The 55668-nt window shown below is 68.2% G+C and carries 52 protein-coding genes (1 of these 52 cut by a window edge); 17 read left to right on the forward strand and 35 right to left on the reverse strand.

Going from position 1 to position 55668, the window contains the following annotated elements:
* Window positions 1-67, forward strand: partial view of a diguanylate cyclase gene (locus E1J61_RS13240; RefSeq protein ID WP_133094505.1) — the 3' portion only. 563 nt of this gene lie to the left of the window's left edge; the window shows 67 of its 630 coding nt (coding positions 564-630); its start codon lies off the left edge, out of view; the stop codon is at window positions 65-67.
* Window positions 68-157: 90 nt separating this feature from the next.
* On the opposite strand, the gene E1J61_RS13245 is transcribed toward E1J61_RS13240, so the two are convergent.
* The 3 genes from E1J61_RS13245 to E1J61_RS13255 are packed head-to-tail and all read right to left on the reverse strand — an operon-like array spanning window position 158 to window position 1772.
* Complete coding sequence (locus E1J61_RS13245; RefSeq protein WP_133094506.1) at window positions 158-499, reverse strand: hypothetical protein; 342 nt, start codon at window positions 497-499, stop codon at window positions 158-160.
* A 47-nt stretch (window positions 500-546) separates the two neighbouring features.
* Entirely contained in the window at window positions 547-1167 is a 621-nt protein-coding gene (locus E1J61_RS13250; RefSeq protein WP_133094507.1) for a CinA family protein, read from the reverse strand.
* Window positions 1164-1772, reverse strand: coding sequence for a DUF421 domain-containing protein (locus E1J61_RS13255; protein ID WP_133094508.1), 609 nt, complete (start codon window positions 1770-1772; stop codon window positions 1164-1166). The genes E1J61_RS13250 and E1J61_RS13255 overlap by 4 nt, the downstream gene beginning before the upstream one ends.
* 260 nt (window positions 1773-2032) lie before the next feature.
* Between E1J61_RS13255 and E1J61_RS13260 the strand changes: the two genes are divergently transcribed.
* Genes E1J61_RS13260 through E1J61_RS13270 form a run of 3 tightly spaced genes read left to right on the forward strand, consistent with a single transcriptional unit; the run spans window position 2033 to window position 4072 of the window.
* Complete coding sequence (locus tag E1J61_RS13260; protein ID WP_133094509.1) at window positions 2033-3175, forward strand: flavodoxin family protein; 1143 nt, start codon at window positions 2033-2035, stop codon at window positions 3173-3175.
* Between the two features lie 38 nt (window positions 3176-3213).
* The gene (locus E1J61_RS13265) at window positions 3214-3777 is read left to right on the forward strand and encodes a BON domain-containing protein (RefSeq protein ID WP_133094510.1); all 564 of its coding nucleotides are present in this window, start codon (window positions 3214-3216) and stop codon (window positions 3775-3777) included.
* 16 nt (window positions 3778-3793) lie between these two features.
* Window positions 3794-4072 (forward strand): BON domain-containing protein, encoded by a 279-nt coding sequence (locus E1J61_RS13270; protein WP_133094511.1) that lies wholly within the window; start codon window positions 3794-3796, stop codon window positions 4070-4072.
* A gap of 37 nt (window positions 4073-4109) precedes the next feature.
* Here the strand turns inward: E1J61_RS13270 and E1J61_RS13275 are convergent, their stop codons facing one another.
* Both E1J61_RS13275 and E1J61_RS13280 read right to left on the reverse strand, forming a co-directional pair.
* Complete coding sequence (locus E1J61_RS13275; RefSeq protein WP_133094512.1) at window positions 4110-5477, reverse strand: erythromycin esterase family protein; 1368 nt, start codon at window positions 5475-5477, stop codon at window positions 4110-4112.
* Window positions 5478-5530: 53 nt separating this feature from the next.
* Complete coding sequence (locus tag E1J61_RS13280) at window positions 5531-5752, reverse strand: DUF2188 domain-containing protein (RefSeq protein WP_133094513.1); 222 nt, start codon at window positions 5750-5752, stop codon at window positions 5531-5533.
* 217 nt (window positions 5753-5969) lie between these two features.
* Between E1J61_RS13280 and E1J61_RS13285 the strand changes: the two genes are divergently transcribed.
* Window positions 5970-6278 (forward strand): hypothetical protein, encoded by a 309-nt coding sequence (locus tag E1J61_RS13285; protein ID WP_133094514.1) that lies wholly within the window; start codon window positions 5970-5972, stop codon window positions 6276-6278.
* Between the two features lie 66 nt (window positions 6279-6344).
* On the opposite strand, the gene E1J61_RS13290 is transcribed toward E1J61_RS13285, so the two are convergent.
* The 4 genes from E1J61_RS13290 to E1J61_RS13305 form a co-directional block, all read right to left on the reverse strand.
* Window positions 6345-7745, reverse strand: a complete 1401-nt coding sequence (locus E1J61_RS13290) for an MFS transporter (protein WP_133094515.1) — start codon at window positions 7743-7745, stop codon at window positions 6345-6347.
* 172 nt (window positions 7746-7917) lie between these two features.
* Window positions 7918-8148 carry a DUF2783 domain-containing protein gene (locus tag E1J61_RS13295; protein WP_133094516.1) on the reverse strand — a complete coding sequence of 77 codons (231 nt, stop codon included), beginning with the start codon at window positions 8146-8148 and terminating at the stop codon, window positions 7918-7920.
* A gap of 36 nt (window positions 8149-8184) precedes the next feature.
* Window positions 8185-9900 carry an FAD-dependent oxidoreductase gene (locus E1J61_RS13300; RefSeq protein ID WP_133094517.1) on the reverse strand — a complete coding sequence of 572 codons (1716 nt, stop codon included), beginning with the start codon at window positions 9898-9900 and terminating at the stop codon, window positions 8185-8187.
* 63 nt (window positions 9901-9963) lie between these two features.
* A complete protein-coding gene (locus tag E1J61_RS13305; protein WP_133094518.1) occupies window positions 9964-10923 on the reverse strand; it encodes an MBL fold metallo-hydrolase in 960 nt (319 codons plus the stop codon).
* Between the two features lie 324 nt (window positions 10924-11247).
* Here E1J61_RS13305 and E1J61_RS13310 point away from each other — a divergent pair, with 324 nt between their 5' ends.
* Together E1J61_RS13310 and E1J61_RS13315 are read left to right on the forward strand one after the other, a co-directional pair.
* Window positions 11248-12090 carry an IclR family transcriptional regulator gene (locus tag E1J61_RS13310; protein ID WP_133094519.1) on the forward strand — a complete coding sequence of 281 codons (843 nt, stop codon included), beginning with the start codon at window positions 11248-11250 and terminating at the stop codon, window positions 12088-12090.
* Entirely contained in the window at window positions 12087-12947 is an 861-nt protein-coding gene (locus E1J61_RS13315; RefSeq protein WP_133094520.1) for an IclR family transcriptional regulator, read from the forward strand. Before E1J61_RS13310 ends, E1J61_RS13315 begins: the two co-directional genes overlap by 4 nt.
* A 9-nt stretch (window positions 12948-12956) precedes the next feature.
* Here the strand turns inward: E1J61_RS13315 and E1J61_RS13320 are convergent, their stop codons facing one another.
* Window positions 12957-13937: a tripartite tricarboxylate transporter substrate binding protein gene (locus tag E1J61_RS13320; protein ID WP_133094521.1), complete on the reverse strand. Its 981-nt coding sequence runs from the start codon at window positions 13935-13937 to the stop codon at window positions 12957-12959.
* A gap of 136 nt (window positions 13938-14073) precedes the next feature.
* Window positions 14074-16053, reverse strand: a complete 1980-nt coding sequence (locus E1J61_RS13325) for a PAS domain-containing sensor histidine kinase (RefSeq protein ID WP_133094522.1) — start codon at window positions 16051-16053, stop codon at window positions 14074-14076.
* Between the two features lie 239 nt (window positions 16054-16292).
* Here E1J61_RS13325 and E1J61_RS13330 point away from each other — a divergent pair, with 239 nt between their 5' ends.
* The 3 genes from E1J61_RS13330 (at window position 16293) to E1J61_RS13340 (ending at window position 18340) form a co-directional block, all read left to right on the forward strand.
* The gene (locus E1J61_RS13330) at window positions 16293-17102 is read left to right on the forward strand and encodes a helix-turn-helix domain-containing protein (RefSeq protein ID WP_240745811.1); all 810 of its coding nucleotides are present in this window, start codon (window positions 16293-16295) and stop codon (window positions 17100-17102) included.
* Window positions 17099-17482 (forward strand): flagellar transcriptional regulator FlhD, encoded by a 384-nt coding sequence (gene flhD / locus E1J61_RS13335; RefSeq protein WP_133094524.1) that lies wholly within the window; start codon window positions 17099-17101, stop codon window positions 17480-17482. Before E1J61_RS13330 ends, flhD begins: the two co-directional genes overlap by 4 nt.
* 69 nt (window positions 17483-17551) lie before the next feature.
* Window positions 17552-18340, forward strand: a complete 789-nt coding sequence (locus E1J61_RS13340; RefSeq protein WP_207951207.1) for a hypothetical protein — start codon at window positions 17552-17554, stop codon at window positions 18338-18340.
* Between the two features lie 10 nt (window positions 18341-18350).
* On the opposite strand, the gene gabD is transcribed toward E1J61_RS13340, so the two are convergent.
* The 7 genes from gabD to E1J61_RS13375 form a co-directional block, all read right to left on the reverse strand.
* On the reverse strand, window positions 18351-19799 hold the full coding sequence (gene gabD, locus E1J61_RS13345) for an NADP-dependent succinate-semialdehyde dehydrogenase (RefSeq protein ID WP_133094525.1): 1449 nt from the start codon (window positions 19797-19799) through the stop codon (window positions 18351-18353).
* Window positions 19800-20033: 234 nt separating this feature from the next.
* Window positions 20034-20243: a DUF3079 domain-containing protein gene (locus E1J61_RS13350; protein WP_133094526.1), complete on the reverse strand. Its 210-nt coding sequence runs from the start codon at window positions 20241-20243 to the stop codon at window positions 20034-20036.
* Window positions 20244-20370: 127 nt separating this feature from the next.
* A complete protein-coding gene (locus E1J61_RS13355; protein WP_133094527.1) occupies window positions 20371-20586 on the reverse strand; it encodes a hypothetical protein in 216 nt (71 codons plus the stop codon).
* A gap of 131 nt (window positions 20587-20717) precedes the next feature.
* Window positions 20718-21914, reverse strand: a complete 1197-nt coding sequence (locus E1J61_RS13360; protein ID WP_133094528.1) for an AI-2E family transporter — start codon at window positions 21912-21914, stop codon at window positions 20718-20720.
* Window positions 21915-22234: 320 nt separating this feature from the next.
* Entirely contained in the window at window positions 22235-23656 is a 1422-nt protein-coding gene (locus E1J61_RS13365; protein ID WP_133094529.1) for an aldehyde dehydrogenase family protein, read from the reverse strand.
* 59 nt (window positions 23657-23715) lie between these two features.
* The gene (locus E1J61_RS13370; protein ID WP_133094530.1) at window positions 23716-24624 is read right to left on the reverse strand and encodes a TauD/TfdA family dioxygenase; all 909 of its coding nucleotides are present in this window, start codon (window positions 24622-24624) and stop codon (window positions 23716-23718) included.
* Between the two features lie 71 nt (window positions 24625-24695).
* Window positions 24696-26372 carry a GMC family oxidoreductase gene (locus tag E1J61_RS13375; RefSeq protein ID WP_133094531.1) on the reverse strand — a complete coding sequence of 559 codons (1677 nt, stop codon included), beginning with the start codon at window positions 26370-26372 and terminating at the stop codon, window positions 24696-24698.
* 185 nt (window positions 26373-26557) lie between these two features.
* Between E1J61_RS13375 and E1J61_RS13380 the strand changes: the two genes are divergently transcribed.
* Window positions 26558-27268 (forward strand): GntR family transcriptional regulator, encoded by a 711-nt coding sequence (locus E1J61_RS13380; protein ID WP_133094532.1) that lies wholly within the window; start codon window positions 26558-26560, stop codon window positions 27266-27268.
* A gap of 598 nt (window positions 27269-27866) precedes the next feature.
* Here the strand turns inward: E1J61_RS13380 and E1J61_RS13390 are convergent.
* From E1J61_RS13390 to E1J61_RS13405, 4 genes are all read right to left on the reverse strand, one after another.
* Window positions 27867-28391, reverse strand: a complete 525-nt coding sequence (locus tag E1J61_RS13390; protein ID WP_133094533.1) for a host attachment protein — start codon at window positions 28389-28391, stop codon at window positions 27867-27869.
* 166 nt (window positions 28392-28557) lie between these two features.
* A complete protein-coding gene (gene rocF / locus E1J61_RS13395; RefSeq protein ID WP_133094534.1) occupies window positions 28558-29478 on the reverse strand; it encodes an arginase in 921 nt (306 codons plus the stop codon).
* A 56-nt stretch (window positions 29479-29534) separates the two neighbouring features.
* On the reverse strand, window positions 29535-31094 hold the full coding sequence (locus E1J61_RS13400) for a sulfatase-like hydrolase/transferase (RefSeq protein ID WP_133094535.1): 1560 nt from the start codon (window positions 31092-31094) through the stop codon (window positions 29535-29537).
* A 19-nt stretch (window positions 31095-31113) separates the two neighbouring features.
* Window positions 31114-32091: a Bug family tripartite tricarboxylate transporter substrate binding protein gene (locus tag E1J61_RS13405; protein WP_133094536.1), complete on the reverse strand. Its 978-nt coding sequence runs from the start codon at window positions 32089-32091 to the stop codon at window positions 31114-31116.
* A 104-nt stretch (window positions 32092-32195) separates the two neighbouring features.
* Between E1J61_RS13405 and E1J61_RS13410 the strand changes: the two genes are divergently transcribed.
* On the forward strand, window positions 32196-32747 hold the full coding sequence (locus E1J61_RS13410) for a MarR family winged helix-turn-helix transcriptional regulator (RefSeq protein ID WP_133094537.1): 552 nt from the start codon (window positions 32196-32198) through the stop codon (window positions 32745-32747).
* Window positions 32748-32834: 87 nt separating this feature from the next.
* Window positions 32835-34316, forward strand: coding sequence for a sorbosone dehydrogenase family protein (locus E1J61_RS13415; RefSeq protein WP_133094538.1), 1482 nt, complete (start codon window positions 32835-32837; stop codon window positions 34314-34316).
* 78 nt (window positions 34317-34394) lie between these two features.
* On the opposite strand, the gene E1J61_RS13420 is transcribed toward E1J61_RS13415, so the two are convergent.
* Together E1J61_RS13420 and E1J61_RS13425 are read right to left on the reverse strand one after the other, a co-directional pair.
* The gene (locus tag E1J61_RS13420; protein WP_133094539.1) at window positions 34395-35738 is read right to left on the reverse strand and encodes a nucleobase:cation symporter-2 family protein; all 1344 of its coding nucleotides are present in this window, start codon (window positions 35736-35738) and stop codon (window positions 34395-34397) included.
* A gap of 547 nt (window positions 35739-36285) precedes the next feature.
* Window positions 36286-38349, reverse strand: a complete 2064-nt coding sequence (locus E1J61_RS13425) for a cytochrome-c peroxidase (protein ID WP_133094540.1) — start codon at window positions 38347-38349, stop codon at window positions 36286-36288.
* Window positions 38350-38842: 493 nt separating this feature from the next.
* On the opposite strand from E1J61_RS13425, the gene E1J61_RS13430 reads away from it, so the two are divergent.
* Window positions 38843-39814: a tripartite tricarboxylate transporter substrate binding protein gene (locus tag E1J61_RS13430; protein ID WP_133094541.1), complete on the forward strand. Its 972-nt coding sequence runs from the start codon at window positions 38843-38845 to the stop codon at window positions 39812-39814.
* Window positions 39815-40133: 319 nt separating this feature from the next.
* On the opposite strand, the gene E1J61_RS13440 is transcribed toward E1J61_RS13430, so the two are convergent.
* From E1J61_RS13440 to E1J61_RS13470, 7 genes are all read right to left on the reverse strand, one after another.
* Window positions 40134-41093, reverse strand: coding sequence for a carbohydrate kinase (locus E1J61_RS13440; protein ID WP_133094543.1), 960 nt, complete (start codon window positions 41091-41093; stop codon window positions 40134-40136).
* A 22-nt stretch (window positions 41094-41115) separates the two neighbouring features.
* The gene (pgi, locus tag E1J61_RS13445) at window positions 41116-42774 is read right to left on the reverse strand and encodes a glucose-6-phosphate isomerase (protein ID WP_133094544.1); all 1659 of its coding nucleotides are present in this window, start codon (window positions 42772-42774) and stop codon (window positions 41116-41118) included.
* A gap of 11 nt (window positions 42775-42785) precedes the next feature.
* Window positions 42786-44276: a glucose-6-phosphate dehydrogenase gene (zwf, locus tag E1J61_RS13450; protein ID WP_371703944.1), complete on the reverse strand. Its 1491-nt coding sequence runs from the start codon at window positions 44274-44276 to the stop codon at window positions 42786-42788.
* A 57-nt stretch (window positions 44277-44333) separates the two neighbouring features.
* Window positions 44334-45314 (reverse strand): ABC transporter substrate-binding protein, encoded by a 981-nt coding sequence (locus E1J61_RS13455; protein WP_133094545.1) that lies wholly within the window; start codon window positions 45312-45314, stop codon window positions 44334-44336.
* Window positions 45315-45340: 26 nt separating this feature from the next.
* A complete protein-coding gene (locus E1J61_RS13460; protein ID WP_133094546.1) occupies window positions 45341-46372 on the reverse strand; it encodes a ribose ABC transporter permease in 1032 nt (343 codons plus the stop codon).
* Between the two features lie 139 nt (window positions 46373-46511).
* Window positions 46512-48113, reverse strand: a complete 1602-nt coding sequence (locus E1J61_RS13465; protein WP_243736850.1) for a sugar ABC transporter ATP-binding protein — start codon at window positions 48111-48113, stop codon at window positions 46512-46514.
* Window positions 48100-49362: an ROK family protein gene (locus tag E1J61_RS13470; protein WP_133094547.1), complete on the reverse strand. Its 1263-nt coding sequence runs from the start codon at window positions 49360-49362 to the stop codon at window positions 48100-48102. The genes E1J61_RS13465 and E1J61_RS13470 overlap by 14 nt, the downstream gene beginning before the upstream one ends.
* Before the next feature lie 222 nt (window positions 49363-49584).
* Here E1J61_RS13470 and E1J61_RS13475 point away from each other — a divergent pair, with 222 nt between their 5' ends.
* Window positions 49585-49929, forward strand: coding sequence for a hypothetical protein (locus E1J61_RS13475; RefSeq protein ID WP_133094548.1), 345 nt, complete (start codon window positions 49585-49587; stop codon window positions 49927-49929).
* A gap of 14 nt (window positions 49930-49943) precedes the next feature.
* Here the strand turns inward: E1J61_RS13475 and E1J61_RS13480 are convergent, their stop codons facing one another.
* Window positions 49944-50783 carry a class D beta-lactamase gene (locus E1J61_RS13480; protein WP_133094549.1) on the reverse strand — a complete coding sequence of 280 codons (840 nt, stop codon included), beginning with the start codon at window positions 50781-50783 and terminating at the stop codon, window positions 49944-49946.
* 169 nt (window positions 50784-50952) lie between these two features.
* Here E1J61_RS13480 and E1J61_RS13485 point away from each other — a divergent pair, with 169 nt between their 5' ends.
* Complete coding sequence (locus E1J61_RS13485) at window positions 50953-52587, forward strand: hypothetical protein (protein WP_133094550.1); 1635 nt, start codon at window positions 50953-50955, stop codon at window positions 52585-52587.
* Between the two features lie 57 nt (window positions 52588-52644).
* Here E1J61_RS13485 and E1J61_RS13490 read toward each other — a convergent pair whose 3' ends face one another.
* Window positions 52645-52959, reverse strand: coding sequence for a zf-TFIIB domain-containing protein (locus tag E1J61_RS13490; protein WP_133094551.1), 315 nt, complete (start codon window positions 52957-52959; stop codon window positions 52645-52647).
* Window positions 52960-53225: 266 nt separating this feature from the next.
* On the opposite strand from E1J61_RS13490, the gene E1J61_RS13495 reads away from it, so the two are divergent.
* Complete coding sequence (locus tag E1J61_RS13495; RefSeq protein ID WP_133094739.1) at window positions 53226-53744, forward strand: M23 family metallopeptidase; 519 nt, start codon at window positions 53226-53228, stop codon at window positions 53742-53744.
* Window positions 53745-53782: 38 nt separating this feature from the next.
* On the opposite strand, the gene E1J61_RS13500 is transcribed toward E1J61_RS13495, so the two are convergent.
* Both E1J61_RS13500 and E1J61_RS13505 read right to left on the reverse strand, forming a co-directional pair.
* A complete protein-coding gene (locus tag E1J61_RS13500; RefSeq protein WP_133094552.1) occupies window positions 53783-54313 on the reverse strand; it encodes a thioredoxin family protein in 531 nt (176 codons plus the stop codon).
* Window positions 54314-54374: 61 nt separating this feature from the next.
* A complete protein-coding gene (locus E1J61_RS13505) occupies window positions 54375-55067 on the reverse strand; it encodes a cytochrome c biogenesis CcdA family protein (protein WP_133094553.1) in 693 nt (230 codons plus the stop codon).
* Window positions 55068-55668 lie beyond the last annotated feature (601 nt).

Here is a 55668-nt window from a genome sequence, read left to right on the forward strand (position 1 = left end):
CTGGCGCAAGCGCGAGCGTGACGCCGCGCTGGCGCAGGCGACCCGGGCGCTGCGCGGGGATAACTGAGCAGCGCCCGTCGCGCGAGGGCCTGTCCGCTGAAGCCCCGCCACGATTGCGCCCAATGCATGCGCTCGATGCATGCGCAACGGCATGCGCTTACTGCTTGGTCGCCGGGTCCGGCGAATCGCCCTTCGGGCCGCTCGGCGCATCGGCGGTCGGTGCCGGCGGCGCGCCCTGTTCGCGTGGCTTCTTGCTGCGGGCGGTGTTGGCCTGCTTGCCGGATTTGGACTTGGACTTCTTGGCGGTGTCCTTGGTGGTGTCGGTCGGCGCCGTGGTCATGTCGGTGGCGGCCGGCTGGTTACGCGAGGCGCCGGCGCCTTCGATCGGTGGCGCACTCGGGTTCGGCGCGGTAGGCGAGGCCGGAGCCTGTTGGGCGAAGGCCGGCAGGCAGAGCGCAGTGCCGACGACCAGTGCCGTGGTAGCGAGGGTGCGTTTCATGATGGTCTCCATTGCAAGACTACGTCGGTCGGGCCCAGGGCCCTGGGTTATGCCGTTGCGCCCGCAGGCGTGTCCGGCAATTCATCGGGCGCCGCGGCGCGGTTGCCTTCGCCGCGGCGCGCCAGTTCGTGGTAATGGCAGATCCGGGCCAGCGCCCAATCCGCCGCGGCTTCCCGCACGGCATTGCGTTCGCCGGGAAAGCGGCGGGTTTCCGTGAACACCGCCACGCCCGCGGGCGCGTCCTCAAGGGCGCGGCCGGCACGGCCGGCGTGACCAGGCCTGCGGAAGACCCATGCAAAGCATTGCGTGCCGGCCGGGGTGTCACCGTCGCCGCCGTCGTCGGCCACGCCGGTGTTCGCCAGCGCCAGGTCGACGCCGGTGAGCTGCATCGCGCCCAGCGCCATCGCGAGCGATACTTCTTCGCTTGTCAGTCCGTACCGGCGGATGGTTCCCGACGGCACGCGCAGCAACTGCTCCTTCGCCGATGGCGAATACGCGACGATGGCGCAATACAGGACATCGCCGCAGCCAGGCACTTCTGCGATGCGCGATGCAATCAGGCCCGCGGTACAGGATTCCGCGGTCACTACGTGGATGCCGTGGCGCCTGAGGTAACGGGCGATGCCGCGGTTATCGCCCGAGCCTGCGCCTGCGTTGCGTCGGGTCATTGACGCCGACTCCGCGACCGGACCGGCACGCCATTGCCGCGCGAGACGGCCGGCGCTGCCGGTGCGGCAGGATGGTTCTTCGCCGGCTCATCCTCCTTGGACCGGCGCACGAACGTTACCTTGCCGTCGCGCTCCAGCACGACGCGCGTCAGGTCGGCAAAGCTGTCGGTCTGCAGCGTAGCGCGCAGGTTGGCCTTCAGGTCTTCCTCGGTAAGCATGGCACGGCCGATCCGCTTGCGATCCAGCTGGCCCTGGTGCAGCAGGTCCAGCGCATACCCGCCTGTGGCGCGGTCGAACGCGGGATAGCGGCCCGAGAGCCAGCCCACTGCCCGGTGCAGCAGCACCAGCACGAGTGCGGCCGCGAATGCCACCGTGAGCGAGGTTGCGCCCACCACCGCGCGTGACAGCACGGCGCCCAGCAGCAGCACGATGCACAGGTCGAACGAACTCTTCTGCGCGAAGGCGCGGCGGCCCGCCAGCCGAAGCATGGCCCACGTGGCGATGAAGATCACCGCGGCGCGCACCGCGCCTTGCCACCACTGCAGCTCGTCGCCTTCGCCCACGGCGCGGCGCACCATATCGAGCAGGATTTCCATGACGTCCATGACGGCATCCGGAATGGAATTGATGGCAGCGGCGGCACTTTCCGTGCCAGCGCCGCGGCACCGGCGAAGCGCCGCCCAGCGGTCGTCGCAATGCCGCGCCGGTGCCGCAAGCGAGGAAAAAAGTACATGCAGCGCCAGCAGCCGCCTGTAAAAGCTGCGTGGCCGCGCGCGCTGCACATGGCCGCGGATGGTGGCGGATGGTGGCGTCTATCTTGCATGTCCTGCACCAGCACACATTGCAGAGGCGCACGGAGACACCTATGCCAGACCCGACGCACAAGCCGAACCAGCCGGCGCCGGATGCACCGCGCAAGCAGCGCTATCCCGGCGATCCCGCCGATGTCCGCAAGGGCCAGGTGAGCGAGCCGCTGCCGCGCGAAACTTTCCGGCAGCGCTTCATGGCGCGCTTTACCGACCCCGCCTACCGTGACGAGGATGAAGCCCTGGCGCGGCTCGAGCGCATTGCCTGGGAGGCTTACCGCGAGGGTCGCAAGGCGCCGCTGAAGCACAAGGCCGGACAGGGCTATGCCGATCCGGAGTATGAGCTGTCGGACGAATGGCGCGCGGCCAGCGAGGCGGTCCGCGTGGCGCAGCAGCTGCAGGCCGACCCTGCCACGCCCTCGCGCGTGCTGCTGGTCTGTGCCGCCGCGCGCAACGACTACACCTGCCCCGGCGAGATGTCCAAGTCCTGGCGGCTGGCGCAGCGCGCGCGGGCAACGCTGGAAGCGCAGGGCATCGAGGTCGATGTGCTCGACCTGAGCCTGCTCGCTTCCGATGCCGACTTGCGCATCCATCCGTGCAAGGGCTGCGTCTCGACGTCGATGCCGCTGTGCCACTGGCCCTGCAGCTGCTACCCCAACCACGCGCTCGGCCAGGTCAACGACTGGATGAACGACATCTATCCGCGCTGGGCAGGCTGCCATGGCGTGCTGATCGTCACCCCGGTCTACTGGTACCAGGCCAGCAGCCCGCTGAAGCTGATGATGGACCGGCTGGTCTGCGCCGATGGCGGCAATCCGGATCCGACCAGCACGCAGGGCAAGGACGTGGTGCGCGCCAAGTCGATCGAACTGGCGGGGTGGGATTATCCCAAGCACCTGGCCGGCCGTACCTACGGGCTGGTGGTCCACGGCGACGTGGCCGGCATCGAAGGCGTGCGCCGCGCGCTGTCCGACTGGCTCGACTGGATGGGCCTGATCGACGCCGGTCCGCAGGCGCGGCTGGACCGGTTTATCGGCTACTACAAGCCATATGCCACCAGCCATGTGGAACTCGACGAAGATGACGGCGTGCTCGGCGAGGTGGACAACGTGGCGCGTGCGCTGGCGTGCGCGGTGCAGCAGTTGCGCGCCGGCAAGCTCAGCGAGCCCGACCGCGGCCTGGTGCCGCCGCGGCAGAAATAGCGGCGCTACAAATCCCGGCACGCCAAGCGGAGACGACAATGGACCGTAGAGACAACCGGCGCGGACCACCCTGGCACGAAAGCCCCGTGCCGGACACCGACATGCGCAGCCACTACGTGGGCGCCTATGGCGTCTACGACTATGACGAGCCGGTGGACCCCGGCGAGTTCGGCGGCACGCAACACTGGCAGCGCGGCGGCGCGTCAGATGCACGCGCCCGGCAAGCGCCGCGCGGGCGCGATCCTTACCGCCAGTTCACCGGCTACAACGAGCGCATGGACCTGTATCGCGGCGGAACGCGCCAGGCGCGACCTGTGCGCCCAGTAGGTCCGCGCAACTACCGGCGCAGCGATGCGCGCATCCTCGAGGACCTGTGCGAGCAGCTCGCGCGCAGCGCCCGGCTGGAGGTGGAGGACGTCGAGGTGCGGGTGGAGCAGGGCGTGGTCACGCTGGAGGGCAGCGTGCCGCATCGCCAGCAGAAGTACCGGATCGAGGACATCGCGGACGAGATCTACGGCGTCACCGACGTGGTGAACCACCTGCGCGTGGCGCGGGGCGAGGCTACGGCCGCGCATCCGGGGCATGGCATGCGCATGTACTGACGCCAGAGGCTCACGCATGCAGGATCCTTCCAATACGCCGCCAGCCAATCCGCGCGGCACCGCTGTCACCGCCGCTGACGTCGAACTGCAGGCAGCGCTGTGCGCGCGCCTGTGGGACAGCGGCCTCGATGTCAGCGAGATCGCGCTGAACGTCGCGGAAGGTCGCGTCACCATCGAAGGCGCGGTCGGCACGCAGGCGGATCGCGCGGCGATCGAGGCGAGCATCCGCGCGTCCGGCGGCGTGCGCGAGGTCGTGAATCACGTCAGCGTGGCGCCGGACCGCACCGGCGGGTGAGCGGCGGTCGCGTGACACCGGCCGCGCCCGCCAGCCGCTATAGTCCGGACGGCCACGTCTCCGGTGCGCCAGGCGCCGGACTGGCCGGCAAGGCCGGGACCGCACGCGTGTGGTCGAACCACAGCAGCGCATCGAACTGCCGCGGCAGTGCCGCGCGCGCATAGTGGCTCTGCAATTCGGTTTCGGGCCGGTAGATGACCCCGATGAAGCGCTCCTGCCGCGGCGGCAGCAACGCGGTGCGGGCGTCTTCGAGCGGTCCGCTGCGCGCGCCGCGCAGGTCGACCCAGCATTGGGCGTGGCCGGCCTGGTGGAACAGGTGCTCGTAGCTGTCGGGCCGTCCGGGGCGCACGGTCTTGATTTCCATCTGGCCATCCCACCACGTCGCGGCGGCTACCGTGCCGGCATAGGTGCTCAAGCCAACCAGCGCCGCATCATCGCCGAAGGTTTCCCGGCACAGCTGGCCGATATTGAGCTGGCCGTGCAGGGTTCCCATTTCGGTGTACGAGGCATCGCCGATGTGTGAGTTGTGCGCCCATACCACGGCGCGCGAATCGGGTCCGTGCGCATGCAGCAGTTGCATGAGCGTCTCGAACATGTGCGTGTCGCGCAGGTTCCAGCTGTCGTCGCTGCCGTGGTACATCACGCGGTAGTAGCGCTCTGCCGATGCAACCAGCCGCGCATTCTGTGCGGCATCCAGGTAGTCTTCATGGCCGGCTCGGGCATAGGCCAGGCGCTTTTCGAGCAGCTCCTGCAATTGCCCGATGACGGCTTCCTCGCAGTCTTCATGGGTGCCGTGCAGCACGGCGCGGCCATAGCGCGCCGGGTCCCGGCCCCATGGTTCCAGGCAGGCGTAGCGCTCGCGTGCGGCGCGCGCGGCCTCAGGATCGACGCTGTCCAGGTAGGCCAGCACCGCCGCGATGGAGGCACGCAGGCTGTAGATGTCCAGCCCGAAGAAGCCGGCGCGCTGCACCGGGGGCAGGGGCGCGTTGTGCGCGTGCAGCCAGCGGATAAAGCGCGCGACTTCGAGATTGCGCCACATCCACACCGGGAAACGCGTGAACGCTTCGGCCGGCGCTTGCGCCGGCTGCGCGGGCCGGCCGCGGACATGGCGGTCGACCGCCGCGGCGTCGGGCCAGTCCGCTTCCACCGCGACGATGCGGAAACCGTGGCGCGCCACCAGCTGCGCCGTCAGCGCGGCGCGCGCGTGGTAAAACTCCGCGGTACCGTGCGTGCTTTCGCCAAGCAGCACCACCCGGTGCGCGGCCAGCGCTTCGGCCTGCACCGCGAGTGCATTGGAAAAGGGTCCGGAGAAGGGGTTCTGCGCGGGGTCGTCGACTTGCGGCAGCGGCACCGCCGCGGCTGCGATCGCGGCAGCTGCGTGCATTTCGTCCCAGTGCGGTGGCATGGATGCGCCTGCGCAGGATCGCGCGCCGGAAACGCTATCCGGCTAGGCCGGAGTTAGCCCGGTATGGTGCGCGGATCGTGGCCGAAGCTGTTGCGCGAGCGGATCTGGCCATCGCGGCCATGGACCAGCAGTTCAACATGCTCGCGCTGCGCCTGCGCAGTCGCGGCGGCGATGGCTTCTTCCTGCGTGTCGTGGTGGGATTCTGCGTAGCGGGCCCCTTCATGGATGACATCCCAGCCATCCCGATGCGGCACGACGTGTATGCTGGTGCCCATTTTGCTGTCTCCTTGGCTGTCTATGCTTTCATTGTGGGCGATGTACGGCGGCTGTCTATCCGGCGGCGTCTGACAGGCCGGCCACAACCCGGCCGCACACGCGGACACAACCCGGACGCTGGGTGGAGGGCAGCAAGCCCGACTTTTTCATGGAAATTTCTGGTTATTTGGCGCCCCTCTTGTAAGCTGGACTTGGATCGCATTAGAGGAGCGGACCATGCGTGCAAGATTTGCCAGGGGACTGACGCAGTCGCCGGTGACCGTGGTGGCCCGGGCGTTCGACGGAGAAGCGGTGCAGGCCCCCCAGATTGGCGACCTGGTAACCGTGTACAGCCAGGACCAGGACACCGAATTCAATATCCGCCTGTGCGAGGCCGTCGAGCCCGGCCGCTGGCGCGGCGTGGTCTACGCGATCGGCCGCGGACAGGACGTGCTGGTGACGGCCGAAGGGCTGGAGATCGATGATGTGGTCGAGGTGATGCGCGAGGAGATCGCGCAGGTCATTCCCTGCGGCCGGTCCCACTGAACGCCGCACCCGCGCGGGTGCGGACATTCCGGTTTGACGAAACCCGCTGCAGGCCCTTGCTGCAGGTTAATCCTGCCGGGCCTGGCGGGATCCTTGCGCGGGCTGGCGCGGCACGCCCAGCCACATCGCGAGCCCGCTGGCGAGCAGCAGTGCCGCCAGCAGCAACAGCGCATGGTCGAGGCTGCCGGTGCGGGTCTTGATTTGCCCGATCACCCACGGGCTGACGATGCCGCTGGTGATGCCGACGCTGCTGATCACGGCGATGCCGGCCGCGGCCCCCGCGCCCGGCAGGTAGCTGGGCGGCAGCGACCAGAACACCGGCAGAGCGGCAAAGATCAGCACGGCGGCAACCGACAGGATCGCCAGCATCATGGCCAGGCTGGAGGGGTGCAGCGTGAGCGCGGCCAGCGCCAGCGCGCCGCCGGCGGTGCACAGCAGGAAATGGCGGTGGCGCTCGCCGGTGCGGTCGGAATGGCGCGCGATCAGGATCAGCCCGACCGCACCGACGGCATTGGGCACCACCGAATACAGGCTGACCGACATCACATCGGTGATGCCGAAGTCGCGGATGATCAGCGGCATCCAGAAGCTCAGCGCAAGCGATCCGCAGGTCAGCGAAAAATAGATAAGGGCGAACAGGTACACGCGCGGGTTGCGCAGCACCTGGCGCAGCGCCTGCAGCGAATGGCCGCCTTTCGCCGCGTCGACCGCGCTGGCCGACCCGCCCGCCGCGGCGCGCGTCAGGTATGCGCGCTCATCGGGGCTGAGCCAGCGGGCCTGTTCCGGACCATCCACCAGGCAGCGCGCGGCAATCAGCCCCAGGAAAACCGCGGGCGCACCTTCGATCGCGAACATCCACTTCCAGCCTTGCAGGCCGAGCACGCCGGCCATGTCGCGCATGATCCAGCCCGAGACCAGGCCGCCGAGCACGCCCGCCACCGCCACCGCCACGCCGGCAAAGAAGATCGCCATCACCGCGGCGCGGCGCCGTGCCGGGAACCAGTAGGTCAGGTAGAGCACGATGCCGGGGAAGAAGCCCGCCTCGAACACGCCCAGCAGGAAGCGCAGCGTGTAGAACTGCGCCGGCGTCGACACGGCCATCATGCCCACCGAGGCCAGGCCCCACAGCACCATGATGCGCGTGAAGGTGCGGCGCGCGCCGAAGCGCGCCAGCAGCATATTGCTCGGCACCTCGCACAGCACGTAGCCAACGTAGAAGATCGCGGCGCCCAGCCCGTACATGGCGTCGCTGAAGCCCAGGTCATGCTTCATCTGCAGCTGGGCGAAGCCGATGTTGATGCGGTCCAGGAACGAGACCACGTAGCAGACGAACAGGAACGGGATGATGCGCAGCCACACCTTGCGGTAGAGCGCGTCTTCCTCGCGCGCCGCCAGCGTGGGCGGGGCAGTGATGTTGGCGGGCGTCAGATGCAGGGACGCAAGGTCCCCTGAGACCGGATGGCTCATGCTGTTGTCTCCGTATTTTCGGTAGCTGCGGTGGTGGCTGCGCGTGTCGCGCCTGGGTGGTTGCAGCCAGGGATGGCGCCGCCGGGCGCGTCTGTTGCGCGCTGGCTGGCGGACCCGGGTCAGGCCGGGGAAAGAGCGGAGCGGGGCGCGGCGTGGCCGCGCCCGTGGCGTGTCAGGCGGCCGGCGCCGCAGTGCCCGGCATGTCGGCCACGCCTTCGCGCGCCGCCTGCAGCGCGGCCAGCAGCACGTCGTGGTCGCCGATATGGTTGGCCAGCAGCAGGATCAGCTGCGCGTTGGCGGCCTGGCTCTGGGCGTCGTCGAGATCGCGGTGCATCTCGATCAGCGCTTCGTAGAAATCGTCGGGCCGGGCAAGGTTGGGTTGCGTATTGAGGGTGGCGGGCATGTTGTGGTCTCCTGTTCTCGAGCGGTCCGGCGTGCCTCAGGCGGCGATCCGGCCAGGGGCCGCGGCCAGGCCGGCACCGGTGGCACGCGCCAGCGCGGCGCGGATCGCGGCGGGGTCGGCGCGCCGCCAGCGCGCGCACACATGCTGGTCGGGCCGCACCAGGTAGCAGGTGCCGGGCGCGGCGCCGTAGCGGGCCGCGGCGAGGCCCTGGTCGTCGCGCAGCACGGTGGCGTTGGAACAGGTCATCGCCGGCTGCGCCGCGTCCGTGACGTAGACCAGTCGCAGCGGTACGTTGCCCTGGTTGAGCGCGGACAGGTCGGCCAGCGTGGCGGCGTCGATGGCATCGGGATTGCCGAACAGCAGCACGGTGAAGTCCTGTCCCAGGTGCGACAGCAGCCAGCCGGCACCCTGCGGCCCGGATACCGGCGCGTCGGCGCAGACCGCGCCGGGCACCATGCCGCCGGCATACCCCTCATCGGCATCGCCGGTGTTCAGCGGCGAGCCGTGCAGCACCGCCGGCACCGACAGGCGGCCGCTGTTGACCAGGCCGCGGGCAAAGGCGTGCCGCTTCGACAGCGTCAGCACCGCATCGCGGAAGACGCGGCTGACGGGGCTCTTGGGCGTGATGAAGTCGGTGGCGCGGGTCGAGTTCAGGAGGTTCTCGTCGGCGGCGTATTCGCGCTCGCTGGCGTAGGTATCGAGCAGGCTGTCGGCAGCGTGGCCCTGCAGCACGTAGGCCAGCTTCCACGCCAGGTTCTCGGCGTCCTGCACACCGCTGTTGGCACCGCGCGCCCCGAACGGCGAAACGCCGTGCGCCGAGTCGCCGGCAAACAGGATATTGCCGTGGCGGAAGCTGTCCATGCGCAGGCACGAGAAGGTGTACACGCTGACCCATTCCAGCTCGAACTTGACGTCCTTGCCGAGCAGTGCCTGCACGCGCGGGATCACGCGCTCGGGCGATTTCTCCAGCACCGGGTCGGCGTCCCAGCCGAGCTGGAAGTCGATGCGCCAGACATTGTCCGGCTGGCGGTGCAGCAGCACCGACTGGTTGGGGTGGAAGGGCGGGTCGAACCAGAACCAGCGCTCGCTGGGGAAGTCGGCTTCCATCTTCACGTCGGCGATCAGGAAGCGGTCGCGGAAGGTGCGGCCCTTGCTGTCCAGCCCGAGCAGCTTGCGCATCGGGCTGCGCGAACCGTCTGCCGCCACCACGTAGCGCGCGGCCAGCGGGTAGCTGCCTTCAGGCGTCTCGACGGTCAGCACGGCGCCATCCGCGCGCTGCTCCAGCCCGACCACCTTGTTGTGCCAGCGGATCTCGATATTGGGCAGCGCCTGCGCGCGCTCCAGCAGGAAGCCTTCGACGTAGTACTGCTGCAGGTTGATAAAGGCCGGGCGGCGATGCCCGCTTTCCGGCAGCAGGTCGAAGCTGTAGACCTGCTGGTCGCGCAGGAATACCTTGCCAACGTTCCAGCTCACGCCCTTGTCCACCATGCGCTCGCCGCAGCCCAGCCGGTCGAAGATGTCCAGCGTGCGCTTGGCGAAGCAGATGGCGCGCGAACCGGTGGACAGCGTGCAGTCGTCGTCGACCAGCACCACGCGCACGCCGCGCTGGGCCAGGTCGATGGCGGTGGCCAGCCCGATCGGACCGGCACCCACCACCACGACAGGATGGACCGGGCCATCCGCCTGCCCGGCACGCTGTTCCGCGCAGGGTTGGTACTCAAATGACAACCGCTGGTAGTCGATGCTGCTCATGCCTGTCTCTCCATCCAACTCTGTGTTGCTTCGTTGCCCGACTTGTTATGGGTCTTCGGCCGCTCAGTCCTGCAGCGCGGCCCACATTTCCTTGTCGCGCTGCGCGGTCCAGATGCGCGGGTGGCGGATGCCGCTGGCCTCGTCATAGGCGCGCGAGACGTCGAATGGCAGGCAGTGTTCGTAGATGAAGACATGGCCGAACTTCGGGTCCATGGCCTGGCGCGTATGCGCCATCGCGGCCTTCAGGTCGAGCTTCTCGGCCACCGCTTCCTTGCCCGACTGGAACAGCGTGGTGACGAAGTCCTTGGTGTAGGCGAGGCCCTTCCTGACCTCTTCCGGCGTGGTCAGCGCGGGGCCGCGGCCGGGAACCAGCTTCTCAGGGTTGAGCGCCTGCAGCGCGTCGAGCGTGGCGGGCCATTCTTCGAGCTGGGCGTCGCCGCAATAGCAGGCGGCGTCGTACTCGACCAGGTCGCCGGAGAACAGCACCTTCTGCTGAGGCAGCCAGACCACGGTGTCGCCCTTGGTGTGGCCCGAGCCCAGGTGGGCGATGCGCACTTCCAGCTTGCCGAGGAACAGCGTGATTTCCTTCTCGAACACCAGCGTCGGCCAGGTCAGGCCGGGCACGGTCTCGACGCCGGCAAACAGGCGCGGGAAGCGCTCGATCTCGGACTTCATGTCCGCCTCGCCGCGCTCGACGATCATTTCCCAGGTGCCGCGGCTGGCGATGACCTGCTGCGCGCCTTCGGCGAAGTAGGCCGATGCGCCCAACACGCGCACCGCGTGGTAGTGCGACAGCACCACGTACTTGATGGGCTTGTCGGTAATGGTGCGGATGCGCGCGATCAGGTCCTGCGCCATCGCCGGCGTGGCGGTGGTATCGACGATCAGCACGCCGTCGTCGCCGATCACGACGCCGGAATTGGGGTCGCCCTCGGCGGTGTAGGCCCAGGCGTTCTCGGACAGCTGGGTGAAGGTGACTTGCTTGGCTTCGAGGTCGGCCTGGGATGCGAATGCCTTGGACATGACGTCTTCCTTTGTGTGTGGGGGAGGCAAGACGGCACGTGCGCGCGGCGGGTGTACCGCAGTTCGGGGCTGGCGGCACGGGCTGTCTCGCCCCCGTTTCTATGGGTCTTCCACGCGGCGGTGCCGGCGTGTTTCGACGGGGTAGTGCAATCTTAGGAAAGACCGTTTAATTAATCAATAGCTAATTCGTTCGTCTATGGCAAATAATGGTGCGACCACGAGACCAACGGATCGCGTACCGCGCGATTGCGGGTTTACCCCGATTCGAAGGCGCGTGGATGGCGTTCGATTAATATCCGGGTTTTCCGATCACACAAGGTGGCGATGGCCAGGGGCAAGGCAACCGGCGCGGCCGGCAACGCTGACAAGGAAGGAAAGCCGGAAAAGGCTGACAAGGCCCAGCGCGGCATCCAGAGCGTGGAAGTCGGCGGCCGGCTGCTGGCCGCGCTGGCGGCGGCGCGCGTACCGATGCCGCTGGCCGCGCTGGCCGAGGCCGCGCAGCTGGCGCCGGCGCAGGCGCACGCCTACCTGGTCAGCCTGACGCGCCTGGGCCTGCTCAAGCGCGACCATGTCTCCGGCCGCTACGAGCCCGGCCCGCTATCGCTGCAGCTGGGCATGCTGCGCCTGGAGCAGGATCCGGCCTACCGCGCCGCGCTGCCGCGCGTCGACGCGCTGGCGCGGTCCTCGGGCTTCAGCGTGGCCATCAGCATCGCCGGGCCGCAGGGGCCGACCATCGTGCGCTACGTGCCCGCCAGCGCGCCGCTGCACGTGAACCTGCACGTGGGCACGGTGATGGCGCTGGCGGCCACCGCCACCGGCCGCGTCTACTGCGCGTTCCGGCCGCCGGCGCAGTGGCAGCCGCTGTGGCGCGCGCAGCAGCCGGACGCCACGGAGGCGCAGTTGGCTGACTTCGGCGCAGTGCTGCAGGGAATCCGCGAACGCGGCATCGAGCGCAGCATCGACACGCCCAGCCCCGCGGTCAGCAGCCTCAGCGTGCCGGTGCTGGATGCTGCAGGGGCGCTGCGGCTGGTGCTGACGCTGGTTGGCTCGACCGGCGCCATCGACGTCGACTGGAATGGCACGGCCGCACGGGCGCTGATGGCAGCAGCGGCTGATATCGCAGCGATCCTGAGTGCGGAAGGCCCGGAAGAGGAAAGCCCGGCATGACCCCGACCCGCATACCCGACCCGGACGGCATCGCCGGCCCGGATGCCGAAGCCGAAGGCGGCAAGCCGCAGCGCGGCATCCAGTCTCTCGACAGCACCGGCCAGCTGCTGGGCGCGCTGGTCGCGGCGGGCCGTCCGCTGGCCTTGCGCGACCTCGCGCTGGCTGCCGGCATGCCCCCCGCCAAGGCGTTCCCGCACCTGGTCAGCCTGCAGAAGACTGGACTGCTCGCGCGCGATGCCGCCGGCAACTACCTGTGCGGCCCGCTGGGGCTTGAGCTCGGACTGGTCGCGCTGCAGCGGCTGTCGCCGACGCGCGAGGCCGAGCCCGAAGTGATCGAACTGGCCGGCACCACCGGCCTGAGCGTGGCCATGGCCGTGCTGGGCCCGATGGGTCCGACCGTGGTCAGGCTGGAGGAATCGGCGCGGCCGCAGCATGTCAGCCTGCGCGTCGGCACGGTGCTGTCGCTGGTCCATACCGCGATCGGCCGTACCGTGGCCGCGCACCTGCCGGGCAACGTGCTTGCCGGGCTGCTGCAGACCGACTACCTGCGCATGGCCGGCGCTGCCGTCGGGCAGGTGCTGGGGGAAGACGGAAAGCCTGCGCCCGACTACGCCGCCCGCCTGGCCAAGGTGCGCGAGGCGCAGATCGACAACGCGCTGAGCCACCCGGTGCCGGGCATCGATACGCTGGCGGCGCCGGTGTTCGATCACACCGGCAGCCTGGCGCTGGTGATCGCGGTGATGGGATCGAGCGGCAGCTTCGACAGCGGCACCGAAGGCGCGCCCGCCGCGCTGGTGCGGCAGGCGGCGCGGCGGTTGTCGTGGCGCTTCGGCGCGTTGCGCGGCGCGGCCGGCTGAGCCGGCTGCTTACTGGTCCAGCCGGATGTTGGCAGACTTGATCAGCCCGTCCCACTTTTCGTATTGCGCGCGGATATAGCTGCCGAACTGCGCGGGCGTGGCCGGGAACGGCACCGTGCCCTGGCTCGCGAGCTTCGCCGACAACTCCGGCTGCTTCAGCGCGGCAACGATCTCGCCGTTGAGCCGGTCGATCACTGCCTTGGGCGTGCCGGCCGGTGCGGCCACGCCGAACCATGCCGTCAGCTCATAGTTGGGCACGCCCGCCGCGGCCAGCGTAGGCACGTCCGGCAGCTGTTCCGAGGGCTTTTGCGTGGTCACCGCCAGCGCGCGCACGCGGTTGTCGCGGATATACGGCAGCGCGGTGGATACGCTGTCGAACATCATCGTGATGCGGCCGCCGATCAGGTCGGTCATGGAGGCGGCGCTGCCCTTGTACGGAATGTGCGCGATATTGACACCGGCGAGATGGGTAAACAATTCACCAGCCAGGTGCGACGACGAGCCGTTGCCGAACGAGCCGTAGGTCAGCCTGCCCGGCTCCTTGCGCGCCAGCGCCAGCAGTTCCTGCACGTTGCGCGCCGGCACCGACGGATGTACCACCAGCACGTTGGGCAGGTAGGCCACGGATGCGACCGGGGCGAAATCCTTGAGCGGGTCGTAGCCCGGCTTGGCATACAGGCTCTTGTTGACCGCCAGCGAGCCGAAGGTGCCGAACAGCAGCGTGTAGCCGTCGGCCGGCGCGCGCGCCACGGCGATGGCAGCCAGGTTGCCGCCGGCGCCGGGCCGGTTGTCTATGACCACCGGCTGCTGCAGCCGCGCCGACAGGGCATTGCCGATCTCGCGCGCCAGCAGGTCGGTCGCGCCGCCGGGCGGGAAGGGCACCACCAGCCGGACCGGCTTGTCCGGGTAGTCCGCCAGTGCCGTGCCTGCCGCCGTGGCGGCGAATGCGAACAGCAGCCCGCTGGCTGCACGCCTGATCCAACCCTGCATCGCTGTCTCCTCCATGTGTGTTCTGGCGATGGAACGGGCCTCAGTGTGTCGCAGCGCGAGCAAGCGCGGGTTTGGCTTTGGCGAAGGTGGCCTTTCGCCGCGTGGGCAGCATGCAGCGGGCGCGGCCGCGCGCAACCTATTCGGGCCGCTGCAGGCGCGCGATGGTGCCGAACAGCGTCTCCAGCTCCACCGGCTTGACCAGGTGTGCGTCGAACCCCGCGCGCTCGCTTTGCTGCCGGTCGGCAGGCTGGCCGAAGCCGGTCAGCGCGACGTAGCGGGTCTGGCCGGTGCCGGCCACGCCGCGCAGGGCGCGCACCACCTCGAAGCCGTCCATGCCCGGCATGGCCAGGTCGATCAGCGCGATATGCGGGCGGCAGCGCGGCGCCACGTGCAGCGCCTCGGCGCCGTCGTAGGCAATGGTCACGTCGTGGCCGCACATTTCCAGCAGCATCGCCAGGCTGTCGGCGGCATCGCGGTTGTCGTCGACCAGCAGGATGCGCTGTGCCTGCAGCACGACGTTGGCACGGCCGCCGGCCGCGGCGCGCCCCGGTGGCTGCATCGTGGCGGCTTCCTGTGCCACCGGCAGCGGCAGCCGCAAGGTGAAGGTGCTGCCCATGCCGGGCCCGGCGCTGGCTGCGGCAATGGTGCCGCCATGCAGTTCCACCAGCGCGCGGCACAGCGACAGGCCGATGCCCAGACCGCCATGCGCATCGGTGCCGGGGCGGCTTTCCTGCACGAACATGGTGAAGATGTCGTCCAGCGATTGCGGCGCGATGCCGCGGCCCTGGTCGATCACCTGTACCAGAAGGGTACGTTTTTGTACGGCGGTGACGATGCTGATGGTCGTCTGCGCCGGCGAGAACTTCGACGCATTCAGGATCAGGTTCTGCATCACCTGCACCAGCCGGGTCTTGTCGGCGTGCATCGGGATCGACGCGGCGTGGGCCTGCACCGCGACGTGCTGCGACTTGGCCTCGAGCGACGGCCGTGCCGCCTCGGTGGCGAGCGCGATCACTTCGTTGAACTCGAGCGGCCCGGTGCGCAGCTCGATGCGCCCGGAGTTGATGCGGCCGATGTCGAGCAGGTCGTCGACCAGCCGGCTCAGGTGCGTGACCTGGCGTTCGATCAGGCTCAGGCTCCTGTCGGCCAGTGCCTCGTCGCCGGGCGCGAGCCGCATTGCCGCCAGCGCGCTGTGCACCGGCGCCAGCGGATTGCGCAGCTCATGCGACAGCGTGGCCAGGAATTCGCTCATGCGCTGGCTGGAGCGCTCCAGCTCTACGTGGCGGCGGCGCTCGCTCATGTCGCGGGTGACCTTGGCGAAGCCCCGCAGCGCGCGCGATTCGTCGTAGACGGCGGTCAGCGTGACGTTGGCCCAGAACAGCGAACCGTCCTTGCGCACGCGCCAGCCTTCGTCCTCGACGCGGCCGGCGCGGCGGGCCTTCTCGAGCAGCCGCGCGGGCTTGCCGGCGGCAATGTCGTCGGGCGGGTAGAACACCGAGAAATGCCGGCCCAGGATCTCGTCGCGGCGATAGCCCTTGATGTATGAGGCGCCGGCATTCCAGCTGACGATATTGCCGGCGGGATCGAGCATGAAGACCGCGTAGTCCTTCACGCCCTCCACCAGCAGCCGCAGCGTTTCCTCGCTCTGGCGCAGTGCTTCGGCGGTGCGGCGCTGGGCGGTCATGTCGCGCGTGACCTTGCCGAAGCCGATCAGCTTGCCGTCCGGATCCTTGAGGGCCGTGATCACCACATTGGCCCAGAAGCGGCTGCCATCCTTGCGCACGCGCCAGCCTTCATCCTCGAAGCGCCCGAACTCGGCGGCGGCCTTGAGCTCGGCATCCGGCCAGCGCCGTGCCACAGCGTCGGGCGTGTAGAAGGTCGAGAAGTGCTTGCCCAGGATATCTTCGCGGGTATAGCCCTTGATGCGCGCGGCGCCCTTGTTCCAGCTCGACACATGCCCGGTCACGTCGAGCGTGAAGATGGCGTAGTCCTGCACGGACTCGACCAGGGTCCGGTAGGGGGCGTCGGCAGCCACGTCGCCGGGCGCGTTGCCTTGCGACTCGCGGAGTGACGCGTGTGCGGCCGGGCCGTTGGCGCCGGCGGGGTCTTTCTTCATGGCGAAATCTGGGTTCGCTGCTGCCGGCTTGCCGGCGATGTCTGGAAGCGAGCGCCGCCGCGCGGCGCTGCGCATGACATAGCATACGCGCCTCGCGCCGAAGCAGGCGGCCGCGGCGCCTGGGTGGTCCGAAGCTTCGCGACGATGATTCGGAATATACAGATTGTTACGCGGTGCACGATCCATAGAATCGGTCACATGTTTTAAACGCCGTCAATCTTTGTCACGAAACAATGCAATTGCCACCGACCAGCGGCCGGTCCGCGTCGCCCGATGCGCTGCCTTGCTGCGACAGCTGCCCCCACGCGCAGGGCTGCCAGGGGGCCGGCTTGGTACGGCATGCGCATCCCGCGGCCGGTCCGCAGCCGCAGCGCGGCGTCCGGCTGCGCAAGGGGCAGCCGCTGTACTTGATCGGCGATCCGGTCACCGCGCTCTATGCGATCCGAGTCGGCACGCTCAAGACGCATGTCACCACCGAAGACGGCCGCACGCAGGTGGTTGGCTTCCATTTTCCGGGTGAACTGGTCGGGCTCGACAGCCTCGTGCGCACTCGCTACGCGTCGTATGCCACGGCGCTGGAAGACACCAAGCTGTGCATGATCGCGGTCGACCTGGGCAGTGCCGCCATGGCCGCAGCGCCTGCGCTGGCCATCCAGCTGTTCCTGGCGCTCGACTGCATGACCCAGCGCGCGCGGGCCATGCAGACCATGCTGGCGCTGATGACTGCCGAGGAGCGGCTGGTAACGTTCCTGCTGTGGATGGCCGACGGCTTCGCGGCGCGCGGCTTTTCCTCGTCGGCGTTCATCCTGCGCATGAGCCGCGAGGAAATCGGCAGCTATGTCGGCCTGACGCTGGAGACGGTCAGCCGCCAGTTCTCGCGGATGGCAGGGATCGGGCTGATCCGCGTGCGGAACCGTTGCGTCGAGTTGCTGGACAAGCCCGCGCTGCGCGCCATCGCAGAACGCCCGAAGATCTCGGCGCGCACCGCCCCGGACACCGTCGCCGGCTCCGCAGGTACCGCCATTGGCACCACGGCATTTATCCAATGAAGCGCAAACCGGAGCACGCCGACACGAGCGCAGGCACGACGCGCGGCGCGGCGGACCTCGGCGCTGCCGGGGCTGACATCCTGCGCGACATCCAGCAGCTGAACCTGTCCTACCTGATGCTGGCGCAGCGTCTCCTGCGCGAGCACGAAGCCGAGGCGCTGTTCCGGCTTGGCATGCGGCAGGAGCTGGGGCGCGCGCTGGCCGCGCTGGCCCCGGCGCAGATGGTGGCCCTGGCGCAATCGAACCTGCTGCTGTGCCGCTTCAGGCTGGAAGACAGCAAGGTGCTGGCATCGTTGACGGCGCCCGAGGCGCGCCACCCGCTGCAGGGCATGCATGCGGCGATCGTGATGGCCTCGCAGCCTGCCGGCGGGACGCGCTGATGCCAGCCCTGGCACTTGCGCGCCCCGCCACCGCCCGCATGGGCATAGCAACCAACCATGGAGTTATTGATGACGGGTACCGCCTCGAGCTACGTCGAGACCAGCCTGAGACTGTCCGGCCAGCCGGGCCAGCCGGGCCAGCCGGGCCAGCCGGGCACATTGCCGACCCGCACTGAAATCACCGGCATGCCGCACGCGCACGCGCTGCTCCGAGCGCTGCCGGGCGACGCCATCGCGCAGCGCTGCATCGAAGCCGCACTGCGCGTGCTGGTGCAGGCGGGACACCAGCCGGTGCGCACGGTGGTGTACAGCGGGCAGGGCCGGCAGGCGTCGCTGGACTTTTACGTCGAGGCCGGCTTGGTGGCGTGCTGCGAGCTCGATGGCGCGCTGCAGCGCCAGCTGGCCAGCCTGTGCACGAGCGTGCTGCCACCGGGGCTGGCGCTGTCGGTGCGGCCGATCGGCACGTATGTGCCCGACGGCCCGACGGCGGGCCAGCGCGGCGCGGCGGAGCGCTTGCGCAAGTGCGCCGGCGATTTGCTGTGCCGCGGCGGCGAGATGAACCAGCGGCTGTCGTCGGTTTGCGCCTACCTGGCGGCGCTCCACGATGCGCAGGCCACTGCCGACCGGCTTGGCCACCTCGACCAGAGCCTGTTCGGCAAGGGCCAGGAATCGCTGTCGTGGCGCCTGCGCCGGCATCACAGCGTGGAAGGGCGGGCGCTGGCACAGGCGCTCGAAGCGCTGTCGCGGGCCGCCGACTGCGCGCTGCATGAGCTGGGCAAGCCGTACGGCGCCGACCATGCGCGCTACCAGTTCGAGCAGATGCAGCGCTTCTGTGAGCAGATCGAGCGGTTTCGCTAGGGCGCGGGGGTCAGATCCCGGCCATGCAGGTGTACTTGATGACCAGGTAATCCTCGATACCGTAGTGCGAACCCTCGCGGCCCACGCCCGACTGCTTGACGCCGCCGAAGGGCGCCACCTCGTTCGAGATCAGCCCGGTATTGACGCCCACCATGCCGTACTCCAGCCGCTCGGACACGCGCCAGACGCGGCCCAGGTCGCGCGCATAGAAGTAGCTGGCCAGGCCGAACTCGGTATCGTTGGCCATTGCCACGACCTCGTCCTCGGTGTCGAAGCGGAACAGCGGCGCGAGCGGCCCGAAGGTTTCCTCGCGCGCCACCAGCATGCCGGGCGCGACATCGGCCAGCACGGTCGGCTGGAAAAACGAATGGCCGAGCGCGTGGCGCTGGCCGCCATGCAGCACGCGCGCACCCTTGCCGACGGCGTCGGCGATATGCTCCTCGACCTTGGCCACGGCCTTGTCGTCGATCAGCGGCCCGATGCGCACGCCGTCATCCATGCCGTTGCCGACCTTGAGCGCGGCCACCGCCGCCACCAGCTTCTTCGCAAAGGCCTCGTACACGCCCGCCTGCACATAGATGCGGTTGGCGCAAACGCAGGTCTGGCCGGCGTTGCGGTATTTCGACACGATCGCCCCTTCCACCGCGGCATCGAGGTCGGCATCGTCGAACACGATGAAGGGCGCGTTGCCGCCCAGCTCCATCGAAACCTTCTTGATGGTCGACGCGGTTTGCGCCATCAGCACGCGGCCCACCTGGGTCGAGCCGGTAAAGGTCAGCTTGCGCACCAGCGGGTTGCCGCTCATCTCGCCGCCGATCGCGCTCGCCGAGCCCGTCACCACCGACAGCACGCCGGCCGGAATGCCGGCACGCTCGGCCAGCGCCACCAGCGCCAGCGCGGTCAGCGGCGTCTGCGACGCGGGCTTGAGCACCATGGTGCAGCCGACTGCCAGCGCAGGGCCGGCCTTGCGCGTGATCATCGCCGCCGGGAAGTTCCACGGCGTGATCGCCGCGCACACGCCGACAGGCTCCTTAGTGACGACGATGCGCTGGTTGGTGGCCGGCGCGGGAATGGTGTCGCCATAGACCCGCTTGCCTTCTTCGGCAAACCATTCGATGAATGAGGCCGCATAGGCAATTTCGCCGCGTGCCTCGGCGATCGGCTTGCCCTGCTCTGCGGTCATGATGCGCGCCAGGTCTTCCTGGTTGGCCAGGATCAGCTCGAACCACTTGCGCAGCAGCACCGAACGTTCCTTGGCCGTGCGCGCGCGCCAGGCGGGCAGGGCGCGGTTGGCGGCTTCGATGGCCTGGCGGGTTTCCTCGGCGCCCAGCTGCGGCACCTGGCCGACGCGTTCGCCGGTGGCGGAGTTGGTCACGTCGATGCGGCGCTCGCCATCGGTCCAGCGGCCGTCGATATAGCATTGCTGCCGCAGCAGCGAAGAATCCTGGAGGTTGAGCATGATGGTTCCGGCGGAAGGCTTTGGGGGCGGTAGGCGGAAGGGCTGGATAGCCTGAGGGCGATTGTAATCCGGCCCGCGTCGAGGTTCTTGCCGCCGCCGCGTGAAAGCGTGAAAGCCGTACGGGGCCTGCCGCGCGTGCCGGTCATCGCGCGATGCCTGGGAAGGAGCCGGCATGCACCGGGCGTCCCGCGAGAAGCAGGACGGGTGGGTGAAGGTGCGGTGATGCGGGCCCCGTCAGGCCGGAGCGGGTCCGCGCGCGGGAGCGTCCGGAGCCTCGATGCCCCAGTCGCCGTAGTCGAGCCAGTCGTCGCCGAGCAGTTCGATGGGATGCTGCGTCCGGCTGGAGCCGTTGCCGCATCCCATGGCGTCGGTCGGGCAGTATTTGTCGCAACCCCAGCAAACGCGCTCGGGATGGCTTGGGTGCAGGGGAAATTTCTTGGCCATGGCGTGGTTGGCGGGCGGAAAGCGCCCCTTGAGCCAGATTATCCGGCCCCCCAACCAATGCAGATTTGCCCAAGATCAAGGCGGGCCGAAGCCCAGCGCGGACCTGCCGATTGCGCCGGCTCCGGCTTCAGTGCCAGCCATCGGCGTCCAGCCGTGTCCAGCGGTCCGGCGCCTCGCCATCCGACGAGGCCAGCAGCAGGCTTTCGCCGCAATCGCCGCAGCGGTATACGAAAGCGTTCTGGCCGCTGCTGGTGCGCAGCGTGGCCGACTTCAGCAGGCGCGCATGTGGCGGGAAATGCCCCGGCCGGTCCAGTTGCGACAGGCAAAGGTCGCACAAAGGCATGTTGGTTCCTCCAGCACGAATTCCGCAGCAGGAAAAATGCTGTGGTGCAGCATCCGTGGATTGAGTATAGATGCATTGGGGATGCGGGGGTCCGCGCCGGTGTTGCGCCGGCGCGTGGGAAAGCGAACAGACTATTCGCCAAGGAACTCCGCCACCACTTCCAGCCCTTCGATGTGATCGGCCACGACCTTGGCAATGGTGATCAGCGGGATCGCGAGCAGCATCCCCCACACGCCCCACAGCCACGTGAACAGCAGCAGCGCCACGAACACCGCGACGGCATTCATCCTGGCCATGCGACCCGTCATCCAGGTGGTGACGAGCGAGCCGATCAGCGTGGCGATCAACAATGAGCCGCCCGCGGCTGCCGCGGCCATGCCGAGCGTGCCGAACTGCATGAACGTCACCATGCCCAGGCACAACGCGATCGCCATTGCGCCAAAGTAAGGCACCAGGTGCAGCGCGCCCGCCGCGATCGACCAGCTGCCCGCGTTATTGACGCCAAGCCATTTCAGCAGCAGCCAGGTACAGGCCCCCAGCGCCGCATTGGTCACCAGCAGCATGCCCATGTAACGCTGGATCGAGCGGTTGACCTCGTCCAGCATGTGCACGCTGATTTTCTTTTCGGAGATGGTATTGCCGACCATCTTGATGAACTTGCGCTTGAAGGTGTCGCCCGCCAGCAGCAGGAAATAGAGCAGGAACACCACCACCACCGCCTGGCCGGCCATGGTGAAGATGCTCACCGAGCCGGCCAGCAGCATGGTGTTGATCTGGTCCCCCGAGTGGTCCACCACCACGTGCGGCACGCGCACCGGCGGCGGCTGCCCGGCGCCGCTGAGCACGGTGGCGGCGCGCCGGACCTTTTGCCACATCGAATCGTCGCCGCTCAGCAGGGCGCCGACCGAACGCGACAGCTTGCTGGCCACATCGGGCAGGCTGTTGACGATGGACTCCACCTGGCCTTGCACCAGGTAGGCGCCGCTGAGCAGCGCGCACAGCAGCGCCAGCAGCACCACCGTGCCGGCCGCCACGCGCGGCATGCCCAGCCGCTGCAGCGCGCGCACCGGCGGGTCGAGCAGGTAGGCGAGCACGATCGCGATCACCACCGGCACCAGGAAATCGCGGGCGAGATGCACGGCATAGAGCGAGAACAGCACTGCCAGCACGACCAGCGCCGTGCTGGCGCGCTGCAGGGCCGCGGACACCGTGGCAGGCGCGATCGCCACCGTCGGGGCGTCGGCCTGCTCTGCCGGATCTGCTTCCACAGGAGCAGGCGGCTCGGCATGCGGTATCGGGGACGGAGCGGGGTCGGGAACGGTCGACATAGCCGGCGCTTCGGCAAAAAAAAGGGCTGTCTTTGAAATGTAGCTGCCTGGCGACGCGCGGCTGTCGGACGCCGCCGACTGCTGGTGTCAGACAAGGGCGGCTGGTCGGCGTGTGGCATGCGCGGCATTTGCGCCTGCAAGTTGCCACGGCAATTTTGAACGGTCGGGACAGGTGGGGGCATCCCCCATACAGCGGGCGCTGTCCGAACTGGTGAGGGAGGCCCTGCTGTACCGGCGCGCCGGGTTCGGTACCTTTGGCAACAAGGCGGAAAAGCCCGGCCCGGCAGCTCAAGCGCTGCCGGGCCGGGCCATTACGGCGGTCAGCCGGTGACGGTCTTGGTTTCGAGATACTCGGCGATGCCTTCCGGACCGAACTCGCGACCGTTGCCCGAGGCCTTGTAGCCGCCGAACGGCACCGAGATGTCCATCGACGCGCCATTGATGCGCACGCTGCCGGCCCGCAGGCGCGCGGCCAGCTTGCGGGTGCGCTCGGGGTTGGACGACGCGATGTACGCCGCCAGGCCGAACTCCGTATCGTTGGCGATGGCCACGGCGTCGTCCTCGGTGTCGTAAGGCAGTATGCACAAGACCGGCCCGAAGATCTCCTCGCGCGCAATGGTCATGTCATTGCGCACGTCGGCAAAGACGGTCGGGCGGGCATAGAACCCTTGCGCCAGCCCCTCGGGACGGCCCGGGCCGCCGGCGGCCACGCGCGCGCCTTCCTCGATGCCGACGCCGATCAGCCGCTGCACCTTCTCGTACTGTGCGCGGTTGGAGAGCGGTCCCATTTTGGTCTGCGCATCGGCGGGGTCGCCCACCGTGACCGCGTTGGCCACCACCGCGGCAATCTGCACCGCCTGTTCATACTGCGCGCGCGGCACCAGCATGCGGGTCGGCGCGATGCAGGTCTGCCCGGAATTCAGCATCACGTGGGCGACGCCGCTGGTCACGGCGGCCTGCAAATCGGCATCGTCCAGGATCACCAGCGGCGACTTGCCGCCCAGTTCCTGCGTCACGCGCTTGACCGTCGGCGCGGCGCTGATCGCCACCTCGACGCCGGCGCGCGTCGAGCCGGTGATCGAGACCATGTCGACATCGCGGTGCGACGACAGCGCCGTGCCGACCACGCGGCCTTCGCCAAAGACCATGTTGAACACACCCGGCGGCGTGCCGGCGGCATCCATGATCTCGGCAAAGATCTGCGCGTCGAGGGGCGCGATTTCCGATGGCTTGAGTACCACGGTACAGCCCGCCGCCAGCGCCGGCGCCACCTTGGCGGCGATCTGGTTCAGCGGCCAGTTCCATGGCGTGATCAGCGCCGCCACGCCGATGGCCTCGCGCAACAGGTAGCTCTTGCCGCGCTGGCTTTCGAATTCGAACTCGCGCAGCGCCTGCACCGTGGCCTGCAGTTGCGCCAGGCCGATCGCGGCCTGCAGGTTGGTGGCGATGGTGATTGGCGCGCCGATCTCCTGCCGCACCGCCTGCGCCAGGTCGCCCAGGCGCGCCTGGTACGCGGCCATGATGCGCTCGAGCAGGGCGATGCGGTCCTCTCGGGTGGATGCCGACCACGCCGGCAAGGCGGCGCGCGCGGCAGCTACCGCGTGGTCCACGTCGGCAGCCGTGCCCATGGCGATCCTGCCCGCCACCGACTCGGTGGCCGGATCGATGAGATCGGCCTGGGTCGCGCCCGGCGCGGGTTGCACCCACTGGCCGTTGATATAGAACTTGTCGACGAGTTTCATCGGGTTTGCCTCGCAGGTCGATGGGAAAATCGATGGGGTAATCGATGGGGAGGGGCCGCTCATGCCGGACGGTCGCCGATGATGGTGGCGCGGTTCATGTGGCGCACGGCGGGGAAGTAGTCCTGCACCGCGTAGTGCTGCGTGGAGCGGTTGTCCCACAGGGCGATGGTGTCGGGCTGCCAGCGCAGGCGCACCTGGTATTCGGGCGCCGCCGCCTGGCGGTACAGGTATTGCAGCAGGTCCAGCTCGGCGGGGCGATAGTCCGAGCCGATGCGGTAGGCCTGTTCCTTGACAAAGTTGGCGAAGTGCGTGGTGAAGGCCTCGTTGACGAAGAGGATCTTCTCGCCGGTTTCCGGATGGGTGCGCACCACCGGATGCACCATCGGCGGGTACTTGGCGCGCATTTCCGCATACTTTTCCTCGGACAGCGCGGCGCCAAAGGTGGGCATCGCGTCATGGACCGCCTTCAGGTTGGCAATGCGCGCCTTCACGTCCTCGGGCAGCTTCTCATAGGCCGCGGCCATGTTGATCCAGATGGTGTCGCCGCCCACCTCGGGGCAGGTAATACAGCGCAGCATCGACCCCATCGAGGGAATCTCGCGCCAGGACACATCGGAGTGGTACAGGTTCTCGCGCCCGCGCTTTTCGCCGTCGCGGCCGAACACCACCAGCTCGGGATGCTCGGGATGGTTGGTGAACATCGGATGCACTTCGAGTTCGCCGAAGCGGCGCGCGACGGCCACGTGCTGCGCCGGCGTGATCGCCTGCTTGCGGAAGAACAGCACCTTGTGCGTCAGCAGCGCGGCGCGCAGCGCGAGGTAGGTGCCGTCATCCAGGGCTTCGCGGAAATCGATGCCTTCGACTTCGGCGCCAATGGCAGGCGTGCAGCGGCGCACGGTGAACGGCCAGGAGGCCGGGTCTTGGGCGCGGAACGCTTCCGGGCTGAGGGTCAGGGCGGTGGCTTGCATGCGTTGTCTCCTTTGTGATGGCTGTTGCGGATGCAGTTCGCCGCCCGGACCAGCCAGGCGGCGAGGGGTTTTCAGCGGGCCGAGGCCTTGATCAGGTCCGCAGCCTTTTCGCCGATCATGATCGTCGGCGCGTTGGTATTGCCGCCGACCAGCGTCGGCATCACCGAGGCATCGGCAACGCGCAGCCCGTCGATGCCGCGCACGCGCAACTCGGGATCGACGACCGCCATGTCGTCGATCCCCATCCTGCAGGTGCCGACCGGGTGGTAGACGGTGTCCGCGTGCGTGCGGATGAAATGGCGGATGGCCTCTTCGTTGCTGTTGTCCGGGCCGAAATCGTCGGTCAGCAGCTCACGGCCCCCGTATTGCGCCAGCGCCGGCTGGGCGAAGATGCGGCGGATGGCGCGCACGCCGGCCACCATGCCGGCCATGTCCTCCTGCGCCGACAGGAAGCGTGGGTCGATCAGCGGCGCGTCGCGCATGTCCGCGCTGCGCAGGCGCACGTGGCCGCGGCTCTTCGGGCGCAGCACGCAGGCATGGCACGAATAGCCGTGGCCGAGCTTGCTGCGCTTGTCCATGTTGCGGTTGCCGACCAGCGCGACCACGAACACCAGTTGCACATCAGGGATGGAAAGCTCGGGACGGCTGCGGAAAAACGCGCCGGCCTCGGCAAAGTTGGACGTGACCATGCCGGTGCGGTGGCGCCGGTAGCGCATGACCTCGCCCGCCATGCGCAGCAGCCCGCCTGCGGTCTGCCCGAACAGGTCGGTCGAATGCAGTTGCTTGTTGACGATGATGTCGAGGTGGTCCTGCAGGTTTTCGCCCACGCCGGGCAGGTCGTGGACCACGTCGATGCCAAGGCCGCGCAGTTGTGCCGCCGGGCCGACGCCCGAAGCCATCAGCAACTGCGGCGAGTTGAAGGCACCCGTGCTGAGCACGATCTCGCGCCGCGCGCGCAGCACCTGCTTCTCGCCGTTGCGCACGATCTCCACGCCGGTGGCGCGCCGGCCCTCGAACAGGATCCGCAGCGCCTGCGCGTCGGTCAACACCGACAGGCCGCTGCGGCCGCCGTTGAAGGCCTTGTCCGCGGCATCGCCGCGATGCAGGTAGGCGCGCGCCGTGTTCCAGCGCTCGCCGTTGCGCTGCGTTACCTGGTACAGGCCGGCACCTTCCTGCGTTAGTCCGTTGAAATCGGCATTGGGCGCCATGCCGGCCTGCAGCGACGCTTCGACAAAGCGCCGCGAGAACGGATTGGGCGAGCGCAGGTCGCTGACATGCAGCGGACCGTCGCTGCCGTGCAGCGGATCGCTGGCCAGCCTGGCGTTGTGCTCACTGCGGCGGAAGTAGGGCAGCACGTCGTCGAAGCCCCAGCCCTTGCAACCCAGAGCTGCCCATTCATCGTAGTCATTGCGATGGCCGCGCACGTAGAGCATGCCGTTGATCGAAGAGCTGCCGCCCAGCCCGCGCCCTCGCGGCTGGTAAGAGCGCCGGCCGTTCAGCCCGGCCTGTGGTTCGGTGTAGTACGCATAGTTGCGCGGCCCGGCCTTGGGAACGGTGTGGGCAAAGCCGATGGGCGCCCAGACCGAGTAGTGGTGGTCATGCGGTCCTGCCTCGAGCAGCGCCACGGTTGCGCCACGGTCTTCGGCCAGCCTTGCGGCCACGGCGCAGCCCGCCGAACCCGCCCCGATCACGATGTAGTCAAAGTCCGCCGTCGCGCGCGCGGCGCCTGGTGTTGCGTGGGTGTGCAATTGCGTGTCTCCTGAGTCGCCGGCATGCAAGGTGGGTTGGGGAATGTCGGGGGCGCTGGCATGCGCTGGCGATGCGATACTGCCATTACCTGTTATAACAGGTCAACGAGTTTACGGCCTGCCCTGTTATGATAGGTATAATCCCTGATCCCCCGCATCGGAGCCGCCGCCAGGCGGAACACAACGTGGCGCTGCCAAGATTCAAGGAAATCGAGAACGAGATCCGGGAGCGGATCGTCCGCAACCAGCTGGGTCCGGGCGCAAAGCTGCCGTCGGAGGCCGAGCTGATGACGGAATTCGCCGTAAGCCGGATCACCGTGCGCCAGGCGTTGTCTGGCCTGCACAATGCCGGGCTGATCGAAAAGGTCAACGGCAAGGGCAGCTTCGTCACGCGCCCGGCCGACACGCCAAGCCTCGGTGCGCTGACCGGTTTCTACGAGACCGCCCGTGCGCGCGGCCAGCTGGCGTACGGCAAGCTCGCCTCGGTCAAGCTGGTCCGCGCGCCGGCGTTCGTGACCAGCGTGCTCGACCTGGAACCCGCGGAGAAAGTGTTGAGCGTGTCGACCGTGCGCTTCTGGGACGATGCGCCGGTGGCGTATTTCACGCTGCTCGGGCGCGAGCCGCTGATGCGGCGGCTGGTGCAGGAAGACCTGGAGACCAATGACGCCATGTCGGTGCTTGAGAGTCGGCTCGGCTACCGCTTCAAGGAGTCGACGATGGAGGCGAGCGCGGTAGCCGCGCCGGCCGAAGTGGCCAGGCGGCTGGGCGTCGCCGAGGGCGAGCCGCTGTTGCGGCTGCGTTGCACGCCGTACGACATCAACGGCACGCCGCTGCTCTGCGCCGAACTGGTGTTCCGGCCGGACCGCTACGCGTACAAATGGACGCTCAGGCGCTAGGTTCGTTTTTCTGTAAACGCTGAACTAAACCACCGGGGGCGCGCGGTAAGTTTTACGCGCGCCGCGCACTTCTTACTGCAGCAAGCCCGCAGTGTTGTCCTTTCCCGCCGTTGGTCCGGCAACGGCAGCCCATTGCCGGCATCGCTGCGGACTACTGGTACGTCAGTTGCGTGATGACGCAGCGGAGCGGCGATTTCTGCGCGCTCGCCGGCCGGTCCTGCATCGATGCAAGGCCCGGTCGCAACCTGCAAGACGGAGGACCACATGAAAACGACGCTACGCATTGGCACTGCATTACTCGCCGCGCTGGGTATCCTGGCTGGATGCACTGCCACCGGCAGCACCAGCGGATCAGGATCGTTGTCGGGTTCCGGCTCGGTGTCTGAGCAGCAACGCAGCCGCAGCGGCTATGGCTCGCCGAGTTCCAGCACTTCCACCGGCACGTCCGGCGCAACCAGCACCACCAGCCCTGCCGGCACCTCCAGCGGCTCCAGCGGCGCGACCAGCGGCTCGGGCACGGCGCGCTGACACGCCCGCACATCTCTCGCGGCCGCCCGCAAGCATATGGGCGGCCGCCTTTCTTTCGAGCCTGCCGTCGTCAGCGATCCCTTCCTGTATTCACGCGCTCGTCACGGCGCGCGGGCACCACGCCCTCGTCGGCCAGTCGTTGCTGCAGGTCGTTGTTGGGCACGTGGATAAAGTCCTTGTCGATTTCGCGCGTCACCACGTCGGCGACGGCAGCAGGCAGGGTCTTGCGCAGCAGCCCCAGGAAGCGCGGCGCCGCGATCAGCACGAGTTCTTCATAGCGCTGCTTGTTGCGTGCGTCCGCCAGGAAATCCGCGACCCGATGCGCAAACAGCTGCGCTTCCTGGTGCAGTTCGTCCTCGCCCGCGGACGACGTAACCGTGGACGGGCCGACCTGGTGTGCGCCGGGATGACCGGCATCGCCCTGCGAGGCGGCGTGGCCACGCCGGCCGTAGGCATCGCGGCGCAGGTCGGCGCGGTCGGCGTGCGCGGCGGCATCGGTAATTTCTTCGACCACCGCCAGCGGGGCGGCGTCTGCATGCGAGGCAAAGACGCGGGCGACGGATTCGTCCGCCACCAGGATCCAGATGTTCTTCATGATCGCTCCGGTTGCCGGCCCGAATGGTGGGCCTGATTACCGGTGTTGCAAGGGGTACGCCACCGGCCGGCGGCGCGCGGCTGCGCCGGTTCGCGCGCCTCGCGGGCGCCCGGGTGCCGCATGCGGCATGGCATTGCAGTATCGACAGGCACGCCGTGCAACTTTTTCAGGCGGGCGGCGGACGCCACAGCGTCGATTTCCCGAACAGGCTTTCCACCAGGTCCACGGCCAGTTGGCCGGTCTGGTTGCGCACGTCGCAGGCCGGGTTCAGCTCCATCACGTCGAGCGATGCCAGGCGGCCGGTATCGGCGATCATTTCCATGCAGAGCTGGGTTTCGCGGTAGGTCGGTCCGCCCGGCACGGTGGTGCCCACGCCAGGCGCAATCACGCAGTCGAGAAAATCGACGTCGAAGCTGACGTGCAGGTGCGTCTGCGCGTCGATGCCGGCCAGCGCCTGTTGCATGGTGTAGCGCATGCCGTTCTCGTCGATGTAGCGCATGTCGTACACCGCCAGCTGCAGTTCGTGCAGGCGATGCTTCTCCTCTGCATCGACGCTGCGGATGCCGATCTGCCGGATCGCGCTGCGCTCCACCGCCGGCGCCGGCCCGGCCAGCGTGGTCAGCGGCGCGGGGCCGTGCCCGCACAGGCAGGCCACCGGCATGCCGTGCATGTTGCCGGTGGGCGTGGTGGTGCCGATATTGGCGTCGGCGTGCGCATCGAGCCACAGCACCATCAGGGTCTTGCCGGTGTCGCGGCAATATCGCGCCGCGGCGCTGATCGAGCCGATCGCCAGGCAATGGTCGCCGCCCATCAGCAGCGGCAGCCGGCCTGCCTGCAGCGTGCCGAGGCAGGCGTCATAGACGGCGCGGTTCCACGCCACGACTTCGTCGAGGTGGCGCATGCCGTCCTGCGGCGGCTGCCACGGATTGGCGGGGCCGCCCAGGTTGCCGGCGTCCTCGACCAGCAGGTTGTTGCGTGCCAGCGCCTGCGCCAGGCCGGCGACGCGCAGCGCCTCGGGGCCCATCGAGCAGCCGCGCGTGCCGGCCCCGACGTCGGTGGGGGCGCCAATCAGCGTGACAGGTTTCATGGCGGGTGCGGTGAGTGCGGACGCCCCTGGGTTTGCAGGTTCCGTACCCGCCGCGTTCACCACACGCCGAAGAATACGCCGGCCTGCTTGTACACGTTGGTTTTGGCCGCGACTTCCTCGTTGGTCACGGTCACGCGCGGCTTGAGCGTGCAGAACCAGTCCAGCAGCCGCAGCCGCATGGCGTTGCGCACGGCGTCATGGCCGGGGTCGGCGCCCAGGTCGAAGTACTCGTCCGGATCGCTTTCCAGGTCGAACAGCTGTGGCCGGAAGCCTTGCCAGTGGACGTATTTCCAGCGCGCGTCGCGCACCATCCAGGCGCGGCATTCGCCCGGGTGGCGGCCGAGCGCGACCCGTGCGCCGCGGTAGGCGTAGTCGAGTTCGGAAACGACGAAATCACGCCATGGCCCCGCATCGCGCGAGCGGGTCAGGTCCAGCAGCGAGCGGCCTTCGATGCGATGGCCGGCCGGAGGCAGTCCCAGCGCGTCGAGCACCGTCGGCACCACGTCGACCGCCGACACCATGTCCTGCGGCGCGCTGCCGCGGGTGGCATCGGCCTCGGGCGAGGGGTCGTAGACGATCAGCGGCACGTTCTGCACGGTGTCGTAGAACTGCTCCTTCTCGCCCAGCCAGTGGTCGCCGAGGAAGTCGCCATGGTCGGCGGTAAAGACAATGAGCGTGTCCTGCCAGCGGCCAAGGCGTTCCAGCTGGTCCCACAGCAGGCCGAGGCGGTCGTCGATCTGCTGGATCAGGCCCTGGTAGGCGGGACGCACCGTATCCGACACTTCCTGGCGCATGAAGTTGGCGCATTCCTCCTGCGTGCGGTACGCCGACAGCACCGGATGCGGGTCTTCCAGCTCTGCGGCGTGGCGGCGCAGCCGCAGGCAGTCGTCGAGCTTGTAGGCGGCGTGATAGGGTGCGGGCGCGAGGTAGGGCCAGTGCGGCTTGACCAGCGACAGGTGCAGCACCCACGGCTCGTCGCCGCGCGCGCCGATGTACTGCATGGCCTGGTCGACGGTGTACGCCGTCTCGGAATGCGGCTCGGCCACACGCGCGGGCAGGCCCGCGTTGCGCATGTGCCAGCCGGAAACGATCTCGCCTTGCGCGTTCTCGGCGCTGATGACGTAGTCGGTCCACGGGTCGGCGCTGTCGTAGCCTTGCCGCCGCAGCCAGTCGGCATAGGCGCCGCGCGGCTCGGCATGATGGCCGTCGTGGCGGTCGACCTCGGTGAAATGGCCGCTGCGCAGCAGCGTCTCCAGCTCGGTACCGCCGTCCAGGTGCAGGCGCCTGAGGTTGGCGTTGTCGGGCATGACGTGGGTCTTGCCCGCCAGCGCCAGCGCGCGGCCGCTGTCCTTCAGGTACTCGCCCAGCGTGATTTCGCCCACCGGCAGCGGTACGCGGTTCCAGGTGGCGCCGTGGCTGCTGACATAGCGGCCGGTGTAGAAGCTCATGCGGCTGGGGCCGCAGACGCCGGAGGTGACGAAGGCGCTGTCGAAACGCACGCCGCGCGCGGCCAGCGCGTCGATATTGCGCGTGCGCAGCGTGGGGTGCCCGTAGCAGCCCAGGTGGTCGCGGCGCAACTGGTCGCACATGATGAACAGGGTATTGCGGATCGGCATGGTGGCTCGCTGCGGCTTGTCAGTCGCCGGTATAGCCGGAGGCCTTCACCACCGGCGCCCACCTGGCGGCGTCTGCCTTCAGCACGCCGGCAAACGCGTCGGCCGTGCCGGTGGCCGGTTCGAGCCCCAGCTTCAGGAACTTGTCGCGCAAGTCGGGCGACTGCACCGCCTTGACGATGGCGGCGTTGAGCTTGTCCAGCACCGGCCGCGGCGTGCCGGCGGGCGCCAGCACGCCGTAGCGGCCTTCGCCCTCGATGCCCTTGTAGCCCAGTTCGGTGAAGGTCGGCACATCAGGCAGCGCCACCGAGCGCTGCGTGCCGGAAGTGGCGAGCACGCGCACCTTGCCGGCGCGGTGCATCTCGGTCAGGTCGGCCAGCGTATCGACCGAGGCCGGCACCTGCCCGCCCACCAGCGCGCTCATCAGCGGCGCCGATCCGTTGAACGGCACGTGCAGCATCTCCACGCCGACCTGCTTGCCGATCATCAGCCCGAAGAAATGCGGGATGCTGCCCAGCGCCGGCGAGGCGTAGGAGTTGTTCTGCGGGCCCGCCTTGAGCCATGCTACGTAGTCCTTGAGCGAGCGCGCCGGGCTGCCCGGGCCGGTGGCCAGTGCCAGCTGGAAGTTGGCGGCCTGCGCCACCGGGACAAAGTCGCGCTGGATGTCGTAGTTGAGCTTGCGGTAGACCAGCGGCGCGATCGTCATCACGGCCGAATTGGCCACCACCAGCGTATGGCCGTCGGCAGGCTGCGTGCGGGCATAGTCCATCACCAGCCGGCCGCCTGCGCCCGGCTTGTTCTCCACCACCACGTTCTGGTTCAGGGTCTCGCGCAGCTTGTCGCCGACCAGGCGCGCGGCCAGGTCGGCGGTGCCGCCGGCGGGGTAGCCGACGAGGATGCGCAGCGGGCGCTCCGACTGCGCGCCGGCGGGCAGCGCCCAGGCGGCGGCAATGGCCGCCAGGCAGGCGGCAAGGCGGGGAAGGCAATTGCGGGGGCTCACGGTGTCTCCTCGGTCCGGATCGTCGTTTGGTATTCGTTTGGTATGGGTGGCACGCTAACACCCGTCGATATAATTGACAAAGTCAACTAATTTGCGGGTGTGGCATGGCACACGACGACGGCGGCGGCCGGCTGCAGCGGCCCAGGCGGCTGGGCGATTTCATCAACTACCGGGTCTATCACCTGAACCGCGTGGCGCTGGGGGCGGCGGGGCTTCATCTGCGCGCCACGGCCGGCGTGACACGGCGCGAATGGCGCATGATTGCCTTCCTGGGCGAGCAGCCGGGTACCCGGCTGACCGAACTGGCGCAAAGTGCCGGCCTGGACAAGGTGCTTGCCAGCCGGGCCGTGCACGCGCTGGCCGAGCGCGGCCTGGTGCGGCGCGAGGCGCGTGCGCAGGACCGGCGCGCCGCCGCGTTCACGCTGACGGAAGAGGGCGAAGCGGTCTACCGCCGCGCCTTTGCCCAGGCGCGCGCCTTTAACCGCGAGCTGGCAGCATGCCTGAGCGCCGAGGAAGCGCGCGTGCTGTCGCGCTGCCTGGACAAGCTGCAGGCGCGGGCCGAGGCGATGATGGCAGAGGCGCAGGCCTTGCCGCAGCCGGAAGACGCGGCGCCGGCATGGGATCCGCTGCAGGTGTGGCGGGGCGACAGGGGGTGATAGGGGGTAAGGGGTAGGGCTGGCTACGTTGCCCGCCATGGAGCGGTTCTTGCGTTGTATCTGGCGCCGGGGTGGCAGGAGCGCATCATGACAGTCTCAATACGATCTTCGCTGTGCCAATGGTTCCTTGCCTGCTGCCTGGGTCTGGTGGCATGCGGTGGCGGCGACGGGGGCAGTTCCGGCAACGCCGGCGGTAGCGGTGGCAGCGGGCCGGGCGGCCCGGGGACGCTGTCGTTGACGGTAACCGGCCTGCCGTCCGGCACTCCGGCTTTGGTTACGGTGACTGGCCCGGGGCAATACCGCCAGGCCGTCGCCCAGTCGACTACCTTGTCCAATCTTGCCACCGGCACCTACACCGTCAGCGCCGCCGACGTGCTCGCCGGCACCAGCCAGTATCAGCCGCAGCCACCAGCCCAGTCGGTGACCGTCGGCGCTGGCGCGGGCGCCACGGCTAACGTCGTCTATGGCTCGCCACAGCCGGTGCGCCTGTCGCTGACGCAAGTGGCCGGCGGCCTGGCCGAGCCGATCTTTCTCACCGCGCCCGCGGGCGACGCGCGTTTGTTCATCGTGGAGCGCGCCGGGCGCATCCGCGTCGTGCGCAACGGCACGCTGCTGGGCACGCCCTTCCTTAATATCGATGCGCTGACCACCACCGACGGCGAGCGCGGCCTGCTGTCGATGGCGTTCGATCCCGGCTATGCCAGCAACGGCCGCTTCTACGTCTACTACACCGATAACAACGGCGCCATCACCATTGCGCGCTACCAGGTGTCGGCGGGCAATCCCGACGTTGCGGACACCGCAGGCACGATATTGCTGTCGATCCCGCACAGCAACTTCCAGAACCACAACGGCGGCCAGCTGGCGTTCGGCACGGACGGCATGCTCTATGTCGGCACCGGCGATGGCGGTGGTGGCGGAGATCCGTCAGGCAATGCGCAGAACCTCGGCGTGCTGCTCGGCAAAGTGCTGCGCATCGATGTCAGCGGCGCATCGGGGCAGCCTTATGGCGTTCCCTCCGGCAACCCGTTTGCCGGCCAGAGCGGCAGGCGTGGCGAGATCTGGGCATACGGACTGCGCAATCCGTGGCGGTTCTCGTTCGATGCCGGTCTGCTGTATATCGCCGATGTCGGCCAGGGCCAGCGCGAGGAAGTCGACGTCGCGGCGGCCACCAGCGCCGGGCTGAACTACGGCTGGAACCGCATGGAGGGCACCGCGTGCGTGGGCGCCGCCACCTGCGATACGGCCGGACTGACGCTGCCGGTGTTCGAGTATGGCCATGAAGCCGGCGCCTGCGCCATCGTCGGCGGCTATGTGTACCGGGGCAATGCGCTGGCTGCGCTGCAAGGCCGCTATTTCTACTCGGACCTGTGCACGGGCAAGCTGTTGAGCTTTGTGTACCGCGACGGTGGCGCAGCCGAGCAGGTCGACTGGAATGTCACCATCCCCGGTAGCGTCTATTCCTTTGGCGTGGATGCCGGGCAGGCGCTGTATGTGCTGTCGGACACAGGAACTTCGGCGGCCAGTGGTGCGGTGTATCGGGTCGATGCGACCGTTGGCGGGCAGTAAGCCGCCCCTGGTCACACGGGTGGCCGGATCCGTGCCATACACGAATCCGGCCCGACCGCGTCTGCGCAGCGGTTGCGTTCAGGCCAGTTCGCCGGAAGGTTGCGCCCCTTCGTCGTGCTGCGCCTCCTCAGCATGTTCAGCCTTGCCGCCCGGCAGCACCAGGTTCAGCGTCACCGCCACCAGCGATCCAACCGAGATCCCCGAGCCGAATACTTCCTGCACAAACAGCGGCAGCCTGGACAGCAGCTCCGGGCGGAAGGTCACCGCCAGGCCGCAGCCGATCGACACGGCCACGATCAGCGTATTGCGCTGCGTGAACTCGATCCGGCTCAGCATGTTGATGCCGCCCGAGACGATCATCGCGAACATCATCAGGCCGGCGCCGCCGAGCACCGGCTGCGGAATCGTCACCACCAGTGCGCCCAGCACCGGAAACAGCCCGGCCAGCAGCAGCATCACGCCGGTCAGCGCCACCACGTGGCGGCTGGCAACGCCGGTCAGCGACACCACGCCGACGTTCTGCGCGAACGTGGACAGCGGCGGGCTCGAAATCAGTGCGGCAAAGGCGGAACCGAAGCCGTCGCACAGGATGCCGCGCGACAGCTTGTTGCCCGTGATCGGCGTCTGTGTGGCCGAGCCGAGCGCCATGAAGGTGCCGGTGGATTCCACCGTCGTCACCAGGTAGGCAATCGCCATTGCAACGATGCCCGACACCGGGAACGTCAACCCGAAGTGCAGCGGCTGCGGCAGCGCCAGCACCGGCGCATTTCGCATCTGCGTGAAATCGACCAGCCCCAGCGCCAGGCACAGCAGGTAGCCGCCCAGGATGCCGATCACGATGGCAGAGGCCGAGATCATGCCCTTGCCCCACTGCACCATCGCGATCACCAGCGCCAGCACGAAGGCCGCAATCGCCAGGTTGCCGACCGCGCCATACTGCGGGCTGCCGCGGCCACCGGCGGCCCAGTCCACCGCAACCGGGATCAGCGAAAGGCCGATCATGGTGACGACCACACTGGTGACGGTATGGGGAAACAGCTTGCGGATGGTCGGCATGAAATGGCTGCCGACGATCATCAGCAGCGAGCCGGCCAGGGCCGAGCCCAGGATGCCGGCCACGCCGTGCTCGGCGCCAACGCTGATGGCAGCACCGACGAAGGAAAAGCTGGTGCCCATCACGCACGGCAGGCGGATGCCGACCGGCCCGACGCCCTTGCATTGAATAATGGTTACGACGCCCGAGCCGATCAGCGCGGCATTCACCAGCGCAATGATTTCCGCGGTCGGCAGCTTTAATGCCCCGCCGATCACCAGCGGCACCGCGATAATGCCGCCGAGGGCGGCAAGCAAATGCTGAAGCGCCAGCAGCACGGTAGTAATGCGCGGCGGACGGTCTTCCACCTTGAACAGCAAAGGTGCCATTCACGTCTCCTGTTTGTGCGGGTGGATGTTTCCACCTTTTCATTTTCCGGGCCGGCTGGCGTATGCCGCCGGGAGAGGGCAATGCGCGTGCAGCGAAAGCGTCGAGGCGGCTTACGCGGCGCGCCCGGCATGCTATCCGGAAAGTAAATGAAAAATCAATCCATTTGATTATCAGGAAGCCGTGATGCTATGGGCGCGCGAAGTGATGTATATAGACTTCGTCGGAAAACATTTTGTCGTCCGATAATAATGGAAGCTCGCTCTTGTTGAGGTGGGATGCGAATCGGGGGTAAGCACGACAGGCAATTCCAGCAGTCCGTCTCGTTAAGACGATAATCGGCGCCGACATATATCTCCAGTAAGAATGTCAACACCGCTTCGTTTGAGCTACAGCGCTGGTCATTGTCTTGCTGGATTGTCGTGCACTGGAATGGCGGTCACGCCACGACAGTTTGTGCCGACAATAATGCGGCGGCGGTGCGCCGCCGCACGGGGGATCAGGGAGTCAGCGGGACCCGCGCTGCACGAATCGCCGCTGGCTCATCCACTAGCGCTGGAACGGATCGAGGTTGAGGAACGGCTTGAGGCCGCTGCTCGCGCCGCCCGCACCTACCGCGCCAATGCATTCCGTGTTGTCGACGCCGTTCCCGGTGCTTCCGTCCTGCAGCAGGGCCCCGGAATCGCCGACCTTATGCCCTTGGGGGACGCACAGCGAGGGGTGGTCGAACGGCGCCTTGCGATAGCGAACGCGGTCATCACTCAGGGCAAGCAGGAAAGCCACCAGGTCTTGCTTGTCCGCCTCGCTCAGGTTGAGCGGCGTAATGCCCCGGTCCAGGTTAGCCCTGTTGACGTCCCCGAAATCTCCGCCACGGTTATAGAAGTCGACCACCTGCATCAGGGTAGATTTGCCGCCGTTATGGAAATAGGGGCCGGTAAACTCCAGGTTGCGCAGGCTTGGTGTCTTGAAGGCACCGTCCACCGCCACCCGCTGTTCAGTTCCGACTGTGGTTTCCTTGGTGGCATCGAAGCCGTTCCCCAGCAAATGGGTTTTGCCCTGCTGCGCCATCCGCGTTTCGGACAACGGATTGCCGAACTGATCCAGCCCGCCTACGCCGAGATCTTCTGCGGTCGGTTGCACGCCGATGTTGTAGAAGCCATTGTCATAGACCGCTTCGAGCCCGTCACCCATCGGCATCCGCCTGAGCCGCTGCGCGGTCACGCTGGAGAATGAGGCGGCGGTCAGCTCAGCGCCCGAGTGACAGCGGCTGCAGCGACCTGTGCCGGTGAAGATCCTGGCGCCACGCAACTGCTGCTCATTCAGGGCCCCGGTCTGGCCATCGAGGTAGCGGTCGACCGGCGTATCGTTGGCAATCAAGGTGGACTCGTAAAGCTGAACGGCGAGGCTGAAGAAGAGCGCGAAGTTGGCTTCCATCTGGCTTACCTCGAATTTCCCGGTGCTGCGCTTGACCTGGCGAGGCGACAAATCCATCGAAGCAAATTTCGCCTCATCCGCGGCCGACATCCTCAACAACGTCGGTGAGTTCCAGTACTCGGAGCGGAATGCCTTCTTGATCATCTCGGAGTAGGTCGGCACCTGATCCTTGTTGCGTAATATCACCAGGGGACCAAGTACGCTGTCATCCGCCGCGATCGCCTGGCCTGACAAAGGACGCTGGCCGAGCAGCTTCTTGCCGAGTTTCATGAATGACCGTCCATTGCAACTCATCTCGACCGAGCTCAGGGGAGGGCCGCTACCTTGCGACGCCAGGGAGGCGCCAGGGATTGCCAGCTTGATTTGCCTGAGTACGCCACCTTCACTTTTCCACACAAGGTCATATGGATTGCGCATGCCAAACGGGTCGCCGCCGTTGAACATGTTGTTGGCGCGCCCATCCCAGAAGTTGCGGAAATTGAATACCGCGTTGATGACAGAGGGGGTGTTGCGTCCGGTCACCTGCCGCGTGTTGATGCCGTTGATGTTGTATCCCGAGCCGCCGTGGAAGATGTCATCGGGAACATTGCCGCAGGCATCGCCCGTGCTACCGGTGCCAAATTCAATGAAGTTGGCCGTGAACACCCCCTGCGAGCCGGAAACCTCGTTGACGTTCGAAAGTTGCGGCTGCGGCTGGTTCACGTCCACATGCTTGGTGAACCCAAAGTCTTCCGGCTTGAAGGTGTAGTTTGGCCCGCCCAGCTGGAAGGTTCTGTCGGTGCCCGGTGCACCTGAACCTGGAGAAAGCTGGTTCGTGATGCGGTTGTCGACACCGGCATGGAAGTGGCAGCTTGCGCAAGAGGTCTTGTTGTCGCTGCCCACCTTCATGTCCCAGAACAGCGTCTTTCCGAGCTGGATGGCGGCCGCCTTGTCCTTGACGAACTCGTCCAGGACTTCGGCAGGCGGACCGGGAACCGTAACCGTCTTGAGCGAACGCAGACCCGCCAGTGGGTCTGTCACCTGGGCCTGCGGCGTGCGCGACGTCAGGCCTAGTGCGGCAGCCAGGATGGCAGCCGTGAGCATTGGCGTGGCTCGGCCACTACTGATGTTGTTGATCATATCTCCCCTCACCGTAGGCAATTGCACCCCGTGAATTCGAGTGGCGTTGTCGAGTTCCATGCGTCAACAGGCCGCCTCCCGCCAGCATTGCTGCCAGTCCCTCAGGAGTTGGCATGCAGCCTTGCAAGAGGGCCCGACGGGCCCTTTCGCTATTAATTTGTAGGGGCCGCAGGACGACCAATGGATCGGCTATGTGCGGTACCGCACATAGCCCTGTAACCCCGTCATGGGCTCTCGCCAGCTCGCTCGCGTGGCACGGTCATGTGCCGGAAAGCGTTGTCGCAAAAGGCGAGGCAGGGAGTTGGTTGTCGATGCGCGACCGTTGTCGCGATCAGCGCGTAGGGATTCAAACTGGGAGTGGAAAGAGACACCCAGCTTGGAGCAGGGATGATTGGCAAGGTTTTTGCATGGGCGGTTTCGCGAGGTGGTCAACGTCGTCCGTACATACCCTCAGTTGACGATGAAATTCATGGACATAAAATATGATTTATTGTCATGAATAACAGTAGGGCTGGCCCTGAACTGGCATAGCCCGCAAACCGGAGACAGCCCCATGACCGTCAACCTGCGCCGCCGCGCGCTGCTGTGTGCCGCCGTGCTGGGCACCCTGCCCACGCTGGCCTGGAGCGATACCTATCCCAGCAAGCCGATCCGCATGGTGGTGCCGTTCTCTCCTGGCGGCGCCACGGATGTGGTGGCGCGGCTGATCTCGCAGAAGCTGGGCGAGGCGCTGAAGCAGTCGGTGGTGGTGGAGAACCGTCCCGGCGCCAACGGCATCATCGGCACCGATATCGTCGCGCGCGCGGCGCCGGACGGCTACACGCTGCTGCTCAACACCGCCGGCGCGCAGACGCTCAGCCCGCTGTTGTACAAGGCAGGCTACGAGCCGCTGAAGAGCTTTGCGCCGATCTCGCTGATCAGCAATATCGGCTTCGTGATGGTGGTGCATCCGTCGGTGCCGGCCAGGACGGTGCAGGAGTTCGTGGCGCTGGCCAAGTCCAAGACCCGGCCGCTGAGCCTGTCGGCAGGCAGCAGCATGATCGAGCTGATCGGCGCGAGCTTCAAGGCAAGCGCGGGCATTCCCGATGTCGTCAGCGCTTCGTACAAGGGCACCGGCCCGCAGATGCAGGCGGTGGTGTCGGGCGAGGTAGACATGACCATCGATCCGTTCAACTCGATGGCGATGATCAAGGCGGGCAAGCTGCGTCCGCTGGCGGTGTTTGCCTCCAAGCGGTCGCCGGCGCTGCCGCAGGTGCCGACCATGCAGGAGGCTGGCTTCGACGGCATGGCGTTCAACTCGTGGGCCGGCTTGCTGGCGCCGGCGGGGACGCCGAAGGAGATCGTCAACCGGCTGAACCAGGAGGTGACGCGCATCGTTGCGCTGCCGGAGATGAAGGAGAAGCTGGCGGCGATCGACTATGAGGCGGTCGGCAGCACGCCGGAGCAGTTCGCCACCACCATCGCCGAAGACACGGCCCGCTGGGCCCGCATCGTCAAGGAAACCAACTACAAGGCCGGTTCCTGACCAGCACGAAATCCATGCCGCAGATGGGTTGATCCGCTTCCGACGCAGACATTACACTGCGCCCCGTTCTGATAAACGGAGCTATCCGTGGACAGTTGTTCCAGTCAATCCCGCGGAAGGGGATCGTCCCGGGCCGCCATGGCGCGCTGAGCAACTGCAGTCTTGCGGCTGCAGGCGCGGCATCGCTGCCTGCAGTGGCTTCCATTGGCGACAACCCCATCGTTCCGGGCGGGCCGGCGCTTCTGGGTCGTGCGGGACCGGGTGCAGGTCGATACCACCTATGGCAATGTGTTCGGCGGCGGGACCGGCGAGCGGTTTTTTACGATCGGGTTGCGGTTGTTGTTGTCGCCGGCGTTCTTGCCGTAGCGTTCATCAGGCCCTCGACTTCTTCGCGCGACGGCGGATACGCCCCGGCCCGCGTCGCTGCTACCGCCGCGGCTGCCGCAGCAAGCCGCGCCTGCGCCGCCAGATCGTGCGCGGCGCCCGACAGCACGCCGGCCATCCATCCGCCCATGGCAGCATCGCCGCAGCCGACCGTATCGGCGACTTCAACGCGCAAGGCCTGCTGTTCGACCCTGACATCGCCCTTGCACAGCGTCATGCCCTGCGCGCCGCGCGTCAGCATCACGGTGGCGTCCGGCGCCATGGCGCGCACCTGCGCGAGTGCGGCACAGGTGTCGAGGCCGGGGAACAGTCCCGCCAGGTCTTCGTCGGAGATCTTGACGTAGCTGGCCAGGCGCAGCATGTGCGCCAGCACCGCGGCGTAGCCAGGCGTGCGCATCAGGTCGCGGAAGTTGGGATCGAAGGCGATGCGTTTGCCGGCCTGCGCGGCCTGGGTGGCCTCTTCGCACAGCCGTGCGGCCAGCGGCTGGCGCACCAGGCTGATCGAGCCGAAATGCACGACTTCGGCAGCCTGGCGCCAGCCGGCGGGCAGCGCGGCGGGATCGAAGTGCAGGTCGGCGCTGTCGTCGCCGACAAAGAAATACTGCGGCGGATGGCGCGAGGCGACGAAGGCAAGGAAGGGCGAGTGCGGCACGCGCTGCAGGAAGCGCGTATCGAGCCCGGCCGCGGCGCTGGCGCGGGCGAGGTCGTCGCCGAACAGGTCCTGGCTGACGGCGCCGGCGAATGCGGTGGCAAGGCCCAGCCGCGCGCCGGCGCGCGCCACGTTCCAGCACGAGCCGCCAGGCAGGCCCAGCCAGCTGCCGTCGGGCTGGCGCACCATGTCGGTCAGGGCTTCGCCAAAGACGACATAGCGGGGCAGGGAGGTTGGCGTGGACATAAGGGTATCTCCGGCGGAAAGCTCAGGCCGCGGCGTCTTGCGGGGCGAGAGCGGCCTGCGCGCGGCGGATCAGCGCGGCGGTAGAGGCATCGTGCGGGGCCGCGGCCGCCGTGCCTTCCAGCTCGCGCTGGATCGGTGCGGCCAGCTTCTTGCCCAGTTCCACGCCCCACTGGTCGAAGGAATTGATCTGCCACAGCGCGCCCTGCACGAAGGTCCGGTGCTCGGCCAATGCGAGCAGCGCACCAAGGTGCCACGGATCCAGCCGCAGCAGCAGCAGCGTATTGCTGGGCCGGTTGCCTTCGAACACCATGTGGGGCACCAGGGCTTCATCGCTGACGCCTTCGGACCGCACTTCTTGCTCGGTGCGGCCGCGCAGCAGCGCCTCTCCCTGCGCGAAGCAGTTGGCCAGCAGCTTGGCATGGTGCCCGGGCAGGTCGCTGACCGGCTCCAGCGTGGCGATGAAGTCTACCGGAACCAGCTGCGAGCCCTGGTGCATCATCTGGAAATAGGCGTGCTGGCCGTTGGTGCCGGTCGTGCCCCACACCACCGGGGCGGAGCCTGCCTGGATGCTGCCGCCGTCGAGGCGCACCGACTTGCCATTGCTTTCCATCTCCAGCTGCTGCAGGAAAGCGGGCAGCAGTTCCAGCGGTTCGCAGTAGGGGGCCACGCAGCGGCTGCCGGCGCCGAGGAAGCTGCGATACCAGACATCGAGCAGCCCCAGCAGCATCGGCAGGTTCCGCGCTGCAGGCGCGCTGGCGAAATGCAGGTCCATCGCGCGCGCGCCGTCGAGCAGTTCGCGGAAGCGCCCGAAGCCCACTGCCACGGCGATCGACAGGCCCACCGCCGACCACAGCGAAAAGCGTCCCCCTACCCAGTCCCAGAACGGGAACATATTGGCCGGATCGATGCCGAACGCGGCCACCGCGTCGCGGTTGGTCGAGACTGCCACGAAATGGCGCGCCAGGTCCGCGCGCGATGCACCCTGCTGCATGAACCAGTCGCGCGCGGTGCCTGCGTTGGCCATGGTTTCCAGCGTGGTGAAGGTCTTGGAGCAGACGATCACCAGCGTGGTGGCGGCGTCCAGCGGTGCCAGCGTGCGCGCCAGGTCGCTGCCGTCGACGTTGGCGACGAAATGCATGCGTGGCCCGGCGCTGTCGGCACTGTTCGCACTCTCGGCGCCCGCCAGCGCACGGCATACCATGCGCGGCCCCAGGTCAGAGCCGCCGATGCCGATATTGACCACATCGGTGATCGCGCGGCCGTCAAAGCCGGTCCAGGCACCGCCACGCACGGCATCGGCAAATCGTTCCATCTGGCCCAGCACCGTGGCGACGTCCGCGCCAACCGGCACGCCAAGCGCGCGGTAGCCGTCCTCGGGGTAAGCGCGCAGCGCGACATGCAGCGCGGCGCGGCGCTCGGTGGTATTGACCGGCTCGCCGGCGAACATGGCATCACGCCGCTCGCTGACGCGCGCCTGTGCCGCCAGCTCGAGCAGCAGTTGCAGCGTCTCGTCGGTGATCCGGTTCTTGGCGTAGTCGAGCGTCAGGCCGCAGGCCTCGGCGGTGAAGCGCTCGGCGCGCGCCACGCCATGCGGGCCGTCGAACCAGTCGCGCATATGGGTGTGGCGCATGGTCTCGGCATGGGCGCGCAGCGCTTGCCAGGCGGGAAGGGTGGTGGTCATGTCGATGGCTCCTACATTTCTTCGTGCCAGGCCTGGCCGTCGCGCGACAGCAGGGCGCTGGAGGCCGCCGGCCCCCAGGTGCCGGCGGTATATGGCTTGGGCGGCGCGGTGGTGTTCTCCCACGCCTGCAGGATCGGCGCGACCCAGCGCCAGGCCTGCACCTGCTCGTCGCGGCGCACGAACAGGCCCAGCCGGCCGCGGATCACGTCGAGCAGCAGCCGCTCATAGGCGCCCACGCGCCGCACGCGCGGCGCCGCGCTGTTCAGCTGCAGGTCGAGCGAAGCGGGCTGCAGCGCCTGCGTGTCGCCCGGCTGCTTGGTCAGGAAATAGAGGCGGATGCTTTCCTCCGGCTGCAGCGTGATCACCAGCCGGTTGCCGGCCATGGTGCCCAGCGGATGTGGGAACAGCGGGTACGGCACGTCGTGGAAATGGATCACGATCTCCGCCACGCGCGACTGCATGCGCTTGCCGGTACGCAGGTAGAACGGCACGCCGGCCCAGCGCCAGTTGGCGATCTCGGCGCGGATGGCGACGAAGGTTTCGGTGCGGCTGTCCGGGGCGATGCCCGGCTCGCTGGCGTAGCCTGGCACCGGGTTGCCCCCCGCGGCGCCACGGCAATACTGGCCGCGTACCACTTTCTCGGCCACGTCCTCGGTGCGGATCGGACGCAGCGCCTTCAGGATCTTGAGCTTCTCGTCGCGGATGGCGTCTTCGGACAGGCTGGTGGGCGGCTCCATCGCCACCATGCACAGCAGCTGCAGCAAGTGGTTCTGCACCATGTCGCGCAGCGCGCCGATGCCGTCGTAGAAGCCGCCGCGGCGCTCCACGCCCAGCTCCTCGGCAATGGTGATCTGTACCTGCCGCACCCATTCGCGCCGCCACAGCGGCTCGAACAACACGTTGCCGAAGCGCATCGCCATCAGGTTCTGCACCGACTCCTTGCCGAGGTAGTGGTCGATGCGGTAGATGCGGTCCTCGGCGAAATGCCGCGCCACTTCGGCATTGATGGCCTCGGACGATGCCAGGTCATGGCCGAGCGGCTTTTCCAGCACCACCCGGCTGCGCTCGCCGGCCAGCCCCACGCGCGCCAGCTGCGCGCAGATGGTGGCGAACAGGTGCGGCGCGGTCGCCAGGTAGCACACCACCACCGGCGCGGCGCGGGCGTTGACCAGTTCGGCCAGCGCGTCGAAGCCGGCATCGGCGTTGGCATCGACCTGCAGGTACACGATGCGCTCCAGGAAGCCTTGCCATGCCGCGGCGTTGCCGGCCAGCGCCGGCAGCACCTCGTCGTTGAGCATGGCCACGTAGGCGTCGTGCGACAGCGGCTGGCTGCCCAGCGCCAGGATGCGCCCGCGCGGGTGCAGCGCGCCGGCGGCGTGCGCATCGAATAGCGCCGGCAGCAGCTTGCGCCGCGCCAGGTCGCCGGTGGCGCCGAACAGGACGAAGTCGAATTCGGGTGCGTGGGCAGCGGCCGGAGCCGCTGCGGAATGGCTGTCCATCATGTCGGGAAGAAACGGTGCGTTCGGCAAAAGAGGTTGGAAAGATGGCGGGCCTGACGCTCATCGCGGCGTAGCCCAGCCCTTGTACTGGCCGACGTTGGCGCGCGTCACCAGGGTCGAAGGCAGCAGCACGGTCGGAGTTGCGGGTCGCTGGCCATTCATCATGCCGACACCCAACTGCACCGCGGTGCGGGCGATCGCCCACGGGTCCTGGCTGGCCGAGGCCTGCACCAGCGTATCGGCCTTCAGCGCGGCTTCGATGTCGGGCGCGCCGTCCACCGAAGCGATCAGGATGCCGCGGCGGTTGAGCTGGCGCGCGGCCAGGTCGGCGCCCACCGCCTGCGGGTCGTTGATGGTGAAGACCGCGTCGACCTTGGGAAAGCGCGTCAGGTACAGCTGCATCACGTTCAGGCCACCCTCGCGCGAGCCCTTGGCGTCCTGGTCGTCCGACAGGATGCGGATGTCAGGGTGCCGCGCCAGCACGGCCTTGCAGCCCTTGACGCGATCGAGCACGGCCGACACCGGCGGCCCGTTCTGGATGATCACGTTGCCGCGCCCCTTGAGACGCTCGGCGATGAAGCCGCAGGCCAGTTCGCCGGCCTGGGTGTTGTCGGTCTGCACCGTGGCATCGGCGCCGGCGGCGGCCACGTCGACCGCGACCACCACGATGCCGGCCTTGCGCGCCTTGCGCACCGCAGGCTCGATCGCGCGCGCATCCGCCGCGTTGATCAGGATCAGGTCGACCCTGGCGACGATAAAGCTGTCGATATGGGTGAACTGCTTGTTCAGGTCATAGTCCGCCGACAGCACGGTGACCTTGACGTCGGGATTGGCCTGCCGGGCCGCGGCCTCGGCGCCGCGCGCCAGCGCGACGAAGTACGGGTTGCCGAGCGAGCCCAGCGTTACGCCGACCTTTTTGAGCTGGCGCTGCGGGGCTTGTACGGCGGACTGCGACGGCGTCTGCGCGGCGGCCGGCAGCGCGCAGAGCGCGGCCATTGCGACCGCTGCCAGTGCGCGGAGGAAGGGAACGGGCTTGATCATCGATCTGTCTCCTGTCAGTGCGTTGCTCAGGTCCGCGCCGAACCCTTCTGACGGTAGCGGTCCAGCGCCACCGCGCCGATGATCACCAGCCCTTTGATGATGTACTGCCAGATGTCCGACACGCCCAGCAGGATCAGTCCGTTGGACAGCACCGCGATGATCAGCGCGCCCACCAGCGTGCCGGCGATCGAGCCGACCCCGCCGACGAAGCTGGTGCCGCCCAGGATCACCGCGGCGATGGCATCGAGCTCGTAGGACTGGCCCAGCTGCAGGCCATTGGCCGCGTACAGCCGCGACGCCGACATGACGCCGCCCAGCCCCGACAGCAGCCCGGACACGGCATAGACGAACAGCAGCACCACCCAGACCTTGATGCCCGACAGCCGCGCCGCTTCGGCATTGCCGCCGACGGCGTAGATCTGCAGGCCCAGCACCGTGCGTCGCAGCACCAGCCACGACACCGCCACCACGGCCGCCGCGATCACCACCAGCCAGGGCACGCCCAGCAGGTCGCCGTTGCCGATGAAGGCAAAGGAGATGTCGGGGTTGTAGACGGTGCTGTCATTCCCAACCAGCCGGGCCAGTCCGCGCACCGCGGTCAGGCTGCCGAGCGTGACGATGAACGGCGGCAGTTTCATGAAAGCGATCAGCGCCCCGTTGAACAGGCCGAACAGCAGCCCGCACAGCAGCGCCGCCGGCACGCTCAGTGCCGCCAGCTGCGGCATCAGCGAAACCAGCATCGCCACCACCGCGGACACCGACAGGATCGAGCCCACCGACAGGTCGATCCCGCCGGTCAGGATGACAAAGGTCATGCCCGCCGCCAGTACCAGGTTGATCGACGCCTGCTGCGCGATGATCGACAGGTTCTGCAGGCTGGCAAAGTTGTCGGTCAGCAGCGTGAAGCCGAAGCAGAGCAGCACCAGCACCGGCAGCATGCCGAGCGCGCGCAGGCGTTCCTGCGTGGTGGCGCGGCCGGCGGCGCCGGGCAGGGCGGGGCCGGTGGAAGGTGCGGCCGCGGCAGCGGCGTGGGCGGCGGGGTGGAAGGGGTTGCGCATGGTGTCTCCTTGTCGGAACGTCGTGCCTGCGTGGGCCGACGTGCTTAGGTGCATTTATGTTTTGCGATTGGCGACTGATGAACCGAGTGTTTGCTCCCCTCTCCCGCTTGCGGGAGAGGGGAGCAAACCGCGGGGACCGTCAATGCAGTGTGGTGGGTTGAATGTCCCCACCCGCCCCAGTCGCCAGCGCAATAATCCGTTCCTGCATGCCAGCCGCATCGGCACAACCAGCCACTTCGCCGACCAGCTCGCCTTCGCGCATCACCAGCACGCGGTCGCACAGGCCGACCACCTCCGGCAGCTCGCTGGAAATCAGCAGCACGGCCACGCCCGAGCGGGCCAGCTCGTCCACCAGCCGGTAGATCTCCGCCTTGGCGCCGATATCCACGCCGCGCGTCGGCTCATCCAGGATCAGCACGCGCGGCCGCGTTTCCAGCAGCCGCGACAGCATCACCTTCTGCTGGTTGCCGCCTGACAGCGCGCCGACGTTGACCTGCGGGTGCGCCACGCGGATGCCGAGCGAGCGGATTGCCTGCGTGGTGCGCTGGCGGGCGCTGGCGCGGTTGAGCCGGCCGCCGCGCAGCGCGTCGCGGGCCGCCACGATCAGGTTGATGTTCTCGTGCACGCTCTGATCCAGGAACAGCCCCTGCAGCTTGCGGTCTTCGGTCAGGTAGGCGATGCCGGCGTCGATCGCCTGGCGCGGGCTCGAAATGGCCAGCGGCGTGCCGGCGACGAACACCGCGCCAGCGCTGCGCGCATCGGCGCCGAAGATCAGCCGCGCCAGTTCGGTACGGCCGGCGCCGACCAGGCCGGCCAGCCCCAGCACTTCGCCGGCGCGCAGGTCGAAACTGCACGGCAGCACGCGCCGGCCATCGGACATATTGCGCACCGACAGCATGATCTCGCCCTGGCGTGTCTCGCCATGGGTCTTGGTGTAGAAGCCGGACAGGTCGCGGCCCACCATCATCTTGACCAGCGCGGCGCGGGTCAGGTTGTCGCGCTCCAGCGTGCCGACGAAGCAGCCGTCGCGCAGCACCGTGACGCGGTCGGCCAGCTCGTCGATCTCGGCCATGCGATGGCTGATGTAGATGATCGCCATGCCTTCGGCACGCAGCTGGCGGATCAGCGCGAACAGCCGGTCGGTCTCGCGGGTCGACAGCGGCGTGGTGGGCTCGTCCATCACCAGGATGCGCGTCTCGAAATGCACCGCGCGCGCAATCTCGACCAGCTGGCGCTGCGCGATCGACAGCGTATGCACCGGCGTGGTTGGCATGAAGTCCGCCCCGAGCCGCGCCAGCGTGGCTTCGCACGCGCTGGCCATCGCGGCGCGGTCGACCATGCCATGGCGGTGCAGATGCCGGCCGAGGTAGATGTTCTCGGCCACGCTCAGGTTCGGCGCCAGGCTCAGCTCCTGGTAGATCACCGCGATGCCATGCTCGCGTGCCGCGGCCGGGCCGCCGAAAGCGACCGGCTCGCCGGCGATGCGGCACTCGGCGCCGGGATCGGCGGTGTAGGCGCCGGAGAGGATTTTCATCAGTGTCGACTTGCCGGCGCCGTTCTCGCCCATCAGCGCATGGACTTCGCCCGCGTAGACGGTCAGCTGCACATTGCTGAGCGCCTTCACGCCGGGAAAGGTCTTGGAGATATTGCGCAGCGCCAGCAGCGGCGCGGCAGCGGCGGCGCCATGGGGGCGCTGCTGCTGGGGCTGGGGCAGGGTGCGTGATGCTTCAGACCATGGCATGGCGGGCCTCCGGGACAATGGCCGAGGCGCCCTTGAGCAGCTCGGCACGCGGCGAGAAATTCATGAACATCGGCAGCGACGCCGCGCCGACCGCGCCGGCGTTGGCGCCGAAGCAGCCGCGCACCACGGTGGCGGGCGTGCGCGCTTCCGGGGCGCTGTCGTTCAGGGCCTGCTGCAGCCGGTCGATCAGCGCCGGCACCAGCCCGCCGTCGATGTCGGCGTCGAAGATCACCAGCGGCACGTCCAGCACCGCCAGCGCCGATTGCAGCGCCGGCGCCAGCGCGTCGACGCAGTCGTCGATCCATTGCGCCACCGCCGGGTGGCCCAGCTCGGCCTGGCGCTGCAGGTCGGCATGGCCGTCGACCGCCACGCCGTGATAGCGCAGGTGGCGCGTCAGCGCATTGAGCGAGGCGCGCGACAGCAGCAGGTCGCGGCGCTTGCCGGCAGGCGCCGGCGCTGACGGCAGGGTGCTGGGCGGCACCGGCATCATGGCGATGTCGCCGGCATTGCCGGAAACGCCGCGCACGCAGTCGCCGTTGATCACCACGCCGCCGCCGATGGCGGGGCCGAGGAACACATAGAGGAAATGCTGCGCGTGGTGGCGCCCGTAGAACAGCTCGGCTACCGCGGCCGCGGTGCCGTCGTTCTCGCTGAACACCGGCAGGCCGGTGACGGCGTTGAGCATCGCGGCGAAGTCGGCTTCGTCCCAGGCGCGGAAGCTTGCCTGGAAGTCCTCGCCCTGCACGTCGAGCTCGCGCAGCCACGCCCCAAGGTTATAGGGCTGCGCCACGCCGATTCCCAGCAGCCGCTTCTGCTCGCCCGGGCTGAGCCGGGCGCGCATCGCGTCGATATCGCGCCGCACCACTTCCAGCGCCTGCTCCGGATGGGGCAGGACCAGCTGGTGCGCATGGCTGGCGAGCAGCTCGCCGGCAAAGTCCACCATCACGGTCTCGATGCTGCCCCGGTCGAGCCTCACGCCAATGCCGAAGGCGCCTTTGGCCTTGAGCCGGATCAGGCTGGCGGGTTGCCCGCGCTGGCCCTCGGTGCGGCGGCCGGCCTGCTCCACCAGGCCTTCGTCGGCCAGGGTCTGCACGATGCTGCCGACCGCGGTGTTGGTCAGCTGCGCCATCCGCGCCAGATCGGCCTTCGACGCCTCGCCGGCGCGGCGCAACGCCAGCAGCAGCGCGCGTTCGTTGTACAGGCGCAAGCTGGCGGAATTCACGCCACGGCCTGCCTTGGATGCGGTCATGTTGTCTCCGTCCTCTGGCCGACGCTGGTAGGCGCGTCGGCTCGGTATTAATTAATTCAGGTTGAATTAAAGAATACTCGACGGCAGAACTCAACTGCGGGAAAACCCGTGGGTGAAAGCGCCGCAGGCGGGCTGGAGTGGCTTTTGGAACACTGCGCTTGCGCGGCGGCGCCTGGCTGGCTAGCGTAAAGACAGACCGAAACTAGCAACCCGGAGCAAGAGATGAAGGCCCGCGCCGAGACTGGCCAGTGGAGCCGCTACTACGTGCTGGACCTGAAAAACCGGCCGGTGGAGGTGGCGGCACGTGAGGAATGGGAGCGCTGGATGGCTGAGAACGATCCGGTGTTCCGCCGCACGCTGCTGCAGGACAGCGGCGGCGTGGTCACCACGCGCTTTCGCGGACTGGCGCAGGCATCAGGGGAAGCGCCGCTGTTCGTGACCCGCGTGACTGGCATGGGGGAGCAGGACAACGAAAGCTACGGCGCGCCCACGCTCGCTGCCGCGCTGGCATTGCACGATGACATCGTGAAGAAGCTATTGCGGCAGCTCGGCGGGACGGTGCCGTAGGCGTCGGCTGCAACTCAATCCGGCAGCGCCCCGGCCTGCCGCAGCGCCGCGCGTGCAATCTCCATCCGTGCCTTGGCGTGCTCGGGTTTGAGGAGGTCGAGATTGAGCGCGAACAGGTAGTTGTCTCCGCCGCGCTCCACCCATCCCACCAGCCATCCCACCGCCGGCTGCGCCGAATCGGCCCAGCCGGTCTTGGCGTGCAGCGTATAGCCTGCGGTGCGTTCGATCACCGTCAGCCGGTCCACGCCATCGAACGCGGCCGGCGAGAACGGCAGCGTGCGCTGCACCAGCCCCTTGAGGAAATCGATCTGCTGGTTGGCTGAGATCTGCAGCCGGCCATTGAGCCAGAAGCGGTCGACCGGTCCCGAACTGTCGGCATTGCCGTAATGCGAGGCGGTCAGGTAGCGCTGGTAGGCCGGGCTGCCGACCCGTCGCGCCAGCGCCTGGTAGGCGGGCACGCATGAGTTGGGGAAGGCCACGCGCAGCGGCACGTCGGCATTGCAGGCTTCGGGCAGGACAGCCTTGCCGCCGACCAGCCAGACCTTGCCGTCCCACGGCAGCTTGTCGTGGTCGATGTCGGCCACGGCGCCGCTGTCCAGGCCGATCAGCGAATTCATGATCTTGAAGGTCGACGCAGGCGAATACGGCCTGGCCGCGCGCGCAGCGTTGTAGGTCAGCACGCGATCGCGGCGCAGGTCGTGGACGACGATGGTGCCGCTGGTACCGGCCTGGTGGAACAGCGCTTCCGCATCGAGCGGTGCAGCTTGCGGTGCGGCGGTGGCGGGCAGGGCGCAAGAGACCAGGGCGAGTCCCACGGCCAGCGGGGACAGCAAACGGGCGATTCGGATAGGCATGGCAGTAGCGTGTTGGGTTGGATAGGAATCTTCTGGTGGCAATCCGGGCCCGGACCGTGGTGCGCAGCATAGGAGAGCGCTCCACGCACGCCAACCGCGCACGCTGTAACCTGCGTAACATGACGGCGTCGCATCCTCTCCGGCCTCCAGCTTGCTACTGCTCCAGCCCATGTCCGCTGCCTTGCTTTGCATCGACGTCCGCGCCCCCTATCGCGTCAATGGCGAGCCCGCCCGCTTCCAGTCGGTCTGGCTGCTGGCGCGCGCCTGGCATGCGCAGCGCAGCGGCGGTGTTGTGACAGCGGCGGCCGTGCGCAGCGCCTTCCCGGCCGCCGCCAACCTGCGCATGCTGGTATCGCGCGCCTTCGCGGACTTTGCCCGGTGGGGCGTGACGCTGGGCTGGGGCGCGGACCGGCAACGCGATCCGGCAACGGCCAACCCCGCGCAGCGCAGCCGCGGGCCGTTCTGGATGACGGCGGCGCAGGCCCGGCAACTGCGCTTCGTCGCGCACGGCCGCACGCTGGGCCCGGCGGCGCTGGCGCGGCAGCTGGGCTTTGCCGAGGCGGGGGCGCCAGAGTCCGGCATGGCGGACGGCGCGGCCTACGTGATGCGCGACATGGCCTTCTGGAGCGAACTGACGCAGGCCATGCGCAGCGCGCAGGACGGCTATGCCGGCGCGCACGGCACCGCCGTGGCCGAAGCGTTCCGCGTGGCACAGCGCAGCGCCGGCGATCCGTTCCAGCAGGCGTTGTCGCTGCTGAAGGAAAGCCTGGCCTGGCGCCGCTGCGGCAGCCTCGAGCAGAGCCGCGCCGCGCTGGCGCGCTTTGACCGGCTGTCCCGGGCAGGCAGCCCCGGCGCCGCCGTGCCCACCTTCGCGGCGATGGCGCACGTGGTGCGCGCCTGGGCCCGCTATACGCGCGGCGACCACGACGGCGCCGGCGCCGGGCTGGCCGCGCTGCGTGCGGATCCGGAGCTATCCCCGGCGGTGCGCTACAACCCGCGCCTGCGCTTCGAGGTGCTGAACCTGGAAGGGCTGCTGTACAAGGCCGGTGCGATGGGCAAGGCCGCAGCCGGCAGCGTGGCGCCGGCGCTGTCGGCGCAGCGTGCCCTCGATGCCTTCGCGGCAGCGTTGCAAGCCGGTTACGAAGCCGATTCGGTCGACGCCGTGCAGCATGCCGCGGCCAATATCGGCCTGTGCCTGTGGCTGTTCTGGCGCCATGGGCTGGCCGACCCCGGCCGCGCGCTCGATGCCGGCGCGGTGCAGCGGCAGGCGATGCGCTGGCTGGGGTTGTCGGAATGGATTTGCGACCGCTTCGGGGTGGGCGGCGGCACCGCGTGGAACGCGATCTTCCTGTTGCGCATCGCGCGCGGCAGCTGCGGGCCGGATGCGCCCGGCGATGCTGGCGAGGGCAAGGGCGTGCAGAGCGTGGCCGCCTTTCGCCGCCAGCGCCCGCTGTCCGTAGCCGATGCCATTGATGCGCTGCGGCCCTTCCACGCGCCGTTTGCTCCGGCCAAGGGATTCGTGCGCTGGTCGGCCGTGGCCGCCTTTGCGCTGGAAGACCACGACGCGGGCCATGTCAGCCTGGGGCCGTTGCAGCTGGCCAACCTGTTGCTGGAGTCGGCCTGGTACCTGACACACGAGCAAGGCGCAACCGCCAAAGCCTGCGCGGCGGTGGAGCGGCTGGCAGCGCAGTTGCCGGCGTTGCGCGCGGCCGAGCGGGCGTTCTTTGCGGCGGAGATCCGCGCGCTGCCGCCGGAACTGCGCGACGCGGCGGCGGAGGTGGCGCGCCGGCGGCGCAAGGGATAGCGGGGGATAGCGGGATCGCCGGCGTATTCATTGCGCGGCATCGCGCGCAGCCAGCGTTCAGTCGAACAGCTCGTGCCAGATGCTCTTCTTCCGATATTGCTTCTGGTGGCGTTCGTCGTAATAGCGGTCCCCGTCATGATGACGAGCGCGGCCCCACTCATGGCCGCGGTCCCGGTCGCCGTAGCTTTGCTGGGGCGGCGCAGCGGGCGCCACGGCCTGCGTCGCTGGCGCCGCGGCGACGGAACGCTCCAGGATCTTGTCGAGTTCGCCGCGGTCCAGCCATACGCCGCGGCATTTCGGGCAATAGTCGATTTCGATGCCCTGCCTTTCGGACATCACCAGTTGCGTTTGCGGGCACACCGGACAATCCATGCCTTCTCCTCGTTGCTGTCGATAAGTCGAGGTATGACCGGACCGCCCGGCAATGGTTCGCCAGTGTGCGGCTGTCGCCTGCGCAGAGACGCGCACGCCACGTGGCGGCGTGCGGAATTTGTCGGCCGCGCCGCCGTCGAACCGGAATGCCTCAATTCGATCCCCATCGCGGACCGGCTCCTGACCCGTCCGCTTCGCCAGCATCGGCGCCGTACGGCGATGCGCCGCGCCGCCGGCCGCTGATCGGGCGCCTGGTCGGGCCGGCGATGGTGGCGGCGATCTTGTGGGCCGCCTGGCCATGGCTGCAGCCCCAGCTCGAACGCGCCATCTACGCGGTGCGGCTGGCGGCCCGCCCGGCGCCGAGCGCGCTGCCGGTTCCGGTGCAAGGCGTCGCCCCGCGCGCGCTGCGCGACACGTGGCATGGCGCGCGCTCCGGCGGGCGCAAGCATGAAGGCATCGACATCTTCGCGCCGCGCGGCCGGCCGGTGCAGTCGGCCACGGAAGGCATCGTCTCGCGCGTCGGCACCAATTCGCTCGGCGGCAAGGTGGTCTGGGTGATGGGACCGGGCCGGCAGATGCATTACTACGCGCACCTCGACGACTACGCGGCAATACGCGCCGGCGATATCGTTGCACCGGGCACGGTGCTCGGCTATGTCGGCACCACCGGCAACGCCCGCGGCACGCCGCCGCACCTGCACTACGGCATCTATGCCGCCGGGGGTGCGATCAACCCGTATCCGCTGCTGAAGCGGCCCCCGACAGCCGGCGCGCCGCGGCGCTAGCCGGGGGCTGCGCCGCGCGCAGGAGCGCGCCGGAGGAGTCAGGGCCTGGCGTCGGCCAGGGCCTTCTGGATGGCAGCGTCGGTCTGGGCGTAGTTGCCTTCGCCGAAGTGCTTGTAGACGACGTTGCCGCTGGCGTCGACAAGATACAGCGCCGGCCAGTACTGGTTGTGCCAGGCGTTCCAGGTGGCGTACTTGTTGTCCTGCGCCACCGGGTAGCGGATGTCGAAGCGCTTGATCGCCGCCTGGACATTGGCGGTGGACTTTTCGTAGCCGAACTCGGGCGTATGCACGCCGACCACCACCAGCCCCTTGTCGCGGTATTTGTCGTACCACTGGCGCACATGGGGCAGGGTGCGGATGCAGTTGATGCAGTCGTAGGTCCAGAAATCTACCAGCACGACCTTGCCGCGCAGTCCGGCAAGGGTCAGCGGTTCGGAGTTGAGCCATTTCTCGATGCCGGTGAATTCCGGCGCCTTGCCGAAATCCGCCGGCGCGGCGGCAGCGGGAGCGCCGTGGGTGGCGGCGAAGATGGTGGTGGCGGCAAGCAGGGTACGCAGGATGCGGTGCATGGTGCAGTCTCCGTGTCAGACAGTGGGGGAAGGGTTCAGCGAACAGATTCCGCTGGTGGATTCAGGTCAGCGGGGCCAGCGACGTCAGCCAAGCGACGGCGAGGGTGTCGTACTGGAAGTACATGGCGACGGCCGTGGCCACCACCAGCGCGCCGAAGCCTTGCTGCAGCCGCTGGGTATGGCGCGCCAGCCGGCGCACATGGGTGGTGGCGAACTGGCCGCCATAGGCGATCAACAGCATCGGAATAGCCGCGCCGGCGGCATACATCCCCAGCAGCGCGGCGGCGCGTTGCAGGTCCTGGGCCTTGGCCACCAGCGCCAGGATCGACGCCAGCACCGGCCCCGCGCACGGGGTCCAGACCACGCCCAGCGACATGCCCAGCACAAAGCCGCCGGCCATGCCGCTGCCGCCCACGCTGCCGAGCCGGTCCGCCAGGCGCTCGGCGATACCGCCGAACGGCACCGTCAGCCGCGCGAAGCCGGCCGGCCACAGCCGCGCCAGTCCGGTCGCCAGCAGGAACAGGATGGCGGCGTTGCGCACCACCCCGTGGGCGTCGGCAAAGGCGCTGGACAGCGCGCCGAAGGCAATGCCGAAGGCCGAGAACGCCGTGACGAAGCCCAGCGCGATGGCCAGCGGGCGCAGGCGGTCCGACTGGCCCAGGGAAGCGCCGAGCAGCATCGGCAGCACCGGCAGCACGCACGGCGAGGCGATCGTCAGCACGCCGGCGAGGAAGGCAAGCAGTGCGTCGATCATTGGCGGCTCCTGCGGGGGCGCGGCGCGGCACACCGCGCGGCAGGGGCAGGCAGGGCAAGGCAGGCGGTCATCGTCGGGCTCCGGTCGGGTCGATGACCGCATTGGAGCGCCCGCGCGTATCCCGCTTGTTTCCGGGCAGCGGCCGGAATGCAAGATTTCATGTCCGGCGCCGCGCCAGATACAGTGCGATACAAAGTGGCGGGTTGGCCGCAGGCACTGAGCGCGTCAGCGGCCTGGAAATGGGCATCGACGGCCAGGTGGCCCGCTGGGGCCGGTGAAATGCCGCCAAAGGGCGGCATTTCTACCACCATAAATCCGCCATTGGGCTGATTTATCGAATTCCGGACACCTGCCAGCCAGCGAATAATCAAGATATTCGTGCGCGAGGAGTTATGTCGGACATTACCTGATACCCCGCCAAATCCGCCCCCGGAAACTCCCGCTTTACCCACGGCTCTCGCGACGCCAAGCCAGGCCAGGCAAGGCGCCTGGCCAGAACCGAGTAATGTTTCCCCCGAACGGGTATTGTCCCGAGCCGCGGAATGCGGCAAGAATTCGCCCCGGGAATTTGATGCAAGCTGTAAATGTGTTTGCGAATGTT

The sequence above is a fragment of the Cupriavidus sp. L7L genome, assembly GCF_004353535.1.
GTDB lineage: Bacteria > Pseudomonadota > Gammaproteobacteria > Burkholderiales > Burkholderiaceae > Cupriavidus > Cupriavidus oxalaticus_A.

What these genes read in the sequence shown, in the direction of transcription:
- E1J61_RS13475 (WP_133094548.1), top strand. Translation starts at nt 49,585, where the DNA reads ATGAAGGCCCGCGCCGAGACTGGCCAGTGGAGCCGCTACTACGTGCTG.
- E1J61_RS13390 (WP_133094533.1), bottom strand. Translation starts at nt 28,391, where the DNA reads ATGAAGAACATCTGGATCCTGGTGGCGGACGAATCCGTCGCCCGCGTC.
- zwf (WP_371703944.1), bottom strand. Translation starts at nt 44,276, where the DNA reads ATGATGGACAGCCATTCCGCAGCGGCTCCGGCCGCTGCCCACGCACCC.
- rocF (WP_133094534.1), bottom strand. Translation starts at nt 29,478, where the DNA reads ATGAAACCTGTCACGCTGATTGGCGCCCCCACCGACGTCGGGGCCGGC.
- E1J61_RS13360 (WP_133094528.1), bottom strand. Translation starts at nt 21,914, where the DNA reads ATGTCGACCGTTCCCGACCCCGCTCCGTCCCCGATACCGCATGCCGAG.
- E1J61_RS13370 (WP_133094530.1), bottom strand. Translation starts at nt 24,624, where the DNA reads ATGCAAGCCACCGCCCTGACCCTCAGCCCGGAAGCGTTCCGCGCCCAA.
- E1J61_RS13310 (WP_133094519.1), top strand. Translation starts at nt 11,248, where the DNA reads ATGGCCAGGGGCAAGGCAACCGGCGCGGCCGGCAACGCTGACAAGGAA.
- E1J61_RS13295 (WP_133094516.1), bottom strand. Translation starts at nt 8,148, where the DNA reads ATGCCCGCCACCCTCAATACGCAACCCAACCTTGCCCGGCCCGACGAT.
- E1J61_RS13300 (WP_133094517.1), bottom strand. Translation starts at nt 9,900, where the DNA reads ATGAGCAGCATCGACTACCAGCGGTTGTCATTTGAGTACCAACCCTGC.
- E1J61_RS13315 (WP_133094520.1), top strand. Translation starts at nt 12,087, where the DNA reads ATGACCCCGACCCGCATACCCGACCCGGACGGCATCGCCGGCCCGGAT.
- E1J61_RS13415 (WP_133094538.1), top strand. Translation starts at nt 32,835, where the DNA reads ATGACAGTCTCAATACGATCTTCGCTGTGCCAATGGTTCCTTGCCTGC.
- E1J61_RS13250 (WP_133094507.1), bottom strand. Translation starts at nt 1,167, where the DNA reads ATGACCCGACGCAACGCAGGCGCAGGCTCGGGCGATAACCGCGGCATC.
- E1J61_RS13285 (WP_133094514.1), top strand. Translation starts at nt 5,970, where the DNA reads ATGCGTGCAAGATTTGCCAGGGGACTGACGCAGTCGCCGGTGACCGTG.
- E1J61_RS13410 (WP_133094537.1), top strand. Translation starts at nt 32,196, where the DNA reads ATGGCACACGACGACGGCGGCGGCCGGCTGCAGCGGCCCAGGCGGCTG.
- E1J61_RS13325 (WP_133094522.1), bottom strand. Translation starts at nt 16,053, where the DNA reads ATGAAGAAAGACCCCGCCGGCGCCAACGGCCCGGCCGCACACGCGTCA.
- E1J61_RS13495 (WP_133094739.1), top strand. Translation starts at nt 53,226, where the DNA reads ATGGTGGCGGCGATCTTGTGGGCCGCCTGGCCATGGCTGCAGCCCCAG.
- E1J61_RS13400 (WP_133094535.1), bottom strand. Translation starts at nt 31,094, where the DNA reads ATGCCGATCCGCAATACCCTGTTCATCATGTGCGACCAGTTGCGCCGC.
- E1J61_RS13245 (WP_133094506.1), bottom strand. Translation starts at nt 499, where the DNA reads ATGAAACGCACCCTCGCTACCACGGCACTGGTCGTCGGCACTGCGCTC.
- E1J61_RS13355 (WP_133094527.1), bottom strand. Translation starts at nt 20,586, where the DNA reads ATGCCTTTGTGCGACCTTTGCCTGTCGCAACTGGACCGGCCGGGGCAT.
- E1J61_RS13420 (WP_133094539.1), bottom strand. Translation starts at nt 35,738, where the DNA reads ATGGCACCTTTGCTGTTCAAGGTGGAAGACCGTCCGCCGCGCATTACT.
- E1J61_RS13480 (WP_133094549.1), bottom strand. Translation starts at nt 50,783, where the DNA reads ATGCCTATCCGAATCGCCCGTTTGCTGTCCCCGCTGGCCGTGGGACTC.
- E1J61_RS13340 (WP_207951207.1), top strand. Translation starts at nt 17,552, where the DNA reads ATGACGGGTACCGCCTCGAGCTACGTCGAGACCAGCCTGAGACTGTCC.
- E1J61_RS13305 (WP_133094518.1), bottom strand. Translation starts at nt 10,923, where the DNA reads ATGTCCAAGGCATTCGCATCCCAGGCCGACCTCGAAGCCAAGCAAGTC.
- E1J61_RS13350 (WP_133094526.1), bottom strand. Translation starts at nt 20,243, where the DNA reads ATGGCCAAGAAATTTCCCCTGCACCCAAGCCATCCCGAGCGCGTTTGC.
- E1J61_RS13490 (WP_133094551.1), bottom strand. Translation starts at nt 52,959, where the DNA reads ATGGATTGTCCGGTGTGCCCGCAAACGCAACTGGTGATGTCCGAAAGG.
- E1J61_RS13290 (WP_133094515.1), bottom strand. Translation starts at nt 7,745, where the DNA reads ATGAGCCATCCGGTCTCAGGGGACCTTGCGTCCCTGCATCTGACGCCC.
- E1J61_RS13460 (WP_133094546.1), bottom strand. Translation starts at nt 46,372, where the DNA reads ATGCGCAACCCCTTCCACCCCGCCGCCCACGCCGCTGCCGCGGCCGCA.
- E1J61_RS13485 (WP_133094550.1), top strand. Translation starts at nt 50,953, where the DNA reads ATGTCCGCTGCCTTGCTTTGCATCGACGTCCGCGCCCCCTATCGCGTC.
- E1J61_RS13455 (WP_133094545.1), bottom strand. Translation starts at nt 45,314, where the DNA reads ATGATCAAGCCCGTTCCCTTCCTCCGCGCACTGGCAGCGGTCGCAATG.
- E1J61_RS13320 (WP_133094521.1), bottom strand. Translation starts at nt 13,937, where the DNA reads ATGCAGGGTTGGATCAGGCGTGCAGCCAGCGGGCTGCTGTTCGCATTC.
- E1J61_RS13270 (WP_133094511.1), top strand. Translation starts at nt 3,794, where the DNA reads ATGCAGGATCCTTCCAATACGCCGCCAGCCAATCCGCGCGGCACCGCT.
- E1J61_RS13255 (WP_133094508.1), bottom strand. Translation starts at nt 1,772, where the DNA reads ATGGACGTCATGGAAATCCTGCTCGATATGGTGCGCCGCGCCGTGGGC.
- E1J61_RS13500 (WP_133094552.1), bottom strand. Translation starts at nt 54,313, where the DNA reads ATGCACCGCATCCTGCGTACCCTGCTTGCCGCCACCACCATCTTCGCC.
- pgi (WP_133094544.1), bottom strand. Translation starts at nt 42,774, where the DNA reads ATGACCACCACCCTTCCCGCCTGGCAAGCGCTGCGCGCCCATGCCGAG.
- gabD (WP_133094525.1), bottom strand. Translation starts at nt 19,799, where the DNA reads ATGCTCAACCTCCAGGATTCTTCGCTGCTGCGGCAGCAATGCTATATC.
- E1J61_RS13505 (WP_133094553.1), bottom strand. Translation starts at nt 55,067, where the DNA reads ATGATCGACGCACTGCTTGCCTTCCTCGCCGGCGTGCTGACGATCGCC.
- flhD (WP_133094524.1), top strand. Translation starts at nt 17,099, where the DNA reads ATGAAGCGCAAACCGGAGCACGCCGACACGAGCGCAGGCACGACGCGC.
- E1J61_RS13425 (WP_133094540.1), bottom strand. Translation starts at nt 38,349, where the DNA reads ATGGAACTCGACAACGCCACTCGAATTCACGGGGTGCAATTGCCTACG.
- E1J61_RS13275 (WP_133094512.1), bottom strand. Translation starts at nt 5,477, where the DNA reads ATGCCACCGCACTGGGACGAAATGCACGCAGCTGCCGCGATCGCAGCC.
- E1J61_RS13465 (WP_243736850.1), bottom strand. Translation starts at nt 48,113, where the DNA reads ATGCCATGGTCTGAAGCATCACGCACCCTGCCCCAGCCCCAGCAGCAG.
- E1J61_RS13265 (WP_133094510.1), top strand. Translation starts at nt 3,214, where the DNA reads ATGGACCGTAGAGACAACCGGCGCGGACCACCCTGGCACGAAAGCCCC.
- E1J61_RS13430 (WP_133094541.1), top strand. Translation starts at nt 38,843, where the DNA reads ATGACCGTCAACCTGCGCCGCCGCGCGCTGCTGTGTGCCGCCGTGCTG.
- E1J61_RS13280 (WP_133094513.1), bottom strand. Translation starts at nt 5,752, where the DNA reads ATGGGCACCAGCATACACGTCGTGCCGCATCGGGATGGCTGGGATGTC.
- E1J61_RS13260 (WP_133094509.1), top strand. Translation starts at nt 2,033, where the DNA reads ATGCCAGACCCGACGCACAAGCCGAACCAGCCGGCGCCGGATGCACCG.
- E1J61_RS13470 (WP_133094547.1), bottom strand. Translation starts at nt 49,362, where the DNA reads ATGACCGCATCCAAGGCAGGCCGTGGCGTGAATTCCGCCAGCTTGCGC.
- E1J61_RS13365 (WP_133094529.1), bottom strand. Translation starts at nt 23,656, where the DNA reads ATGAAACTCGTCGACAAGTTCTATATCAACGGCCAGTGGGTGCAACCC.
- E1J61_RS13440 (WP_133094543.1), bottom strand. Translation starts at nt 41,093, where the DNA reads ATGTCCACGCCAACCTCCCTGCCCCGCTATGTCGTCTTTGGCGAAGCC.